Here is a 57,671-nt window from a genome sequence, read left to right on the forward strand (position 1 = left end):
GGATATCGGGGGGTCGATGGATGACCATATCCGCCTGTGCGAGGAATTGTTCAGCGCGGCACGTGGCGAGTTCAAGCATCTGGAATATTATTACTTCCACAATTGCGTCTATGAGGGCGTGTGGAAGGACAATAAGCGCCGGAATGTGGAGCGGCTGTCCACCTTCGACGTGATCAATACCTACGCTGCCGACTACAAGCTGGTCTTTGTCGGCGATGCCTCGATGAGCCCCTATGAGATCACCCAGCCAGGCGGCAGTGTGGAACATTTCAACGAGGAGGCGGGCATCGTCTGGATGCGCCGGCTGCTGGACAAATATCCGCATGCCATCTGGCTGAACCCGTCGGATGAACGCTACTGGTCCTATACGCAGTCCATCGGTTTGTTGCGCAAGGTCATGGATGATCGCATGTACCCGCTGACCCTGGCGGGGCTGGACGCGGGCATGCGGGAACTGATGCGATAAGGGGGAGCGGGGTTTGGCTGCCTTCTGCCCCATCGACGCCGCGACCGGTTGCCCTTACACTGCCGGAATGATGAGGGGTCATCCTGCATGCTTGTGTTAAATCAACGGTTTGTAAGATATCCTTCACCTTGATTCTCGCTCCGATTCGGGAAACTCTTTACTTGTCCCTGCGTTATCCGCCCGTTATCGCCCTGTCTTTGCTGCCGGCCCTGCTGGCGGCACCCGTTCTGGCGCAGGAGAAGAAGCCCGATCCGGCCAAGCAGCTTCAGCAGGTGCAGCGCGATCTGCAGGAAGCGGACAAGGCCAAGGCACAGTTGGATGCCAAGGCTGAGGCCCTTGAAAAGGAACTGGCCGACCTGCGCGCGCGCGCCATCGAGGCGGCAGACCAGCAGCGCAGCCAGGCCGACGAACTGGCCCGTCTGGAAGGCGCCCTGGGCGAGTTGGGGGAGGAGGAGAAGGCCCGGCTGGACAAGATCGAGGCCGACCGCGCCGCCCTGGCCGACCTGCTGGGCGCGTTGCAACGCCTGTCACGCCTGCCGCCCGACACGATGGTCGCGGCCCCGCAATCACCCAGCGATACCGTGAAAAGCGCGCTTCTGCTGCGATCGGCGGTGCCGGAGTTGAAGACCCGCGCCGATGCCCTGTCCAAGGAATTGCAGGGCCTGGTCGATCTGCGCCGTCAATTGGCACAGCAGAAGGACAAGACGGCGCGTGCGGCGGAAAGTCTGGCCCTGCGCCAGAAGGATCTGGCCACCCTGGTGGCCAGGCGCGAGGAAGTGTCGAAGAATACCGACAGCGAGCGTACCAGACTGGCCAGCCGCGTTGCGTCGCTGGGTGAGCGGGCGGGCGACCTCAAGGACCTGATCGAAAAGCTGGAAGCCGAACGCAGGGCCGAGGCGGCGCGTAAGGCGGAGGCCGAGCGGCGCCGGCAGGCACAGGTGGAGGCCGATCGCGAGAAGCGGACCCGCGATCGGGTGGCCGGTCTGAAACGCGCCCCGCCGGAGCCACAATCGGCCGGCATCCTGGGCGGCATGGTCGCCCCCGTCAGTGGCAAGGTGGTCAAGCGGTATGGCCAGACGGATGAGGTGGGGGCGACCAGTCGGGGCCTGACCTATACCGGTCGGGCTGGTGGCCCCGTTGTTGCACCGGCCGACGGGGCGGTGATGTTCGCGGGGCCGTTCAAGGGTTACGGGCTTCTCTTGATCCTTGAACATGCCAACGGATATCATTCCCTTCTGTCCGGTCTGGGGCGTATTGATGCCCAGGTGGGACAGCGCGTGCTGGGCGGGGAGCCGGTGGGACTTCTGTCGGGGGATGGGGACCCGACATTGTATTACGAGCTGCGGCGCGGTGGTCAGCCTGTCAACCCCGCGCGCGGCCTTGCAGCCTCCGACGGCAAAGGACAAGGTTGATCATGAGCAAGCTGTTCTCCACTGCCGCCATCGCGGCCCTGCTGGCCTTCACCGCCCCCCTTGGTGTGACGGACGGTGCCCAGGCGCGCGAACCGCTGAAGTCGGAAACCTATAAGCAACTGGACCTGTTCGCCGATGTGTTCGAACGGGTCCGGTCCGAATATGTGGAAGAGGTATCGGACGAACAACTGATCGAGGCGGCCATCGACGGCATGCTCACCTCGCTCGACCCGCATTCCTCTTACCTCAACAAGAAGAATTTCGCCGATATGCGGGTGCAGACCCGGGGCGAATTCGGGGGGCTGGGCATTGAGGTGACGACGGAGAATGGCTTCGTCAAGGTCATCTCCCCCATGGATGACACGCCGGCCGCCCGTGCGGGGGTGCAGCCGGGCGACTATATCACCCATCTGAATGACGAACAGATCGTTGGCCTGTCGCTGAACGAGGCGGTGGAGAAGATGCGCGGCCCCGTGGGCAGCGACATCAAGGTCACCATCCGTCGCGCCAGTGTCGCGGAGCCCATCCAGTTGAACCTGACCCGCGCCAGCATCAAGGTACAGTCCGTCCGTTTCCGCGTGGAGAACAATGTCGGTTATATCCGCATCTCCAGCTTCAACGAGCAGACGCAGCCCGGCCTGGACAAGGCCATGGCAAAGCTGAAGGAACAACTGGGGACCAAGCTGATCGGCTATGTCCTGGACCTGCGCAACAATCCGGGGGGGCTGCTGGATCAGGCCGTTTCGGTGTCCGATACCTTCCTGGAGAAGGGACGGGAGATCGTGTCCACCCGTGGACGCGGCGGCAAGGAAGGGGACCGTTACACGGCCAAGCCCGGTGACGCCGCCGACGGCCTGCCGGTGGTGGTCCTGATCAATGGCGGCTCGGCCTCGGCATCGGAGATTGTGGCCGGAGCCCTGCAGGACCATAAGCGCGCCATCATCCTGGGCACCCAGAGCTTCGGCAAGGGATCGGTGCAGACCATCATCCCGTTGCAGGGCCAGCAGAGTGCCATGCGCCTGACCACCTCGCGCTATTACACACCTTCCGGCAAGTCGATCCAGCAACTGGGCATCACCCCGGATATCGAGGTGCAGCCCGCCAAGATCGAGGAACTGGCTGCCGCCGGACAGCGCCGGCGTGAGGCCGACCTGCCCAACGCCCTGCGCAATACCGACCAGGGGGCCGCCGCCAAGCCGGCCCCGACACCGGCCCCCGGTGCGGCGGCACAGCCGCCTGCGCCAGCAGCCGCACCGGCACCCAACCCGGCGGCAACGCCCGTCGCCGCCAACAGCAATGCTGATGCACCGCCGGTGGATTACCAACTGGCCCGCGCCGTCGATCTGCTGCGGGGCGTGTCCTTGTTCAACCAACCAAAACACACCAATTAACCGAGCCAAAGCACCCGCACCGTGGCCTTGTTCCCGCTCTCCAGGAAAAAAAAGACGCAAGCCGACCCGGGGGATGGCGGAAGCGCTGCTGTATTGGCATCGCGTCTGGGGGCCAAGCGCCAGGCCAAGGCGCATGATCGGGCGGCCAAGAAGGACGGCAAGCGCTGGTCCTTCGGCCGCAAGGGCAAGAAGGCAAAGCCCGCCGCGGCCGACGCGATGGACCTGGCCTTTGTGGCCGATGACGAGCATGTGTCCGATCCGGGTGACGGGGCGGGCGCAACAGGCCGCAAGAAACATAAGAAGAAACGCGGGAAGCCGTCGCCGCCCTTGATCGGCGCCATGGTTCTGGTTCTGGCCCTGGCCGGTACCGCCACATGGCTGGCCATCGAGGCGCCGGAAACCAAGCGCCGGCTGGAATCGGTGCGCAGTCTGGGGCGTGGTGTGCCCGTGATGCTGCCTGATGGCACGCCGCGTTTTGCCGACGCGGCCCAGGCAGCGCCGGAGGAAGAGGTGCCGCTGGACCCGGTCGATATGCCGGTAACGCTGACACCGTCGCGCAATGACCAGTTGCTGGAGCGGCTGCGTGTGGGGCGGGTGCCGCGCGTGGCGCCCGATGGCACCGCGCCCTGGCAATATTATGCCCGCCCCTTTCCACAGGAGGACAAGCGGCCGCGCATCGCCATCGTCCTGACGGGTCTCGGCCTGTCGGAAGCGGCCACGCATGAGGCGATCGACCGGCTGCCGGGTGCCGTCACCTTCTCCTTCACCCCCACGGCGGAGAACTTGCAGGCCAAGGTGGACGAGGCGCGGGCCAAGGGGCACGAGGTGCTGCTGTCGGTCCCGATGCAGCCCGTCGGCTATCCCGCCAATGATCCAGGTCCCAACACGCTTCTGTCCAACCTGTCGGATGAAGAGAATGTCCGGCGACTGGAGGCGACGCTGGCGGCCTTTACCGGCTATGTCGGTGTGACGTCAAAGACCGACAGCGGGACGGAATTCCTGACCCAGCGGGAAAGCCTGCGTGGCGTATTGCTGCAGGTGCAGCGTCGGGGCCTTGTCTTTCTCGACCTGTGGCAGGTGTCGGGCAGCAAGGCGGCGGCCGTGTCCAAGGAATTATCGCTGCCCCGTGCCATCAGCGATCTGCAGATCGACCGCATCCCGTCTGGTATCGGCATCGATGCGCAACTGGCACAACTGGAACGCCTGGCCCAAGCCAATGGCGTGGCGGTCGGCTTTGCGGAAGTGAGCAATCCCGTCAGTCTGGAGCGGCTGTCGGTCTGGTCGGCGCGCCTGCGCGACCGGGGCATCGTTCTGGCCCCCGTCACGGCCATCGTGAACCGGCAGCCCGACCGATAAACCTCACACGCCCGTCGGGCGCTGCATCATCATGGCCTTGGATACGATCAGGGCGATGTTGTCGCCCTCTACCTCGATCGATTTGTTGGCCGTGCGGGGCAGGGGGATTTTGAGCTTGCGGCAGAACACGATCAGCATGGCCGCAACCTCGCTCTCCTCCATCTCCACCTCGCGATAGGTGCTGGACCCCGTGGCCTGGATCTTGACGCCCAGCACCAGGGGATCGGCGCTGCGGATGACGATCGGACCCAGAAGGCCCGGCGGCTGCTTCGTGGGGAACAGTTCACGGAAGGTCTTGACGGCTTCCCGGATGGCTTCCGGGGAAAACATGATGTGGCGGCTATCAACAATCATCGTGGAAAAAGCTTTCGGTCAGGCAATGAATGGCACGAATGTCGCAGACCAAGGTCGGGGATGAAACCGCGCGCGCGTTCCGGCTGATTCAAGTCCAGGATATTGCGGGTGATTACAGCCAGTTCTATCCCATTCGTACAGGGGCTTTCCATAAGCGGATGGGCGTAGATACAGCGGCCGAAGCACCACTGAAAGCGGAAAATCAAGGGGAGGATACAATGACCGGAGCCTACCATCCCATCCATGCCCGTTCACTGGCTGATCCGGCCGGTTTCTGGGCAGAGGCGGCGACGGCCATCGAATGGGATGCCTTCCCGGAAACCATCCTGGATGACAGTGACGCGCCCTTTTACCGCTGGTATCGCGGCGGACGGCTGAATATCTGCCATAATGCGCTGGACCGGCATGTGGCCGGTGGTCGCGCTGAACAGGCCGCCCTGATCTATGACAGCCCCGTCACAGGCGTGAAGCAGACCCTGACCTATGCCGCGTTGCTGGACAAAGTGTCACGGTTCGCCGGCGTGCTACGCGATCTGGGTGTGGAAAAGGGTGATCGGGTCATCATCTATATGCCGATGATCCCGGAGGCGGTGGTGGGCATGCTGGCCTGTGCCCGCATCGGGGCCATTCATTCCGTCGTATTCGGTGGGTTCGCCCCGCATGAACTGGCGACCCGTATCAATGATGCCACGCCCAAGGTGATCCTGTCGGCCAGTTGCGGCGTGGAGGGGGCCAAGGTTCTGCCCTACAAGCCGATGCTGGACGCCGCCATCGAACAGGCCAGCCACAAGCCAGACCATTGTGTGGTGTTCCAGCGTCCGCAGGTGGCAGCCTCGCTGGTTCCTGGTCGCGATGTCGACTGGACCGAGGCTTCGGGGTTGGCGGTGCCGGCGGCCTGCGTATCAATGGCGGCCACCGACCCGCTTTATGTCCTGTACACGTCCGGCACGACGGGACAGCCCAAGGGCGTGGTGCGCGACACCGGCGGTTATGCCGTGGCCCTGGAATGGACCATGGAGCATTTCTACGGCGCCAAGCCGGGGGAGGTATTCTGGGCCGCCAGTGACGTGGGCTGGGTTGTGGGCCATTCCTACATCGTCTATGGCCCCCTGCTGCATGGCTGCACCACCCTGGTCTATGAAGGCAAGCCCGTGGGCACGCCGGATGCCGGCGCCTTCTGGCGTGTGATTGCCGAGCACAAGGTGTCGGTGCAGTTCACCGCCCCCACGGCCTTCCGCGCCATCAAGCGGGAAGACCCGAATGGCGAATTGCTGCATCTCTATGACATGTCCAGTCTGCGCGCGCTGTTCCTGGCCGGGGAACGGTCGGACCCGGACACGCTGAACTGGGCAGAAACCCACCTGAAAGTCCCGGTGATCGACCATTGGTGGCAGACGGAAACCGGCTGGCCCGTGGCCGGCAACCCGCTGGGCATCGAACTGATGAAGGTGAAATATGGCAGTACCGCTGTCCCGTTGCCCGGCTGGGACATCCGTGTCCTGGCCCCGGACGGAACGGAGGTGAAGCGGGGCGATATCGGTGCCATCGTCGCCAAACTGCCGCTGCCGCCGGGCACGCTGCCCACCCTGTGGAATGCGCGCGACCGGTTCTTCAAAAGCTATCTTGCCGATTTCCCCGGCTATTATCAGACGTCGGATGCCGGTTTCATCGATAATGACGGCTATATCTATGTCATGGCCCGCACCGACGACATCATCAATGTCGCCGGCCACCGCCTGTCGACGGGGGCCATGGAAGAGGTGTTGTCGGGCCATCCCGATGTGGCCGAATGTGCCGTCATCGGCGTCGCTGATGATCTGAAGGGGCAGTTGCCGCTGGGTTTCATCGTGTTGAAACGCGGCGTGGACAGGCCCTATGCCGACATCATCAAGGAAGTGGTGAAGAAGGTCCGCGACGAGATCGGACCCGTCGCCGCCTTCAAGCAGGCCATCGTGGTGGACCGGTTGCCAAAGACGCGGTCGGGCAAAATCCTGCGCGGCACCATGCAGAAGATCGCCGACAGCGAACCCTGGAAGATGCCCGCCACCATCGACGACCCCATCATCCTGGACGAGATCGGCGATGCCCTGAAGGGCGCCGGCTATGCGAAAGGATAGGACAAGGGGTGCGCTAATTCGGCAACAATGATGACGATTTCTTTACGGTCATCGTTGTCATACGGACATGGCCGGTTGACCGGAAGGCGTCATGCACATAGGGTCGCCTTGCTCGTTCGGCAGAGTTGAACGGGTGGGGCTTCAGGGAAACGGGTAAAAAATAGAGGGCCGCCAACGTAGCGGCCCTCTTTTTATTTGCCTATGGATGTGTGTTGGCTTTGGACTGCCCGGGCAGGGGCAGCCAAGGGGAAGCGGGTGGCCGGAACCACCCGCTTTGGTCAGCAAGCCTGACGTCAGGCGGCAGCCGCCTGGGTCACGCCCGGCAGCGCGGCCGGGGTCAGGTTGCTGATCTGGATGGTGCGGGGCTTCATGGCCTCCGGCACCTCACGGACCAGTTCGATATGCAGCAGACCGTTTTCCAGCGCGGCATTGTTCACGCGGATATGGTCGGCCAACTGGAACCGGCGTTCAAACGCACGACCGGCAATGCCACGATGCAGGAAGGTGCCGCCCTGCTGTTCCTTCGCCTTGCCCTGCACGATCAGCAGGTTGGGATGGGCGGTGATTTCCAGATCGCCCAGGCCGAAGCCGGCAACCGCCATGGTGATGCGGTACTGGTCATCATCCAGCTTTTCGATATTGTACGGGGGGTAGGCGTTATGGCTGTTATCCTCGCCATTCAGCGCGCTTTCCAGCAGGCGCGTCACGCGGTCGAAACCGACGGTGGAACGGAAAAGCGGCGAGAGATCATAGCTGCGCATAGGTATCCTCCAAGAGCGATACGTTGAGGGTCAGGGCTCCCGCTATCGGCCAGCCCCTTGGTTTTGTGGCGTTTTTCGACCCCGACACCGGGCGTCGCTTCCACGCTTAATGAGTTAAGCAGCGCCCAATCCCCCTTCAAGAGGCGGGCACAAAAAATGTCCCATGCCGGATCAATGGTCGCCAGACCCCACCACCTACTTTTGCCACAATTGTCAGTCGGGATCGAAGGGCACACACTGATCCACTGATCAAGGCATGCATGGCGCCCAACGGAGCCAAGGATGCTGGAAGGAGATGCGGGTGACCCGACCGACGGCCTTCTTTAACCGCGCCTATGACGAAACCATGACGCTTCTGGTCGAGGCGCGGAACTATGTCGCCTATCAGGAAGCGACAGACCAGCGGGGCCTGCCGCCAACCGTCCGCCTGCAGGTATCCTATGAAAGCATGCGGGTGACCAGCCGCCTGACCCAGGTCATGGCCTGGATGCTGGCGCAGAAGGCGGTTCATGCCGGTGAATTGACGCAGCAACAGGCCGTGGGGGAGGATTATGCCCTGTCCGGCGGCACCATCTGTGCCGACCCGTCGGGTCCGGACAATCAGCAATTGCCCAACGCGCTGCGCTCCCTGCTGGAACGTAGCCACAGCCTTTACATGCGCACAACGCGACTTGAGGAGATGGTGAGGCGGAACGTGGCGTGACGTTCCGCCCGATGCCGGATCAATCGAACAGCGCGTCGATATCGGCCTGGGAAATGCTGCTGGGCTTGCCTTCCTGCGGCCCGTGCAGGGCCAGCCCGTTATCATGCTTAGAGATATCGGGCGGCAGGGGCATCGCCTCGAACTCCTTGGTGTTCCAGACAGACATCATGCCGTCGATACGTTCCTCGATAAAGGCCAGCGCCTGAACCACCTTGGTGATGCGCTGACCGGTCAAATCCTGGAAGTTGCAGGCTTCGAAGATGCGCAGGGTGACGTCATTAAGGTCCTTCAGGCGGCTGCTCTGATACCCTTCGGGTAACTGGGAGCGCACCTCGTTAACGATATCCTCGACCTCTTCGGCGGCGGAGATGATGGTGTTGGTGGCCGTTTCGGTTGCACGCACCACGGCGGATAGCTGTTCGCTGGCCTCCATGAACGTGTCCTGATTGGACAGCGGGTGGCGCAGGGCCGCCATCTCCAGCTTCGTGGCCTTGATCCGGCCCGCGATATCGGAGATTTCGATCTGGATCTTTTCGATCTGGGTATGGTCGACGGTCAGGAACCGGTCCAGTTTTGCGCCCAGGGCGCCGATGGCCGCTATCACCTCGCTATTGTCCATCTCGACATGAACGGGTGCGGGGGGCGGGGGCGGCAGGGCGGCTCCGGGACTGACGACGGCCGCTTCCCCGGCACGGGGAGTGGGCGACCTCTTGGCCATCTGGATTTCCGCCATGAAGGGTCGCCGCGGCGTATGCACCATTCCCATCTCTCCCCCATCCCCCGGTTGCCGACCGCGACCTATCCGAAAGGCTTCATACCATCGGGTGCGGCGCAGCACATTCGCACTGTGACCGAAGGCGGCGAAGCCTGCAAGACGGGATCAATGACCAAAAGATGAAGGAGGGGAACCGGCACACCACCAGATGCCTTCAATCGCCAGTCAGATGCTGCCATATCCTATGCTAGGCCGGTTTTCCGTTCTCATCCCGCAACCAGCGGCAGCCGACGGGACCGACGCCGGCCGCCAGGGCCGTTTGCAAGGCGGGCAGCAGGCTGGACAGCGTCTCTTCGGTTTTCCAGGGCGGGTTCACCAGAATCAGGCCGGAGCCATTCAGCCGGTCGGAACGGTCATCGTCCGACCAGCACAGTTCTGCCGCCAGCATCTTGGGAATGCCCGTATCCTCCAGCATCTGATGAAACTGCCAGACGGCGGCCCGGTCCTTCACCGGGTACCAGAGCAGATACTGGCCCGTGGCCCAGCGGCGATGGGCCAGCGCCAAGGCGGCCACCAGCCGTTCATATTCATCCGGTGCCTCGAACGGCGGGTCGATGACCACCAGGCCCCGGCGTTCCTTGGGCGGCAGGTGCGCCTTCAGTGACAGCCAGCCATCCATATGATGGACCGAGACCTGTACGTCACCCCGGAACAGGCTGCGCAGGGTCTGCACATCATCGGCGTGCAGTTCGGCCAGGAGCAGCCGATCCTGTTCACGCATCATCATGCGGGCGATCAGGGGGGAGCCCGGATAGGTCCGCACCCCGGCCGCCCCCTCATTCAAACGGGCCAGCAGATCCAGATAGGGTTTTGCCCCTTCCGGCAGCGACGCCGCCCCGTTACCGTCCATGACCCGGCGGATGCCGCGCAGTGCCTCACCCGTGCGGCTGGCCGCCTGATCATCCAGATCGTAACGGCCGATGCCGGCATGGGTGTCCAGCACAAAAAACGGCGTCTCCTTGGCCAGCAGCCGGTCCAGCAACCAGGCCAGGACGGCGTGCTTCATGACATCGGCGGCATTGCCCGCGTGGAAGATGTGGCGGTAGTTCATTTCAGTTGTTCTTCGTCATGGTCTGGGCCTTTACCGGGCTGGCCACGCCCAGGCGGGTTTCACGCACCGTGATGTAGACGCCGCTGGCGACCACGATCAAGGCGCCCAGGGCTACGGCCGGATGCGGAACCTCCCCCCAGATCAGAAACCCATACCCGGTGGCCCACAGCATGGCAGTGTAATCGAACGGGGCGATCACGGCCACCGGTGCCCCGCGATAGGCGGTGGTCAGAAACACCTGAGCCAATCCACCGATGACGCCCAACGTCACCAGAAGGGCTGCGTCCTGGGGCGTCGGCATCACGAATTCCCGCGACATGGCGATACCGGCCACGATGATGCCGGTGGCCATGAAATAGAACACGATGCTGGTACTGGGTTCCGTCGCCGACAGGCGCCTGACGGAGATCATGGCGCAGGCGGCCAGGAAGGAGGAGGCGAGGCCGAACAAGCTGCCGATCGCCTGGGTCCCGCCCGTCATGATCCCGTGCAGAAGGGTTGCATCCGGCCGCACCATGATCAGCACACCGCTGAACCCGACCACCAGCGCCACGGTCCGGCGCCAGCGCACCTTTTCCCCCAGCACCAGCACACCCAGCAGGGTGGTCCATAAGGGGGCGGTGAAGGCCAGCGCGGAGGCGTTGGCCAGCGGCAGATAGGTGATGGCCGTGAAGCCGCAGGTCATGGAGATGACGCCGATGATGCTGCGGGCCAGATGTCCCCATGGCCGCTGTGTCCGCAGTGACATGATCCCGCCGGCCCGCCAGATCAGTGGCAGAAGGACCACCATGGCAAACATGGCGCGGAAAAAGATGATCTGGCTGACCGGATAACGCCCGCCCAGCCATTTGATGCTGGCATTCATGGCGCTGAACAGCGTGACGGCCGCAACCATTGCCAGAATGGCGCGGGCGACAGGCGGCAATGTGGCAAGGCGCGGCATGAAGGGCGAATTCGGCAGCCGTGATGGACATCGCCATGCGTGCGCCATCATGCACAGCAACGCCAGCCCATCCTTCACATGGCTGACATGGCGACGTGCATTGATTTTATTTTAAAGATTACTGCTGGCCGGAAGGTCACGCAGGAGGATCAGCCGACGGGCGTATTCTCGTCATGCTTATCGAACGCGCGGCGCGTGCGGGGGCCGACCGACGGCGGGTTGCTGACATCGCATTTGCCCGACGTCATGATCAAATCAGCGCTGGAACCGGCACCCAGGCTAACCAATTGGTTCTTGATCTTGCACTGATAGGCGGCGGCCTTGACACCCGAGGAGCCGTTATACTTGGTCACGGCGGCAGCCCAGCTTCCCGTCTCCCGGCGCAAGGAAACCAGATACTTGGCGGCGTACCGGACATTGGCTTCCGGGTTCACGATCTTTTCGACCGGGCGAAAGGCCTGCTTGTGGTGGGCCAGCGACAATTGCATGCAGCCGGCATAGACATTGCCGCGCAGGTTGCCCTGGTTATCGCGCAGATAAGTGGCGGCTTCCGCCTCCGACCGCGGGAACAGCACACGACCACGCACATTCATAATGAAGGGGCTGGGTGTACCGCCGCCGCCGCTTTCGACCAGCGACACGGCCAGCAGGATGCCTTTGGGGATGTTCATTTCCTTCTCGGCCTCGACAATATGATCCAGGCAACCGGCGCGTGCCGGCAGGGCCAGGAGCATCAGTCCGATCAGGAAGGTGAAGGCGATCAGCAGGCCGGAATCCTGACGGGAGTGGGTGGCAACGCGGGATTGGCGCATCGTCATCTCAATCGTCCCCTTTGGTTCCGGTTATCCATGACGGGTCACCCCGCCGGTTTATCCCGCTTGCGTGCGGGTCCTGCAATCAGACCACCGTTACTCGAATGCGGTGGCCGCTCCCTCAAAGTCACCGGCTTCATGCACCGGCCGCATAGCAATCCCAGAATTGGCGCATTGGGTCAACCAAGAATCGTCGAAGTTGATGCGAGTTTGTCACATAGGCGGGATTTTTCACTGTTTGCGGCCTCTGTCGGGAACCCTGGAACATGCTATAGCGCCATTTCAGCCCCCAGATGTCCCCAGTCCATAACCAGGATTCGCCATGTCCGACCCCATCGCCCGTGCCTATGAATTGCTGGATGCCCAGGACCGGGCGGGCGCCATCGCGTGCCTGCGCACGGCCGAGGGGGCGGAGGCGACGGGGTTGCTGGGGGAATTGCTGCTGGAGCAAGGGGAGGCGCTTGATGCCGCCGACGCCCTGACCCGGGCGCTGGTGGCGGAACCCGACCATATCCCCTGGCGCCGCGCGCTGATGACGGCCCTTATGGCTGCGGGCCGGGCAGAGGATGCGCAGGCGGCGTGCCGCAGCCTGCTGGACCGCCGGCCGGACGACGCGGCGGGACAGGCCGGCATGGCCCGGTTGCTGCTGGATGCGGGCGACCGCGAGGGCGCCCTGGCCCACGCGCGCGATGCATGGTTCCTGGCGCGGGGGGACCTGACGGTCGTGACAGCCACGGCATCGGTCATGATCGACGCGGATGAAGGGGTTGCGGCGCTGGAGATGTTGGACGCCACGGTGCGGCGGGCGCATCCGGCCGACCCCGCGCAGCCCGCCGCCTGGGTGGCCATGGGCAAGGCCTGGCTGCATCTGGGGGAAGCGGAGAAGGCCACCAAGGCCTGGCGCATGGCGTTGCATCTGGATGACGAGGACAGGGCCGGCGCGGCGGCGCTGCTGGCCGGGCTGGTGCAGGCCGAACGGCAGACCAGCCTGCCGCCCGCCTTCGTGCGGGCGCTGTTCGATACCTATGCCGACCGGTTCGACCGTGAACTGGTGGGCAAGCTGCGCTATGACGCGCCGCACGCATTGCGGCAATTGCTGCTGGACCAGGGGGTGCCGGCGGGTGGCCGTGTGCTGGATGCGGGTTGCGGCACGGGACTGGCCGGTGTCGCCATGCGTGACAGGGCGGGGTCTCTGGCGGGCTTCGACCTGTCACCGCGCATGGTGGAAAAAGCGCGGGCGCGCGGCGTCTATGACATGCTCTGGGTGGGCGAACTGGTGGACAGCATGCTGTCCCGGCCGGACGCGTTCGATCTGGTCCTGGCCGCCGATGTGCTGGTCTATGTCGGTGACCTAGCCCCCGTCATGGCGGCAGCGGAACGGACCTTGCTCCCCGACGGCCGCTTTGCCTTCACCTGCGAACGCACACAGGGGGACGGGTTCGAACTGCATGAGGGCCGGCGCTTCGCCCATAGCGAGGCCCATATTAGGGAGGCGGTTCGTGCGGCGGGGCTGACGCTGTCCCACCTTGCCCACCACAGTACCCGCATCGACCGGGGCGATCCGGTGCCGGGCTGGATCGCACTGGCTGTGAAGGGCGCATGAAAAACCCCCGGCGGACATGCCGCCGGGGGTTCCCGTTTTCGGATTCCGAAACGATGGATCAGCCCTGCTCGCGCTTCATCCAGGCTTCCATCCACTTGATATCATAGTCGCCGTTGATGAAATCCGGCTCCGCGATGATCTTCTGGTGCAGCGGGATGGAGGTATCGACGCCAGAGATGACAAACTCCTCCAGCGCGCGGCGCAGACGCATCAGGCATTCATTGCGCGTGTTGCCATGGACGATCAGCTTGGCGATCATGCTGTCGTAATAGGGCGGCACGCGATAGCCGTCATAAAGCGCGCTGTCGACACGTACACCCAGGCCGCCCGGCGCATGATACTGCTTGATCTGGCCCGGCGACGGCATGAACGTTTCGGGGTGTTCGGCATTGATGCGGCATTCGATGGAATGGCCGTGGAACCGCACATCCTGCTGCGTATAGCCAAGGGGCGCACCCGTGGCCACGCGGATCTGCTCGCGCACCAGATCGACGCCCGTGATCATTTCGGTGATCGTGTGCTCGATCTGCAGGCGGGTGTTCATTTCGATGAAATAGAACTGCCCGTTCTCGTACAGGAACTCCATGGTCCCCACACCGCGATAGCCCAGAAGCTTGGCGGTGCGGGCGGCCAGCGAACCGACCTTCTCCCGCTCCTCGGCGTTCAGCGCGGGGGAGGGGGCCTCTTCCACCACCTTCTGGTGACGGCGCTGGATGGAGCAGTCACGCTCGCCGAAATGCACCACGTTGCCATGGTGATCGCCCAGCAACTGCACCTCGATATGGCGCGGGTTGGCGAGGTACTTTTCCAGATACACCTCGTCATTGCCAAAGGCGGCGCGCGCCTCGCCACGGGCGAGCGAATAGGCTTCCTTTAACTCGTCACGGCTGAAAGCGACCTTCATGCCCTTGCCGCCGCCGCCAGCCGCCGCCTTGATCAGGACGGGATAGCCGATCTGGTCCGCGACATTGGCCGCCGTTTCGAAACTGTCCACCGGACCGTCCGAACCCGGCACGCAGGGCAGGCCGCGCGCAATCACCGTCTTCTTGGCGGTGACCTTGTCGCCCATGATACGGATATGTTCCGGCGTCGGCCCGATCCAGGCAAAACCATGCTCGATCACCATATCGGCGAACTGCGCGTTTTCGGCCATGAACCCGATACCGGGATGGATGGCGTCGGCGCCCGTGATGGTCGCCGCCGACAGGATCGCCGGGATGTTCAGGTAGCTGTCCTTGGCGGCCGGCGGGCCGATACAGACGCTTTCGTCGGCCAGACGCACATGCATGGCGTCAGCATCGGCCGTGGAATGCACGGCCACAGTCTTGATCCCCATCTCGCGACAGGCGCGGTGGATGCGCAGCGCGATCTCGCCGCGATTGGCGATCAAGACTTTTTCGAACAGCCCGTCCTGGGATTTCACCGTCATGGGTCGATCACTCGACAATCAGCAGGGGCTGGCCGAATTCGACCGGCTGTGCGTTGGCGACCAGGATCTGGGTCACGGTGCCGCCCTTGGGGGCCTTGATCGGGTTCATGACCTTCATGGCTTCGATGATCAGGATGGTCTGGCCGGCCTTGATCGTGTCGCCTTCCTTCACGAAGGGCGGGGCGCTGGGTTCGGACGCCATATAGGCGGTGCCAACCATCGGCGACTTCACCGCACCCGGATGCTGGGCCGGAGCCACAGCGGCGGCAGGGGCCGGCGCGGCTGCGACCGGAGCCGCGGCCGGAGCCACCGGGGCGGGCGCATAGGCCGGGGCGTAGCCCATCGGGGCCGGCGGCGCGGCGCGGCTCAGCCGGATGCGGCGCTCGCCTTCCGAATATTCCATCTCCGTCAGGCCCGACTCCTCCAGGAGTTTGGCCATGGTGCGCACGAACTTGGCATCCAGATCGAAGCTCGACATGGTATTCTCAACCTTTTGAAAGGGACCGTGGGTTTCAGGACTGGGCCTTGGCGCGGACCAGGCGGTCGGCCGCCTGCAGCGCCAGGACATAGCCGTGGGAACCCAGGCCACATATGACCCCCCGCGCAGCCATCGAGACATACGAATGATGCCTGAACGGTTCGCGACGGAAGATGTTGCTCAGATGCACCTCAATGACCGGCAGGTCAACCGCCGTCAGCGCGTCCAGTATGGCCACAGAGGTGTGGGTATAGGCCCCGGCGTTCAAGAGGATGGCGGACCGGTTTTCACGGGCCTGCTGGATCCAGGTCACCAGTTCGCCCTCATGGTTCGACTGGCGGAAATCAATCTCAAGGCCCAGCCGCGCCCCTTCGGCACGGCACAGGGCCTCGACATCGGCCAGCGTCTCCGCCCCATAGATATGGGGCTCGCGGGTGCCGAGCATGTTCAGGTTCGGCCCGTTGAGGATAAGGATCGAAGGCTGTTGGGCCAAGTCGGCCGTCCCTAGTAATGATCACCAAAAGCCGGGGCGTTATAACATGACCAGCCACGGGGGCAATGGTCATCGACATGACGTAACGGAAGGTGGTCGGCCACATGCCTTTGTGATCGGGTTTCCCGAATCCTGTTGCTCCATGCCGGCGAACCGGGGCGGCCCGCCGCAGGGGGCGAACGATCGCGCCCGCCCAAAGGCCAGGGCACCGTAGACCAGCACCTGCGCTGGAAATGTGGCCAGCCGTTGAACATTGTCCATGGAAGGGCCGGCGGCGGCGGGGATATCGCCTTCGACCGGACCGTCGCCATCGGGAGGGGCGGTTGATCCGGCACCATGCGATCTTGCAGTGCCGTCCCATGACGGGGCACCAGTAAATTGAAATTAAAGGTTTTCAGGGGGACGATAATCAACCGCGCATCCGGGGCCGCGGTGCCGAAACCAAAGGGTGATGAGCGGACCGGGATGTGCCTCCACTACTGGTTCTACAGACATCCGGGTCCGGCGACGGCATCGCTTCTGGCATCTGCATAGGGTGGAAAGCAAAGCCCCATGGGACGCAGGTAATCATCTGTCGGCGGCATGTGATCGACACCCTTATCCGCATCCGGCTGTTCCACATCTGGCCGTTCGTTCAGGCGATGTCCCGGTTCCTGCACCCTCTGGTCGGAGGGTGTGGGGCAGGTCGCTTCGGGTCGCCTGTGCCTGCAAATAACCCAGGACCCTTTCCAGATTGCGACGAATCGCATCGTCGCAAATGCTAGTCGCCATGCGCCTTCCTGTTCCCGTCACGCCGCGAAAACGACGTGGTGGGAACAGGAGGGGAGCCGCGACCGGATCGTTCATCCCGGTGCTTATGATGCCAAATCCGGGATGGTACAGCCGTCAGCCGCCAGCCTTCTTCGCGGCGCGGGTAGCATTGAACAAGGCGATGAACTGTTCGGTTTCGATGGCGCCGGGCACCACCGTGTCGCCGATGACAAAACCGGGCGTGCCGCGGATGCCCAGCTTCTGGGCCAGTTCCATATTGGCCTTGATCTCCGCCTCGATGGCGGGATCCCCCATATCCTGTTCCAACTTCTTGACATCCAGCCCCACCTGTTTGGCGGCGGCGCGGATGGCGTCGCTGTCCAGGCGGCCCTCATGGCTCATCAGGGCGGTGTGGAACGCTTCGTACTTGCCCTGTTTGTTCGCGGCCAGGGCTGCCTTGGCCGCTTCCTTGGAGGAGGGGGCCAGGATGGGGAATTCCTTGTAGACGACGCGGACCTTGCCATCGCCCTTCACGGCGGCGCTGCGTTCCGGATGGGTGCGCTTGCAATAGCCGCAATTATAGTCAAAGAACTCCACCAGGGTGACGTCGCCCTTCGGGTTGCCGCCCACGGGCGACAATGCTGCTTGTTCCAGCGCCTGCCGATTCGATTTCAGCGCCTCGACCGTGGCTTTTTCCCCCTCGGCCTGCTGCTTCTTTTCCAGCGCTTCCATGGCTTCCAGCAGAATTTCCGGGTGGGTCAGCAGATAATCGCGGACGATCTGTTCCACGGCCGCCTTGTCCAACGGCTTGTCGGCGGCAGAAACGGGCAGGACCGGAAGGGTGGCTGAAACCGCGATTGCCGCAAGCAGGACCCGGAAGCGGCCGGAAACAGGAAGACGAAGGACCATGGTTCACACATCCATTGAATGATTGCCCGCACCATGGACCGGCATCGCGGCATACGCAACCGCGACGCGGAATGATCGACCCGTTTTCAAGAGGCTTGCCTACGGGCGCGAGCTATGCCGTGATACGTAAGTGTGCATTGGTACTGCCAATGGCAATGTGTCAACTTGGACCCATTGCGGTAATGCCCGGGAACGGGGCAGGTAGGAATGTGATCGTGGGGAGCGGCGACGGTCTGATGGCGGGGGGCGACGACGAATTCCTCTTCAAGGAGGAGGGGCCGGAGGTACCGGTCGCCCCGGATATGTCCGTGTCACGGCAGCCCTGGCTGATTCTGATCGTCGATGACGATCCGGAAGTGCATGCCATGACGCGGCTGGTGATGAAAAAATTCACCTATCGCGGCCGCCCCGTCCAGTTTCTGTCCGCCTATTCGGCGGAGGAGGCGTTGGGCATCCTGCGCAACGATCCCGGCATCGCCATGATCCTGCTGGACGTGGTGATGGAGACCGATGACGCCGGTCTGCGTCTGGTCCCCCGAATCCGAGACGAACTGGGCAATAGTCAGGTCCGTATCATCCTGCGCACGGGCCAGCCGGGTCAGGCGCCGGAGGATGACGTCATCCACGGCTATGACATCAATGATTACAAGGCCAAGACCGAACTGACGGCGCAGAAGCTGGGTACGGCCACGGTCGCCGCCCTGCGCTCCTTCGAACATATCACGGAGTTGATCCGCTCGCGGCAGGGCATGGAACGCATCATTGATGCCTCCGGCAGCCTGTTTGCCCTGCGCGCCATCGACAGGTTTGCCGAGGCGGTGCTGCGCGAACTGGCGCGGGTGCTGAACGCGCCGGTGGACGGGCTTGTCTGCGTGCCGCGCGGCAATGCCCGCGCCGATGCCCAGATCCTGGCTGCGTCCGGCCGCCATGCCGACAGTATCGGCCTGCCGCTGGGGCACAGCGTCGATCCCGGCCTGGCCGCCAAGGTCATGGACGTGCTGCGCGCCCGTCAGCATCATTTCGATGACAACGATGCCATCCTGTGGCTGCGCACAACCGACGGGCGCGACGCCGTGGCCTGCCTGCATGTGGGTCGTCCGCTCGACCAGCTTGAACGCAAGCTGGCGGAGGTGCTGGGTGCCAAGATCGCCATCGGCTTCGACAATCTGCACCTCTATGAACAGGTGAAGCGCTCACACAAGGCGGCGGTGATCGCGCTGGCCGGTCTGGCGGAATATAAGGACCCCGATGGCGGCGGCGACCATGGCTTGCGCCTGTCCCGGCTGGTGACGGAGATCGCCTTTGCCATGCGGTCGCAGGAAGGATGGGACACCACCATCGACGACGACTTCCTGGACCAGATCACCATGGGGGCCATGCTGTATGATATCGGCATGGTCGGCGTTCCCGACAGCGTGATCCGCAAGGATCAGCTTCTGGACGAGACAGAACGCCAGCAGATGGAACAGCATTGTGAACGCGGTGCCGCCATTCTGGAAAAGGCATCCCGGCTGGTGGAAGGCAGCAATTACCTGTCCTTCGGCGCTGCCATCGCCCGGGCCCATCATGAACGCTGGGACGGTAGCGGCTATCCGGGTGGGCTGTCGGGGACCGATATTCCGGCGGCGGCCCGTATCGTGGCCGTGGCCGATGTCTATGATGCCCTGACCCATCGCCGTTCCTGGCGCGAAGCGGTGCCGCTGGCCGATGCGTTGAAGACCATCGGGGACGGGGCCGGTACCCTGTTCGACCCCACGGTCGTGGCCGCCTTTTTCAAGGTGCGACAGTCGCGCGGGCGGATGCGGTAAAGCCGCATCCGCGTCTTGCCCTCAGTTATATTCCCGTGTCCCCGGATGGCTTTCGACCATCACGCGGATATCCTGCGCCCGGATCCATTCCGGCGAGCCGGCGGGCAGCATGCGTTCGGCCCGGTCGGCATGGTATTTGGCGGCCCGGATATCGCCGCGCGACAAGGCTTCTTCCGCGCGCGCATAGGCCAGCTGCGGCTGCATGTCCGCACGGCTGTAGGCGGATGACAGCAAGCGCCAGGTCAGGGCCGAATTATGCTCCAGCCGTGCCGCCGCCAGCAGATTGGTGATGGCCTCGTTCAGGAAACGGTCATTGCCCACCTCCAGCAGCGCATGGCCCAGGGCGTTGCGCAGCAGACCGGATTCCGGGTCCAGTCGCACAGACTCGCGATAGGGGATGACGGCGTCGGCGGCCTTCCCATCCTCGAACAGGATTTGGCCTTTCAGTTCATGGAAATAGGCGTTGTCCTTCTCCTGCGCGATCAGGCTGTCGGTGATGGTCAGCGCCTCACGCACATTGCCCCGCTGATAGAGCGCGATGGCGCGGGCATAGCGGGCGGGGATGCCGGTATCGGTCGGTGAATAATGGCGCAACGCCACTTCCGGCCGCATGAAGCCCATCAGCTTGGCCACCATGCGTTCATGCATGGTGTAAAATTCTTCTGGTAACCGCTTGCCATTATTCTTGGATTTCGTTTCCACGAAATTGCGGATGGCCTCGATGCGGTTGCGGGTCAGGGGGTGGGTGCGGACAAATTCCACCTGCCGGCTTTCGGGCAGCAGTTCCTGCCCGGCCAGCCGCTGCATCATCTTCATCAGACCTTCGGACGACCAGCCCAGCTTTTCCAGATACTGCATCGCCGCCTCGTCGGCGGAGCCTTCCTGGCCGCGCGTGAAGGCAAAGAAGGTGCGCATGGCCGCTTCCTGCCCGCCGCCCATCAGGCCGATGCCCACATCGGTGCGGCCCGCACCGATGGCGGCGGCCATGCCCAGCAGGGTGAAGATGCTGGCGATGGTGGCGGCGTTCGACATGGCGTCGCCGGCGCGGGCCAGATGGCCGCCGGCGATATGGCCGGTTTCGTGCGCCGTCACGCCGACCAGTTCGTCCACCGTCGTGTCCATCAGGAAGCCGGTATGGAAGAACATGTTCTGCCCGCCCGCGACGAAGGCGTTCAGGCTGTCATCATTGACCATGGCGATGGTCACCGATTCCGGCACGACCCCTGCCACCTGCAGGATGGGGGTGGTATAGACGCGCAGGATGTGTTCGATTTCAGTGTCGCGGATAAAACTGATCGACCTCTGCGCCATGGCGGGTTGCACCGCCAGGGTCGCCGACATAAACAACGCCACGGCCGCACTGGCAATCCGCTTTGGAACCGCAAACATGTCTCTATCCATCGGCAAGGCCCCTCGGCCCGACACTAGCCACGAAAAACATGGCGAGGGAAGGGCGAGTTTGAAAGCCCCGGTCGGTGAAAGTGCCTGGACACCCTCCCGGCGCGGCAGCGTGGCACCCTTCATCGTGATGGAGGTGATGCGTGCGGCCAATGAGCGCGCGGCGGCCGGCGGCGATGTCCTGCATCTGGAGATCGGCCAGCCGGGAACCCCGGCGCCCAGGGGCGTGATTGCGGCGGCGCATGCGGCCCTGGATAATGACCGCATCGCCTATACCGACGCGTTCGGCATTCCCCCCCTGCGGGAGGCCATCGCCCGCTGGTATCGCGACCATTACGGCGTGTCGGTTCCGGCCGAACGTATCGCGGTGACCACGGGGTCATCGGCCGGGTTCCTGCTGGGCTTTCTGGCGGCGTTCGAACCGGGTGACCGGGTGGCGCTGGCGGCCCCCGGCTATCCCGCCTATCGCAACATCCTGCGGGCGCTGGACCTTGTGCCCGTCGAAATTCCCACCGGCCCTGAAACGCGGTTCCAGCCCACGCCGGCCCTGCTGGCGGCGCTGGACCAGCCCGTGAAGGGGCTGATCGTGGCCAGCCCGTCCAACCCGGCCGGCACCATGCTGTCGCCGGAGGCCTTGCGCGACCTGGCGCTCTGGTGCGAGGCGAACGGCGTTCGCCTGATCTCCGACGAGATCTATCACGGCATCGAATTCACCGCTCTGAAGGGGCAAACCGCTTTGGCCTTCAGCGAGCGGGCCCTCGTCATCAACAGCTTTTCCAAATATTTCAGCATGACCGGCTGGCGCCTGGGCTGGATGGTGGTGCCGCCCGAACTGGTGCGGTCCGCCGAATGCCTGGCGCAGAATCTCTATATCTCCGCCCCGACCCTGTCGCAGCGGGCCGCCATCGCGGCGTTTGACTGCACGCCGGAGGCGGATGGCCATGTCACGCGCTATCGCCGCAGCCGCGATTTGCTGCTGAACGAACTGCCGCGCGCCGGTTTTGATAATCTGGCCCCGGCCGATGGTGCCTTCTATGTCTATGCTGATGTCAGCGGCCTGACCGATGACAGCGAAGCCTTCTGCAAACGCATCCTGGCGGAAACCGGTGTGGCCATCACGCCGGGCCTGGATTTCGATACGCAGCGCGGCCACCGCTATCTGCGGATCAGTTTCGCGGCGGCAGAGGCGGAAGTGGCGGAAGCGGCCCGACGGCTGGTCGCCTGGCGGCGGGGCTTTAGCGCAGGGTGACGGACCAGGCAGTGTCGCGCGTTTCCGAATGCCATTCGGCCCGCAGGTCTCCATCATCCTGCCCCATGATGGTCAGGTAGTTGCGCTGGGCCAGCAGCCGGCGGCCATTCTCGTCCATCGGTTCCATGGTCAGGGTCAGGCGGTCCCACAGGCTTTCCCGCCGTGCGGCCAGCCGTTCCATCACCTCCACCCCCAGCCCGTTGGGGGGGGGATGCACGATGCCGGAACTGACCAGTTGCCGGATTCGGGTACCGGGACCGGACAGGACACCATTGGCCGCCAGATGCACCTCTCCCGACAGGATGGTGACGCAGGCGCCGCTGCGCCGGGCAAAATCGGCCAGGATGCGCAGCACCGTGCGCCATTCCTCCAGGTGCGCCGGGCTGCGCCATTGGTCGCGCAGGTCATCCTCCATCGACTGACGCCCCGGCAGCAGGTTCAGCACCCGCTCCGCAAAGCCGAATCCGGGGAAGATCAGCGGGACCGACGACATCAGCAGCAGATGCCGACAGGACGCGAACCGTTCCAGCCATTCCGGCAGTTCCGACAGGGTGGCGGGTGACATGACCTGACTGTCCGTCCGCTCGCTGCGCAGGTCGGGTGCCAGCACCCCGATACCGTTCAGCATCAACCCCTGGCTGAAGCCGGGCGGACCGGCGGCCAGCAGCGTGTCGGAAGGATCATCTTCCCCCATGCCCACCTGAAACAGCCGGAAGGCCCGGCGCGCGGCGGCATAGATGGCCTGGTAGGCGGGGCTGTCCAGCAGTTCGGCCGGATGCGATCCCCAGCCATCGATGATGTCATGGTCGTCCCACATGCAGAGCGAGGCCACGCCCGCCTGCATCGCCGCCGGCTCGGCCAATGTCCAGGCATGCAGGTATGTCGCGATATACCAGGCCTCCAACTGGGCCTCCAGGTCCGGGCCGGCCGCCAGACCCGGTCGCTTCATCAGCTTCTTGGTGGCCGAAAGCTGCCGCAGCGCGGGTACCCGTTCCCACAGGCCATCGGCATAGACCTGATCGCCCCCCATCAGCAGCAGGTGCAGCGGCTGCGCCCGGTGGCGGCCCAGCAGGCGTGCCCAGAGCGCATTGCGCTTCAGCCCCGCCTCCTCAATGGCGCCTTCATCCTCGCAGCCGCCGCAACTGACGAAGGCGATACGCGGGGCGATGGCCGTGCCGGGGATCGACAGGGTCCAGCGCCGTTCATCGTCCTGGAACCCATAGGCGGCCCGCCCATCTTGCAGCCCGCGCGGCACGGCGAAATCATAGCGCCACATGCGCAGAATGCCCGGCGGGCAGGGAACACCCGTCGGCCCCACGGGCGGCAAATCCTTCCATTCATGCAGAAAACGCGGCGGCACGGGCAGGGTGACGCCATCCACCCGCAGATCGGGCGGTTCCGCATCGCCGGCCAGCAGAAAACAGGCGGACACACGCCAGCGCTGGCCCGACCCGGTCGCGCCCTGGGCACCGCGTGCCCGGAGCAGCGGACCCAACAGGATCACCGGCGGTGCCGGTCGCGGGCGGGCACGCTTTCGGGAAGGGGGATTGGTGGGACTCATCGGCCTCAAATGGGTGATGGGCGGGCGGGACCAAGCTGTAACAGTTTGCCCAGGCTCATAGCCAGGGACTGATCCCGCTTTTTTCCCATTGCCAAGCGGTCGGCGGCAAGGCGGAATGGTGACATCTTTCTGTCATCGCCGCTGTTGAAAGTCTGCCTACCCATGGATGCCCTTTACCGTTCGCGTGAAATTGGCCGCAAGGCTGAGGATGTGGATGCCCTGAAACGTTCCTTTCTGGAATGGCTGGTTTATTCGGTGGGCAAGGATGCCAAGACAGCGACGCGGCGCGACTGGTTCACCAGCGGCGCCCTTTCCGTGCGCGACCGTGTCGTGGATCGCTGGATGGACACGACACGCGGGGTTTATGCAGCCGATGCCAAGCGCATCTATTACTTCTCCATGGAATTCCTGATCGGCCGGCTTCTGTCCAACAATCTGGACAATCTGGGCCTGACGGAGGTTTGTCGGGAGGCGGTGGACCGGCTGGGCCTGCGGCTGGAGGAGGTGCTGGACGCCGAACCCGACCCGGCGCTGGGTAATGGCGGCCTGGGGCGGCTGGCGGCCTGCTTCCTGGACAGCATGGCGACCCAGCATCTGCCGGCCTATGGCTATGGCATCCGCTATGAATATGGCCTGTTCGAACAGCGTTTCGATCATGGATGGCAGGTGGAGTTCCCCGATAACTGGCTGCGTTTCGGCAACCCGTGGGAATTTGCCCGGCCGGAAGTGCTGTATCCCATCCATTTCCACGGCCATGTCGAAACCTATGTCGATGGCGCGGGGGTGGAGCGCCGCCGCTGGGCCGGCACCGAAACCGTCCATGCCATGGCATTCGACACGCCCGTCGTCGGTTACGGTGGCGAAACGATCAATACGTTGCGCCTGTGGTCCGCCCGCGCGATGAGCGATTTCGACTTCACCCGCTTCAATGACGGTGACTACCTGAAGGCAGTGGAAGGCAAGGTCCTGTCGGAAAACCTGTCGCGCGTGCTGTACCCCAACGACGCGACGGAGGTGGGCCGCGAACTGCGCTTCAAGCAGGAATATTTCTTCACCAGCGCGTCCATCCAGGACATCCTGCGCCGCTATATGCAGCACCATAAGGATTTCGATGCGCTTCCGGAAAAAGCGGCCATTCAGTTGAATGACACGCATCCGGCCATCGGCATCGCCGAATTGATGCGTATCCTGATCGATGTGCATGGGCTGGATTGGGACAAGGCCTGGGACATCACCCGCCGCACCTTCAGCTATACCAACCACACGCTGTTGCCCGAGGCGCTGGAAAGCTGGCCCGTCGGCATGATGGAACGGGTCCTGCCCCGGCATATGCAGATCATCTATGACATCAACGCCCGTTTCCTGCAGAGCATCTGGGGTCGTTCCGATGTCGATACGATCCGTCGCCTGTCCCTGATCGACGAAAATGGCGAAAGGCGGGTGCGTATGGGCGGGCTGGCCTTCCTGGGCAGCCACAAGGTCAATGGCGTGTCGGCCCTGCATACCGATTTGATGAAACAGACGGTGTTCGCCGATTACCATCGGGTCTTTCCCGACCGCATCACCAACAAGACCAACGGCATCACCCCGCGCCGCTGGCTGCATCAGGCCAACCCGGCCTTGTCACGCCTGATCAGCAGCCGGATCGGCGATGGCTGGATCACCGACCTGGAACAACTGGCCTTCCTGAAGGAAAGGGCAGGGGACGAAGTCTTCCGCGAGGAGTTCCGCCGGGCCAAGCGGCAGAACAAGAAACGTCTCGCCGCCTATATCGCCCGCCACCTGCATATCGATGTCGATGTCGACAGCATGTTCGATGTGCAGGTGAAGCGTATCCATGAATATAAGCGGCAATTGCTGAACCTGTTGCAGACTGTCGCGCTCTATAATGATATCCGGGACAATCCGAAGCGTGACTTCGTGCCGGTGACAAAGATCCTGGCCGGCAAGGCGGCCCCCGCCTATCACCAGGCCAAGCTGATCATCAAGCTGGCTAACGACATCGCCCGCGTCGTGAATAACGACCCGCTGGTGCGCGGGCGTCTGAAGCTGGTGATGCTGCCCAATTACAATGTCAGCCAGGCCGAAATCATCATGCCGGCGGCCGACCTGTCGGAACAGATTTCAACGGCGGGCATGGAGGCATCGGGCACCGGCAACATGAAGCTGGCCTTGAACGGCGCCCTGACCATCGGCACGCTGGACGGGGCCAATGTGGAAATTCGCGACCATGTGGGGGCCGACAATATCTTCATTTTCGGACTGAACGCGCAGGAGGTGCAGGAGCTGCGCCAGAATGGCGGATTCGACCCGCGCGCCGTCGTGGGCGCCAATCCCCATCTGAAACGTGCCCTGGACATGATCGGCGGCGGCGCCTTCAGCCCCGATGATCCGGGCCGGTTCCGCCCTATCGTCGATGCGCTGTTGCACGGCGACCATTTCCTGGTCACCGCCGATTTCGAGGATTACCGCAATACCCATGCGGCAGCCGTTTCGCTTTACCGCGATCCGGCGGAATGGATGGCCAAGGCCGTCTTGAACACAGCCGCCATGGGCTGGTTCTCCTCCGATCGCACCATCCTGGACTATGCGCGGGAAATCTGGAACGTGGCCCCGGTTCTGCCGGGTGGCGGCGACGCGGATTGACGCCGTAGCCGACGCGGAGTGTCAGTTGCTGCGTTTCAACCGGGTCCCCAATTCGGGCTTGTCGTTCTGGTACTGGTAGCGGAATGGCTGCTTGTGGGTGATCAATTCGCCTTCGTCACCGACCGGGGCCGATGGCTGGAAGCGCCATTCCCGGACGGCGTCAGAAGCCAGTGAGGCATATTGCGGGTTGCCCGATTTTTCCAGGATGCGGATTTCCTTCACCTTGCCATCCGCCGTTGAAACCTTGTATTCAATCAAGGCATAGCCGGCCAAGGCCAATTCAGAACCACCAGGGATGCGGGGCAGTTCCTGAAACAGGGGATTGGCGACACCGGCCTCAACCGGCAGGCCGCGTGTCGCCTCGACCATCTGATCCTCGCGAACCTGATCGCCGCGCTTATGCGCGATGAATGCCAGCATGCCATAGGTGGGACGCAGGATGGAGCCGATCGCATTTACCGACCGGTTCGGCTCCGCCCGTTCCGCTAGGGACAGGAAAAGCGGCTCCGCGTCCCCATATCGCTCCGTCTCCAGTGTCAGCAGCGCCTGTTCATAATCGACCATGAGGCGGACGGCATTGCCGGGTTCCAACTTGGCCACGATCTCGCTGGCCCGGTTCAGGTATTTCCGCGTTACCACGATATCCTGAATCTGTTTGAGATATCGTGCCTGATCCAGAAGGGCTTGGACCAATCCAAGGGAATCCTCGCCATAGTTCTTGGCATTGAGGGCGATCACGCGGTCCCGGGCATCACGGGCGGCGGGGAAGTCACCGATACGCTGGAAAGCCGCCGCCAACTGCGTGTACAGGCTGACCATGGTGGCATCGTCGTCACTGACATGCCGGCCCAACGCAGCGATCGACTTGCGAACCATGGAAGGCGTTTCACGCGGCCGTTCGGTCTGCAGGAAAATGTCGACGGCGTTCAGCAGCAACCTTTCATGACTGGTGGCCTTATAGGTGGGCGACTGTTCGTATAATTCCGCCGCCGTCCAGGCCAGGTCGAAGGCTTCCTTCAGGTTTCCTTCATTCATCTTGGCAACGGACGCTTTGTTGGCCTCCTGCCATGTCATGGCTGCGGCCGGCGGCGCCGACAGCAGCAGGAAACACAAGGCCAGCTTTGCCATACGCATGGAAACCCCCGGATGATATCACGCGATGGCACGATATCTCTCTCGGGGGTTTGCATTCAATAGCCGTTAAATCCGAAAAATTGCATGTCACAACATGCAATTCCCGAAACAATATCAGCTTGCGGCGTTGCCCACGCTTTGGCGCACGGTGATCAGGGACCCCGGTGTGCCGGGATTGGCAGTGGGCTGGAACCGCCAGTTCAGGACTGACTTGCTCATCATCGCCACATATTTCGGATCACCGGCGCTTTCGACGATCCGCACCTCCTTCACCTTGCCATCAGCGGTGGAGACGCGCAGTTCCATGGTGGCGGAACCGCTGACCGATCCGTCATTGATCTCCGGGACAGAACGGAACAGGGGCCGGGGGCCGCCCACATGCTGTGGCAGCCCACGCGTGGCCTCGACCATCCTGTCCTCGGTCTGCGGGTCGCCCTGGCGCTGGGCGATGAAGGCCAGCATGCCGTAACTGTCGCGGGCCAGGCTGCGCACGGCCACATTTTCCGACGTCTTGGCCTGACGGACGATGGAGCGGAACTGCGTGGCGGCTGCACTGTCGCGGCCGGCATCGATGGCCACCATCGCCTGTTCGAACTCCACCTGCAGGCGGATGGGGTGGTCCGGCGCCAGACCCTTGGTCAGGCCATCGATCCGGTCCAGGTAACGCTGTGCCGTCACGGGATCCCGGGCGGCCTTCGCGGACCGGACCAGTTCCAACTGCGCATTGATGCTGCCGACGGAATCGGCGCCGAAATTCTTCTCATACAGTGCCGCCACCCGTTCATAGGCGGTCTTGGCCCTGGCATTGTCGCCGAGCGCCAGATAGGCCTTGGCCAATTGCTCGTTCAACGCGATGGTTTCGGGCGCATCGGCCGGCGCATGCCGGCCGATGGCGGCCAGCGCCTTGTTCAGCATGTCCGGCGTTTTTTCCGGATTCTGGATCTGCAGGAAGATGTCGGCCGCGTTCAACAGCAGCCGTTCATGATTGCCGGCCTTGTAGTTGGGCGTCTTCTCGTAAAGTTCCGCCGCCTGCCAGGCCAAGTCGAAAGCCGGCTGCAGCTTCCCTTCGACCATCAAAGCGACAGAAGCCTTGTTGGCTTCCTGCCAAGTGCTCGCCGCGTGTACTGGAGAAGCCAGCAATAGCGCACAAGCCGCAACGGGGATCAATTTCGTTGCAAACATGCAACCTCCAGCAAATGTCAAGTAAAACCTGCGTGTAACTTACGCCGGTTCTCAATTGGGCTCAAGCCACGAAAGCGGGGGCGCTCAAAGTTCATGGATGTTCGATCTGCAAGACACGCTGCCCAGCCCTGCCGCCGGGCGGGGGCGATTTCGCTGGTGCAGTGGGCGGGGGATGGGCATAGTCCGCCCCGTACCGAGTGGCTGTGGGGCCCCCGGTGGCGACCCATGCCACCATCAAGATACGCCCCGAATGATGAAAGTCGGGTCGTGTCGCTGCCCATCACCTGATGATGGTGCCGCCCTTCGCTTTCCGAAACAGTCGAAGCCGCTCCCAGCGCAACCGCTGGCGCCGGGATGATCCCGTCGTCCGGCATCCCTTGCGCTCCACCCGCGTCCGGACCCTTGTCAAGGGCCGGCGGTGCGGAGCGTTTGGCTTTGTCCTAAGAAAGCACGTTCCTTGACCATTACTTTTTCCGAACTCGCCCTTCCCGCCGCACTGATGCAGGCCGTTGCCGAACTGGGCTATGTCACCCCGACCCCGATCCAGGCGCAGGCCATCCCGGCCGCCCTGGAAGGCAAGGATGTCGTCGCGTCCGCCAATACCGGCACCGGCAAGACGGCGGCCTTCGTGCTGCCGGCGCTGGCCCGTATCGCTGCGTCGGAGCGTCAAGCCGGCTCCTGGGGTCCGCGCGTCCTGGTGCTGACCCCCACCCGTGAACTGGCCAGCCAGGTGCTGGAGCAGGTTCGCCTTCTGTCGAAGTTCGGCCGCATCCAGACGGGCACCGTCCTTGGTGGCATGCCGTACCGCGCCCAGATCGAGATGCTGCGCCGCCGCGCCGACCTGATCGTCGCTACGCCGGGCCGTCTGATCGACCATCTCGAAAATGGCAAGGTCGATCTGTCCTGCGTTGAAATGCTGGTGCTGGACGAAGCCGACCGCATGCTGGACATGGGCTTCCGTGACGCGGTGGAACAGATTTCCAGTGCCTGCCCGGCCGAGCGTCAGACCCTGCTGTTCACCGCCACGCTGGACCGTACCGCCGAAAAGCTGGCCGCCAGCCTGACCAAGAATCCGGTGCGGGTTGATGTGGCCGGCAAGGCCGTCACCAACACCTCCATCGAACAGCGCTGGCTGCGCGCCGACGGGCTGGACCACAAGCACAAGCTGCTGGGTCGCCTGCTGGAGGATGAGGCGTTCGGCAAGGGCATCATCTTCATGGCCACCAAGGCCGATTGCGACGTGATGGCCGACCGCCTGTCCGAGCAGGGCCACCGCGCCATGCCGCTGCATGGCGACATGCAGCAGCGCGAGCGTAACCGCGTGGTGCAGTGGCTGCGTGACAGCCGCATCAATGTGCTGGTCGCTACCGACGTTGCCGCCCGCGGCATCGATATTTCCGACCTGTCCCACGTCATCAATTTCGATCTGCCGCGCGTCGCGGAAGATTATGTGCATCGTATCGGCCGCACCGGCCGCGCCGGTGCCACCGGCATCTCCTACAGCCTGTTCACCCGTCACGACCGCAATCTGGTCCGTGCGATTGAGCAGTATACGGGCCAGCCGCATATCCAGACCACCCTGCCGGGCCTGGAGCCGATGCCCGAGCCGGAGCGCAGCAAGTTCCGCCCCGCCGGTGCCAAGCCGTACGGCGCCCGCAGCAATCAGGCTGGCAAGCCCTATGGCAACAAGGGCGGCTATGGTGGCCAGCGTCGTGAAGGCGGCTGGGGTGGTGAGCGCCGCGAGGGTGGCTATCAGGGCGGTGAACGCCGTGACGGCGCCCAGGGTGGCGAGCGCGCCGAAGGCGGTTTCCGCGCCGAACGCCGTGAGGGTGGTTACCAGGGTGGCGAACAGCGTTCGCAAAGCGACCGTCTGGGCGGCTGGCAGGGGGAGCGCCGTGAGGGCGGTTTCCAGGGCGAGCGCCGTGAACGCCGTGACTTCCAGGGTGAAGGGCAGCAGCAGGGCGGTGAGCGCCCGCAGCGCGCCTGGGCTCCGGACACCAGCCCCGTGGCCGGTGAAGTCCGCACCCCGCATCCGCACAAGGCCAATCCCTACAAGCCGCATGCCGGCAAGGGCCGTCCCCACGGCCATGGCGGTGAAGGCCGCGCCGACTTCCGCGGCGATGCCGGTCACACCGGTGAAAAGCGCCGTGACTTCCGCGGCGAGCGCCAGGGTGAAGGCCGCGCCGAGGGCCGCGAGGGTGGGGCCACCCCGCTGCGCCGTCCGTTCCGGCAGGGCTGATAACTGATTGGGAAAGCCCCTCTCCCGCCGCTGGCCGGGGGAGGGGCTTTTTCATTTCATGTTTCGGCCCGTATCCGTTAATTCACCCACGCCTGCCTTTCCGTTTGCCGAGTAGCATCCATGCCCGACAACATTCTTGAAACCGAAGTCGCCAAGCGTCGTACCTTTGCCATCATCGCGCACCCTGACGCGGGTAAGACGACGTTGACGGAAAAGCTGCTGCTGTTCGGCGGGGCCATTCAGATGGCCGGCGCCGTGAAGGCGCGGGGCGAGCAGCGGCGGGCGCGTTCGGACTGGATGAAGGTGGAGCGGGAGCGCGGGATTTCGGTCACCGCCTCGGTGATGAATTTCGACTATGCCGACCGGACCTTCAATCTGGTGGATACGCCGGGCCACGAAGACTTTTCAGAAGACACCTATCGCACCCTGACCGCCGTCGACAGCGCCGTCATGGTCATCGACGCGGCCAAGGGCATCGAGGCACAGACGCGCAAGCTGTTCGAGGTGTGCCGCTTGCGTGACGTGCCGATCATCACCTTCGTCAACAAGATGGACCGCGAGGCGCGCGATCCGTTCGAACTGATGGACGAGGTGGAGCGTGACCTGCAGCTTGAGGTGACGCCCGCCTCCTGGCCCATCGGGTCGGGGTCGGATTTCCGGGGCTGTTACGATCTGATTCGCGATCGGTTGATCCTGATGGACCGCCGGTCGGGCGATGTGGCGACCGATGGCATTGAATGCCATGGCGTCGATGATCCCAAGATCGACGAACTGATCCCCGCCGATCAGGCGGCCAAGCTGCGCGAGGACGTAGCGATGGTGCGGGAACTGTGCCCGCCCTTCAATCTGGAGACCTACCGCGAGGGGCACCAGACGCCGGTCTTCTTCGGCTCCGCTATCAATAATTTCGGCGTGCGTGAGCTGCTGCTGGGGCTGGCCGAATATGCGCCGCCGCCGCGCCCACAGAAGGCGGATGGCCGCGAAGTGAACCCGGACGAGAGCAAGGTCACGGGCTTTGTGTTCAAGGTTCAGGCCAACATGGACCCCAACCATCGCGACCGCATCGCCTTTTTCCGCCTCTGCTCCGGCCATTTCAAGCGCGGGACAAAGCTGAAGCATATGCGCAGCGGCAAGATCCTGGCTGTGAACAATGCTGTGCTGTTCCTGGCGCGCGACCGCGAACTGGCCGAGGATGCGTTCCCCGGCGATATTATCGGCATCCCCAACCATGGCACGCTGCGCATCGGCGACACGCTGACCGAGGGTGAGGAACTGCGCTATACCGGCGTGCCCAGCTTCGCGCCGGAACTGCTGCAGCGTGTGCGCCTGGACGACCCGATGAAGGTGAAGCATCTGCGCAAGGCGCTGGAGCATTTCGCCGAGGAAGGCGCTTCCCAGGTGTTCAAGCCCGTGGTCGGCGCCGATTGGGTTGTCGGCGTGGTGGGCCAGCTTCAGTTCGAAGTCTTGGCCGCCCGCATCGAAGCCGAATATGGCATGAAGGCCCGGTTTGAGACCGCCGGCTATGACGCCGCCCGCTGGGTGGAAAGCGATGATCCGGTGGCGTTGAAAAACTTCATCGACAGCCGCCGTGCCGACATCGCCGAGGATCATGACGGTGCCCTGGTCTATCTGGCTCGCAATGGCTGGCAGTTGAACCGCGCGCAAGAAGATTTCCCCGAACTGCGCTTCCTGAAGACCCGCGAGCAGAACAAGAGCGTCACGACAGCGGCAGCCTAAGGGCTTTCCTTGACCCCTCGACCGGGAACCCGGTTGACGGGTCTTGTCACCCCATATATGTAGGTGCCTACATATATGGGGTAAGCGGCCATGGATTATGTAAAAGCGAAGGCCGGAGCCGCCATCGGCGCAAGGCTGCGCCGGCTGTCGGAACGGATCGACGGTGAGGCGACGCAGGCCTACGCGGCGCAAGGTGTCGTCTTCGAACAACGCTGGTTCGGGGTGCTGAACCAACTGGCGTTGAACGGCCCGATGAGTGTGGGTGAGTTGGCCCAGGCGCTGCGCATCACCCATGTCTCCGTCAGTCAGGCGCGCCTGTCGCTGGAGAAGGCTGGAATGATCCAACAAGAACCGGATGCTGCCGATGCGCGCCGGCGATTGCTGTCGCTGAGCGGGGCGGGCAGGGAACTTGTCACCCGGCTGGGCCCCCTCTGGGCGGCATTCGAGCAGGCATCGATGGAACTGGACCGGGAGGCCGGCGGGCTGGTCGAGATGCTGGACCGGTTGGAAGCGGCGCTGGACCGGCGGTCGCTATTCCACCGGGTAACGGCCATCTGCGGGGAGGGGCGGTCATGACCCTGTCCAGACGTATGGTGCTGACCGCCGCCCCGCTGATATTTGCCGGTCTTCCCCGTCTTGGGCACGCGGGGGCGTCGCGGGATTGGCTGACGCGGTGGCTCGACGCGTTCAATGCTGCGGACGCCTCGGCCTATCCGGATTTTGTGCGGGCCCATATTCCAACCCTGATTCCCTATCTGGATGATGATCTGGCGCTGCGCGAGGCAAGCGGCGGCTTCACTCTGCTGCACCGTGAGGAGACGGGACAGGGCGAGATCACGGCCTGGCTGCGGGACCGCAACTGGGACCGGTTTTCCAAGGTGGTGCTGAGCGTCTCGGACCAGCGGATTGAAGATCTGTCATTCCAGGGAGCGCCACCACCAGCGGATTATAAGGTGGAGCGTCTGGACGAGGGAGTGACCCTGGCCCTGCTGCGGACCAAGCTGCAAGAGGAAGCGGTGGCCGGCCGCTTCTCCGGCGCCGTCATGGTGGCCAGGGGGGGCAAGGTGCTGTTCCGGGAGGCCTATGGCACCATGGATGCGGAAAAGACGGCGGTAAGGCCGGACACGCGTTTCTGCATCGGATCGATGGGCAAGATGTTTACCGCCGTCGCGGTGCTGCAACTGGCGCAGCAAGGGCGGTTGCACCTGACCGATACGGTGGCGACCCTCTTGCCCGCCTATCCGGATACGCCCTTGGCCCGACAGGTGACGGTGCGCCATCTGCTGAGCCACACAGGCGGGACGGGAGATTTCTTTGGTCCGGACTATGAGGCGCACGCAGACGAATTGCAGACGCCGGCCGATTTCATCCCGTTGTTCGGTGGTCGGGAGACGGCATTTCCGCCCGGATCGCGCTGGGGCTACAGCAATTTCGGCTACATCCTGCTGGGTGCCATCATTGAGCGGGTGTCCGGTCTGGACTGGGCCGCCTATGAGCAGCGCCATGTCTTTCAGCCGGCGGGGATGGTGGCGACGTCGCCCCTGGCCGGCTTTGTCGATACGGCCACGCCCCTGACGGGCGCCATGCAGACAGGGCTGAAGCCCCTGGCCTTCTATAAGGGCCTCCCAGCAGGTGGAGGCTATTCAACCCTGGACGATCTGCACAGGTTCGGCCAAGCGCTGACCGGGGGCACCCTGCTGGACCCGCCGCATCTGGACCTGTTGACCCAGGGTGTGGTGCAGGCCGGCAGCGCGCAATGGGCGATGGGGCTGCGCGTGGCTCGGCGTAATGGCGTTTTCTGGTATGGACATGGGGGCAGTGCGCCGGGGGTGAATGGCGAGTTCGCCTGTTACCCGGCATCGAGATATCGGGTGACGGTATTGGCCAATCGCGGCCACCCGCACGCCGCGAACGTTGCGGAATTCATCGGTTCCCGCCTGCCGCCCACCTGATGGGGAGCGGCAGGCGCCGGGTTCAGAACACCCCCAGCAGATACAGAACGATGATCACGGGGATGGGGATACCCAGAGCCCAAAGCAGAATGCCGCGCATGTCCTTCTCCTTCCATGGTGGCGATGCCTTATGGAAAGAGAACGGCGGCGGGGGGCAAAGGTTCCCGCCGGGTCAGCGTGCGGCGATAGAGACGGTGATCGTATCGGCGTAGCTGCCCGCGACGGCATCGATCTTGGCCGGGACTTTGACATTGAAATTTCTGGTGGAGACGGTGCGTCTGGCGCTTGTGCGGGTCAGGACGACCGGTGCGGCCAGCGACTTGTCGCCGGAGTTATCATACCGGATCGTGTAGGGAACCTTGTTCCCCGAAGCATCCACCAGGGAACCGCCATTGGCGGAAATGATGCTGATCTTGAACCCATTCCCCAGATTGCACTTCTCCCCCACCTTGGCGATGGTCAGGCTGCCGGTGCCTTTCACCAGATTGATGCTGTTTGTATAGGTCTGGTTGATCTGAACAAAACAGATCGTCTCCATCGCCCCTTTCAGGGCAACATTGCCATTGGCAACCGCGGCCTGGGCGGAGAAGGCGCCCGCTAAAAGCGTGGCCACCGCCAGGAGAGGGCGGAGCGGATTGGACATGGGTAACAACCTCGGTTCGGTGGCCTTTTGGCCTTATCGGCGGAAGGCTCCGCCACCCCGGACCCAAGCAATGGTTGTGCCATCAGATTGATAGCTGCATACGGGGCAATGTCAGTCCGCACCGTGCATAACGAATTGCAGAATGCGAGAAATGGCTTTTGCAAAATGCGAGGAAAGGCACTTCAGTCAGCGCTGCGCGATGCTTTCCAGGCTTTGGCCAGGGCCACGAATCCCGCCACGTCGATCTCCTCCGCCCGGGCGGTGGGCGCGATGCCGACGGAGAGCAGCAGGGGTTCCGGTTCCTTCATCACCGATTTCAGGCTGGCGCGCAGCATCTTGCGCCGCTGACCGAAGGCGGCCCCCACCAGCGCCTCCATGGTGGCGAACTCGGGATCATCGGCCGGGCGGTCGCGCGGGGCCAGATGCACAACGGCACTATCCACCTTGGGCGGCGGCGTGAAGGCGCGGGCCGGCAGATCATAGAGGTTCCGGCAATGGGCCAGCCATTGCGCCATCACGGCCAGACGGCCATAGGCATCGGTGCGCGTGCCCGCCACAATGCGGTCGGCCACTTCCTTCTGGAACATCAGCGTCAGCGACCGGTATTCGGCGATCCGCTTCAACCAGCCGATCAGCAATGGGGTCCCGACATTGTAGGGCAGGTTGGAAACGACGGCGCGGGGGGCGGGCACCAGATCGACCGGGTCGACGGTCAGGGCGTCCGCTTCGATCAGGCGCAACCGGCCGGCCGACGCCTCCACCACATCGGCTAGGGCGGCGGCAAAACGCGGGTCGCGTTCGACGGCGGTGATGCTGGCGGCGGGGCTTTCCACCAAGGCGCGGGTCAGGCCACCGGGGCCGGGCCCGACCTCCACGATATTCACGCCGGTAAAGTCGCCTGCCTCGCGCACGATGCGGCGGGTGACGTTCAGGTCCAGCAGGAAATGCTGACCGAAGGCCTTCTTGGCCGCCAGATCATGGGTAGCGATGATTTCGCGCAGGGGCGGCAGGTGGGATAGGTCGCGACCGTCACTCATGGGACATACTCGGTTGCCGGCGGGCGGCGATGCGGGAAGCGGCATGCAGGGCGGCGATCAGGCTGCTGGCATTGGCGGACCCCGTGCCGGCCAGCGACAGGGCCGTGCCATGGTCGGGCGAGGTGCGCACAAACGGCAGGCCCAGCGTGATATTCACGCCCGTATCGAAATCCAGCGTCTTCAGCGGGATCAGCCCCTGGTCGTGATACATGCAGACTACGGCGTCATAGCGGGCGCGCGCCCCGGCATGAAACAAGGTGTCGGCGGGGAAGGGGCCGGCGGCATCGATGCCGTCCGCTCGCAACCGGGCCACGGCGGGGGCGATCACCTCGATCTCCTCCCGCCCCATGGCGCCATTTTCACCGGCATGGGGGTTGAGCGCGGCCACAGCAAGACGCGGACGGGCGATGCCGAAATCGGATTTCAGCGCCGCATCGGTAACGCGGGCGACATGCAGAATGGCATCCGACGTCAGATACTGCGCCACATCCTTCACCGCGACATGGATGGTGGCCAGCACAACGCGCAACCCGCCGCCTTCCAGCAGCATGACGGTCCCGTCATCGGGCAGGCCCGCCAGATGCGCCAGATATTCGGTATGGCCCGGCCAGCGAAAGCCACAGGCATAAAGGGCGCTTTTCTGAATGGGATTGGTGACCAGGCCCGAGAGCCTGCCGGCCCGTGACAGGGCGACGGTCCGGTCGATGGCGGCGATCACCGCCGATCCATTGGCGGGATCGGGCTTGCCATAGGTCACGGGGGCGGGCAGGGGGATGGGCAGAACGGGCAGGCGATCGGCGAACAGGTCGGCCACCTGATGCAGTTGCCCCTCCTCCACCATTACCAGCGGTACGTCAAACCCCAGCCGTTCAGCCAGGGCAGCGATACGGTCGGGGTCGTCCAGCAAGACGAAGGGCGGCACCGATGCCGCCCCGCGTTCCATCCAGGCCTTCAGGGCGATGTCGCCGCCGATGCCTGCCGGTTCCCCCATGGTCAGGCCCAGCGGCGCCGCCATGGTTCACATCCTGGTCTCAATGGTGGCGTTGCGGCGCAGGTCGCGCAGATAGCGGCGCTGCTGCAAATCCATGCGTTCCTGGTACAGCATGTTGCGCACCTGATCGGGCGGCGGCAGGCTGCCTTCGGGCACGACACGATCGCAGACCATCAACAGCATGGCGCCACGGTCGGTCATCAGGGGTGCCGTCGCCTGACCGACACCCAGGGCACCGACCAGATCGGCGATCTGCTGCGGAACGTCGCCCAGCTTGGTCAGCGGCTGGGTGAAGACCTGGGCGCCCGGCACCTGCTGCGTCGCCTGTTCCAGCGCCTCGCAGCCCTTGGCCTGCTCGCTCACCTGCTTGGCAACGTCGAAGGCAGCGTCCTGCTGCGCCTGTGCCGGTCCGGCGATGGGAACCACGAACTGCCGGATGGCGATCTGGATATTCTTCGGATCGCCGGCGGCGACGATACGCTGATCCCGCAGCCACAGGATGTGATAGCCGGCGGACCCGCGGATGGGCCGGGAGAACTGACCCTTCTGCATCTGCTGCAGGGAACGGTCCAGGTTCTCCTCCAACTGGCCCTGCTGGATCCAGCCCAGATCGCCGCCATTGGCGGCACCGGCCGATTGCGAGAACTGGCGCGCCACGGCGCTGAAATTTGCGCCACGGCCGATCTGTTCGACCAGACGCTCACCCAGACGCTGCACTTCCGGCTCGCTGGCGGCGTTGTCGACGGCCAGGAAAATCTCGGCGACCTGATATTCCGGCTTGCCGGCATTGGCACGGATACGTTCGATATAGGCATTGACCTCGCTGTCGGGCACCGTCACCTGCTGACGCACCACGCGCTGGACCACCTTGCTCCAGGCGATCTGGGCCAGCATCTGCTGGCGCATGGTGATCCAGGGCACGCCGGCCTGCGCCAGCGCGGCCTTCAACTGCTCGATATCCATGCGGTTGCGCTGCGCCGCCGCTTCAAGGTCGTCGTTGAGCTCATCCTCGGTGACCGACAGGTTGCGTTCCCGCGCCTCCTGGATCTGCAACGCCTCGTCCGTCAGCAGCCGGATGACCTGCGGCAGCAGGCGCTGGCGCGTCTCGGCATTGTCGGGCAGGCCGGAGGAAATGATGGCCAGTTGCAGACGGCCTTCCACGTCGGCGACCGTGATCGGCTCCTCGTTCACCACGGCGGCGATACGGCCAAGCTGGCCCTGCGCCCCGTTGGCGCCTTGGGCGTGCCCGGGCATCGGGCCGGACAGCAGGGCGATGGACAGGGCGGTCGCCCCCAGGAGGGCGTTGCGCGCAAGGCTTTTCATGGTCGGTCGGGTCACATTCTGCGTCATGGGGCGATCTTATAGAGGCTTGCAGGCTTAAACGCAAAGCGTACCGCTGCTCATCCATCCTCGGTGTGCAGCAAGGCAGCGACGGATAGCAGCACCGTGACCCCGGCGGGTGCCCAGGCGGCCAGCAGCGCCGGCACCGAACCGGACATGCCCAGCGCCATGATCACGTCCTTCACGATGAAAAGCAGCAGGGCCGTGACAATCCCAGCCCCCACCAGGGTAAGGGTACCACCGCCCCGCATCTGCCGCAGCGAAAAGGCCGCCGCCAGCAGCACCATGGCGGCATAGAGCACCGGCTGGGCTAGCAAACTATGCCAATGCAACCGGTGCCTTACGGGTGAAAGGCCTGTCAGTTCCAGCGTGCGGATGAAGTTCGGCAATTCCCAGAAGGACAGGGTGTCGGGGCTGGCGAAACTGTCCTGGATACGCTGTTCGGTCAGGTCGGTCGGCAACTGGTAGCGGGACAGGAACTGTGCCGGTTCACCCGGCTTGTTATACCAGACCTCCGACAGGTTCCAGTATCCGGGCACCAGTTCCGCCGCGCTGGCATCCAGCCGGGCCGACAGCCGCTGGCCCGGTACCGACAGCAGCACCATCACGCGCCGCAGTTCCAGCGTGCCGGGAACGACCGACTCCGCATGGATGCGATAGGCCCCCTCGGGCGTCAGTTGGGTCAGCCAGATACCGGATCGGCCGATATCCAGCGACGATGTCTGGCCGCGCAGATACCGGTTCTCCATCCGCTCATACCGGGTCAGCATGGCGGCGAAGATCGGATTCAGCACAGTGACCAGCACCACGCCGATGATGGCGGCCCAGGCCAGGACGGGGGCTGTAAACTGCCAGACACTGATGCCGCTGGCCCGCGCCACCACAAGCTCATGCGTGCGGGTCAGGCGCCAGAATGTGTACATGGCGGCGAACAGCACCACGAACGGGAACACTTCCTGCCCGATCTCCGGCAGTTTCAGCAGGCCCATGGTGACGATGATGTCAAATGTGGCTTCCGGCCGGTTGGCGGCGCGGCGCAGCAGTTCGACCGTGTCCAGCAGATAGACCAGGGCCAGCAGCGATGACAGGCCCGCCGCGAACCAGATCAGGAATTGCCGGCCGATATAGATGGCAAGGGTGGAGGACAGGCGCATGGCTTACACCTTCCCGATGGTGGGGCGCTGCACCACCGTTTCACGCCGCAGATACCAGAGGCCCAGCGGCACGGGCGCCAGCACGAAGAGGTACAGCAGCCCCGCCAGCACCGGCACCTTGCCGATCAGACTGACAATGCCCAGCACGGCCGCCTGCAGCACCAGGGCGCCTACGGCCGCGATGGTGATGCGCCGCCCATGGCCCCGGCGGGAGAATTCCCCCGGCAGCAGGGCGGCCAGCGCGATGATTGCGAAGGATAGGACCAGGAACGGCGAGGCCAGGCGGTTATGCAACTCCGCCCGCAGGCGACCGGCGAAGCGTCGGTCGGTCGGGTCGGTGGCGTTCGGCGTCCACAGATCGGCCAGCGGCCGTTCGCGCGGTTCCACCCAGCGGGGCGGCAATTCACGGCGCAGCGACTGCAGGTCGACGGCATAACGTTCGAACTCCAGCCATTCGGTGCGGCCGGTGGCCGTGATGAACTTGCTCTGTACCCCATCATGGACCAGCACGCGGGGAACGCCCTCGGCATCGGTCAGGGTACCGCTGGCCGCCGCGATGGTGGTGGTCTCCCCCTCCGTCCGGGAATCGTGGATCAGGATATCCTGCAGGGTACCATCGGCCAGCCGGTCGCGGACATAGATGGTCAGCCCATCGGACAGTTCGTTGAACGTCCCCTCGCGCAGCAGCGCAGCCGACATGTCGCTGCGCACCGACTGACGCATGGCCACCAGGCTGCGCTGCGCCGCCGGCCCCAGATAGACCGACAGCACAAAACAGAGCAGCGTCGCCAGCCCGGCCAGAATCAGGACCGGCCTGGCCAGAGCCATGGGCCCCAGGCCGGCGGCCCGCATCACCACCAGTTCGCTGTCCTGGGTCAGCCGGTTATAGGTGAACAGAACCGCCGTCAGCACGCCGAAGGGCAGCACGACGGGCAGGAAGGTGGGAAACGACAGGATCGCCAGATGGGCGAAAGCGCCGAAGCCGGCCCCGCCCTCCACGACCAGTTCGACCAGACGCAACGACTGGGTCAGCCAGATGGCGGCCGACAGTGCCCCCGTTACCACCAGGGTGGCCAGGACCAGATTGCGCAGAAGGTAGCGGTTGATCTGAGACATCATTTCCCAACGGGGCCGGTGCCACGCCGCCCGGCATTATCACCAAGCACATAGCGCGCGATTGCGTCCTGTTCGTGGCGGACCGACAGATTTTGGCCCAGGGTGACCTTGACATGGATACGTGGCTGTTCTTTATCGACTCCTTGCCATGCACACAACCGCCGGCGCCGTGCTGACGCCGGTTCATGACAATAAGAGAGCTCCGGAATGAAAATCACCTTCGCTTCGCCCGGTACGCCCAAATCCGGCATCCTGGCTGTTACCGTTGCCGCCGACCGCGCGCTGGGCGCGTTGGGCCGTGAACTGGATCAGAAGACGGGCGGCCAACTGACCCGCGCCATGGAACAGGCCCGTTTCAAGGGCAAGGCGGAAGAGGTGCTGGCACTGGTGGCGCCGTCGGGTCTGGACGTGTCGCGCCTGCTGCTGGTCGGTGTCGGCGCCGCCGATGCGGTGGATGCCAACGGTGCCAACAATGCCGGTGCCGCCGCCTATGCCGCCGCGCAGAATGCCGGCGAAGCCGACCTGGCCATTGCGCTGGACGCGCATGAGGGGCTGACCGGCGATGCCGGCGAGCTGGCCGCGGAAGTGGCGTTCGGCGCCCTGCTGCGGTCCTATCGTTTCGACAAGTACCGGACCACGCTGACCGACGACAAGAAGCCGTCGGTAAAGAAGGTCGCCGTGCAGACCGACGCCGCCAAGGCCGCCAAGAAGGTCTGGGACAAGCTGGAGAAGGTGGCCGAGGGCATCTTCTTGACCCGCGATGTCGTATCCGAGCCGCCGAACGTCATCTATCCGGAGACGCTGGCCGACCGCTGCGTCGAATTGTCCAAGCTGGGCCTTGAGGTCGAGGTGCTGGACGAGAAAAAGATGAAGAAGCTGAACATGGGCGCGCTGCTGGGCGTGGGCCAGGGTTCGGTGCGTCCGCCGCGTCTGGTCATCATGAAGTGGAATGGCGGCGCCAAAGATGAGGCACCGGTGGCCTTTGTGGGCAAGGGCATCACCTTTGACACGGGCGGCATCTCCATCAAGCCGGCCGCCAACATGGACGAGATGAAGTGGGACATGGGCGGTTCCGGCACCGTCATCGGCCTGATGGCCGTGCTGGCCGGCCGCAAGGCCAAGGTCAACGCCATCGGCGTGGTCGCACTGGCCGAGAATATGCCCGACGGCAATGCCCAGCGTCCCGGCGACATCGTCACCACCATGTCGGGCCAGACGATCGAGGTGCTGAACACCGACGCCGAAGGCCGTCTGGTGCTGGCCGACGCGCTCTGGTACTGCCAGGATCAGTACAAGCCGAAATTCATGGTCGATCTGGCCACCCTGACCGGCGCCGTCATCGTCAGCCTGGGCAATGAACATGCCGGCCTGTTCTCCAACGATGACGATCTGGCGGCCAAGCTGACCGACGCCGGTCTAAAGACGGGGGAGAAGCTGTGGCGCCTGCCGCTGTCGCCTGCCTATGACAAGGATATCGACAGCGACGTGGCCGATGTGAAGAATATCGGCCGTCCGATGAATGCCGGTTCCATCATCGGGGCGCAGTTCCTGCAGCGTTTCGTGAACAAGGTGCCGTGGGCGCATCTGGACATCGCGGGCACCGCCTGGGCCAAGGCCGACAAGGGCATCGTGCCGAAGGGCGCCACGGCCTTTGGTGTGCGCCTGCTGGATAAGCTGGTCGCCACGCATTACGAAGGCTGATCATTGTGACGGGCAGGGGCCGGCACCAATGCCGGCCCCTGCTCCCCTGTTTTCTGCTACGGAGAAGGTTCCATGCGTCGTCCTATCCTCGCCCTGTCGCTCGCCCTGCTGGCCGCCCCGCTGACGCTGGCGTCCGCCCTGCCGGCGCGGGCCCAGGAAGTGGTCGTGGAACCGAACCGCCAGATGAAGGCAGTGCTCCCCGATGAGCCCGACGGCTGGGACATGGGCGATATCCGCGTCGCCACCGGCGCGCTGCCCATGTATTCGGTCGCCACGGCAGAGGCGACCTATAAGAAGGGCAATATCCAGGTCGTGGTGGGAGCCGCCCGCAGCCCGACCCTGTACAAGGCCGTCATGGGTTCCATCAAGGTGCCCAGCACCCTGCCGCCCAATGGCAAGGTGGAGGTGGTGAACGGCCAGAAAGCCATCGTCACCGCCTATCCGGAAGCCAAGGTGCCGCTGTACCAGATCCAGATCGCCGCAGGCGTGGACGGCATCGTCATGCTGACCACCCGCACCGGCACACTGGACGACCTGCGCGCCATGGCCAAGGAAGTGGATTTCGATCCGTTCCCGATCCGTTGAGGCGTGGTCAGATATTCTCGTCAATCAGCGTGAAGGTGCTGCCGGGCTTGCCCGACACCACAATGGTGCAGACCCCCCAGCTTGCAGGGATGGTCCAGGTGACGCCGGCGACGGCCTTGGCCTGGAAGGTACGGGCATCGCACTGCGCCTCCACGCTGTCCAGTTCTCCCTGGATATTGTCCAGGGAGAGCGTGCGGCGCACAGGGCGATAGCTCCAGACCGGTTTTTCCGGGGAACAGATTTCCGGCTCACATTCGGCTGGGACCCGGCCCGTTACAGAGATGGCCGTTGGCGAAGCCACCAGATCGGTCAGCGTGGCCAGTGATTTCATCAGCCGTTCATCGCCATCCCTTTCGCCCAGCCCCTTGGTCCGTGCCGCGATCTCCTTGGCTTCCAGATAGAGGCCTTGGGCCAGGGCAAGACGCAATGCCAGACGTCGCAGCCAGGCCTGCTCGCGCAGGGGCAGGTCATTTTCGCTGCTGCGCAGTTGCCTCAGGTAAAGCAAGGCGATGTCGGGCTTGTTCATCAAGGCCATGGCCTGCGCCCGCCGGGCCAGGATATTCACCATTTCATAGAGATAGGTGCTGTCCTTGCTTATATCGGCCAGACTGGTCATGGCCTTTTCAGCCTGCCCCTGTTCAAGCAGATCATCCACGGCCCGAAGCCGGCGCCCCAGTTCCGGACTGGCACCCTGGCTCGTCTTGTCGATCATGAAGAACACCCGCTGAAAGACATTCAGCGCCTGTACCGGCTTGCCATTGCGTTGGGCTGGCGAATATTTACATTCCAACAGCCATTTCACGGTATGCGGGCCGAAATCGCCGCGTCCCATCTGGTTGGCGATGATCACATCCTTCACCGCCCCGTCGACCGTCACGGTGAAGCGCAGATCAACCCAGCCTTCTGTCCAGCGTTCCCGCTCCTTCGCCGGATATAACGGATACTCGCGCTGACATTCCCCGCGTTCTGCCGGTTTATAGGTTCCCTGCTGTACGGCGGGCTGGGCGAATGCCGGCGCCGTGGCCCCGATCAGCAAGGCCAGACCAAATGCACAAGCAGTCCCGGTATATGCACGCAACATAGCCACCCCATGCCATGATGATGCAGGTCATGGTAGTGGCCGATGCCGTAAATGCAAGCGGATGCGATTAGTTTTCCAGCGCCGCCTCGCGCGCCGCACGGCTCTTTTCGATGCGTCGGGCCATGAAGACCGAGACCTCGTAAAGCATCAGCAGCGGGATGGCCAGACCGACCTGGCTGATCACGTCGGGCGGCGTCAGGATGGCCGCCGCCACAAAGATGATGACGATGGCATAGCGGCGCTTGGACGCCAGACCATCGGCCGTGACCAGCCCGACCCGCGCCAGCAGGGTCAGCAGCACCGGCAACTGGAACGCCAGACCGAAGGCGAAGATCAACGCCATGATCAGCGACAGATAGTCGGCCACCCGGGTTTCCGCCTGTACGGCCAGGGTGGTGGCCGTCGCCTCCACCTCAAAGCCCAGGAAGAATTTCAGCGCCATGGGCATGATGAAGAAATAGACCAGCCCGGCGCCCAGGGAGAACAACACAGGCGTGGCCACCAGGAAGGGCAGGAAGGCCTTGCGCTCATGCTTGTACAGGCCAGGCGCCACAAATTTCCAGATCTGGGAGGCGATGATGGGGAAGGCCAGCATGGCGCCGGCCCAGAACGCCACCTTCACCTGGGTCAGGAAGAATTCCTGCGGGGCGGTGAAGATCATGCGCCGTTCGGACGCCTTCACGCCCAGCGCCTCCACCAATGGATGCATCAGGAACTGGTAGATATGATCGGCCACGGCAAAGCAGGCCAGGAAGGCGATGATCAGGGCGCCACCGCTCCACATCAGGCGATTGCGCAGCTCGATCAGATGTTCGAGCAGCGGCATCTTGCCCGATTCCAGCTCATCCTGTTGGGTCGGTTCGCTCACGCCGTCTTATCCTTGCTGGGTTCCGTGGGCAGGGCGGGTTCAGCGTTGACGGACGCCGCGACCGCCGCCGCGGCGTCGGCATCGGGTGCGGCACCACCGGTGACCACCGGTGCCGGTGCCGTGGCGGCGCTGGCCAGATCGGCGATGTCCTCACCACTGGGGTCGGCCTTGGCCACGGCCTGATTCTCCGCTGGCTTCGGCTGCTGGGCCGGGGTGGTGAAATCCTCCACCGCCAGGGTCTTGCGCACGCCGCCATCCGGATCGATGCTTTTTTCCAGTTCGTCCGTCAGGTTGAAGGAACGGGCCTTCTGCACCTGTTCGCGCAGTTCGTCCAGTTCCGCCTGACGCACCATGTCGTCGACATTGTTCTGAAACTCCCGTGCCATGGAGCGGGCGCGGGCCATCCATTTGCCCAGTGTGCTCAACGCCTTGGGCAGATCTTTCGGGCCAATGACGACAAGCGCCACCACCCCGATCACAAGCAGTTCGGACCAGCCGATATCAAACATGGTGCCTCACGCCTTCGGCGCTTCATCGGTCTTGGCGGGCGGGGGCGCGTCCGGCTCCGCCTTGGTGCCATCAGACAGGTTGGATTTGAAGTTGCGGATACCTGAACCCAGGTCACCCATCACCTTGGGCAGCTTGCCGGCGCCGAAAATGACCAGGACGATCACCAGGATCACCAGGATCTCCCACACGCCCAAACCACCCATGATTTCCACTCCGCCTGACAAGGGGACGCCAACGCCCGGACCACCGGAAAGGCGCGGGATCATGGCAGAAAGCCCCGGTGGCCGCAATGCGGCCGGGTAACATGCCAACCCCGACGGGGAAACGCGTTACCCCTTTGCAAACACGAAGGCCTGTCGCGGTTCCAGCGTTACACTGACATGGCTGCCATCTTCGGGCAGGAAATGGCCCGGGGCGCGGGCATGCAGGTGGTGCGGCACCCCGTCGCGGTCCAGCACCCGCAGATGGATCAGGCTGGTCCGGCCCAGCAGGCGGGATGCCTCCACCCGTGCCAGATTGGGCACACCCGTCACATCGCCATCGGCCGCCATGGTCAGGCGCAGCGCCTCCGGCCGGATCAGCACATCGACCGCCGTACCCTCATCCAGATGCGGCACCGTCAGGCAGCCCACCGGCGTATCGACCCGCGAATGATGCACCCGGCCCGACAACTGGTTCACCTCGCCAAAGAAGCTGGCGGCGAAGGCGTCGGCGGGCTTGGTATATAGCGTCGTCGGCGATCCCACCTGCACCAGCTTGCCATCGCGCAGCAGGGCGATCCGGTCGGCCAGGAACATGGCTTCCTCCGGATCATGGGTGACGATCATGGTGGCGGCACCGCTGCGCTTCAGCACATGCAGCGTCTCGTCCCGCACGGTTTCGCGCAGGCGCGTATCCAGGCCGGAGAAGGGCTCATCCAGCAGCAAAACCGCTGGACGCGGCGCCATGGCGCGGGCCAGGGCCACACGCTGCTGCTGCCCACCCGACAGGGCATGGGGGAAGGAACGGACAAAGCCTTCCATGCCCACCTGTTCCAGGGCGGCCATCGCCCGTTCGTCGCGTTCCACTGCCGGCAGGCGGTTCAGGCCGAAGCGCACATTGTCCAGCACGTTCAGATGCGGGAACAGGGCATAATCCTGGAACACCAGACCGATGCCGCGCCGTTCCGGCGGCAGGGAGGCGCCGGGCTGGGCGATGGTCTGCCCGGCGATGGCGACAGTACCCTGCTGAATCGTCTCCAGCCCGGCGGCGAGGCGCAGCAATGTGGATTTGCCACAGCCGGACGGTCCCACCAGACAGACGATCTCCCCCGGAGCAACCGACAGGGAGACGTCGTTCAGCGCCCGCTTGGCACCGTAATGATGGCTGACATGGTCCAGCGACAAGGAGGGCAGGGGCCGGGCAGCCTGACGCGGGATTGCCATGTCCAGCGGCGGGGACCGTCCGGACGACCGGTCCGGGGGGCAGCCAGCCGCCCCGTCATCCCCGCGCCGCAGGTCCATGCGCCTATGATCGCTGATCGTCGCATCCATCTTGGCCGACGCCTTCCACCTTGTCCGCGGCCCGCCGGCCGCACCATGCATCCATACTTAGGATGCCACCCGATCCTTTGCAAACCGTTATTAGTCGCGTATCGGGCATGCGACCATCCGCACCGGTCCCTCGACCGGCCCGCCCAGCCAGTCATGCAGGCTGGCACAACGCTTCTGCGCGCAGATCACGTGGTCGCCGGCATGATTGCTGGCCGCCAGGGTCAGGTCGGGCAGGGGCGGCAGGACGGGATGACCGACCCACCAGCCATCGATCAGCTTTGCGTCGGGGGCGGGTTCCATGCCCACCCCGCTGCCCTTGACCCGCGACCGTTCCAGGATCAGCCCTTCGCCCGTGATCCGGTAATCCTCCTGCCATTCGACCTTTTCGATGGAATGGGTCCAGGACAGGGTGAAATGATCGGCCGGCACCCGCACAGCCGGCTGGCCGCCCGCAATCAGGCAGAGGACAAGGGCTGTCGCACCCGCCATCAGACCGGCGCCAGACGGCGGCCGCGCAATATCTGTCGGCCCAGGAACAGGGCCGACAGGACAAACCCCGCCTCATCCGTCAACGGCATGGCCAGGACCAGCAGCACCGCCGCCGTCAAAGCCCAGGCCAGTTCCCAGAATTTCAGCTTCGTCTTGTAATGGCCGATGGTGACGATGCCCAGCATGCCAATGCCGACCAGCGCCTTGACCACCATATAGGCCGTGTCCAGCCAGTCACCCGTTTGCAGCATCAGGGCCGGGTCGAACACGGCCATGAAGGGCACCAGATAACCCGCGACCCCGATACGGGTGGCCAGCCAGGCGATCTCCATATGTCCGGCCCGCGCGATGGGCGATGCCGCCAGGGCGGCCAGCGCCACAGGCGGCGTCAGGTCGGCCATGATGCCGAAATAGAAGCAGAACATATGGCTGACGATCAGCGGCACGCCCAGTTGCTGCAGCGCCGGTGCCGCGATGGAAGCGGTGATGATGTAATTGGCCGTGGTCGGCAGGCCGGTGCCCAGGATGATGCAGGCCATCATGGTCAGGACCAGGGCCAGCAACAGATTGCCGCCCGACAGGTCGACAATGATGCCGGCCAGCCCGGAGGCCAGCCCCGTCAGGGTCAGCATGCCGATCAGGATGCCGACCAGGGCACAGGCGATACTCACCGCCACCGCCGCCCGCGCCCCATCGGCCAGCGCATCGGTCAGCGCCCGCAGCAGATCACGGCCCGACCGGAACAGCAAACAGGGCAGGGCCAGCAAGGCGATGACCACCATGGCCATCTGTTCGGTCCGCAGTCCCAGTTGCGTCAGGCCCCAGGCACCCAGGCCCAGCCCCAGCCAGAAGGCCACACGCAGCGCCACCGGCCCCACCTGCGCCACCAGGGCCAGGCCCATCATCAGCACGACCGTGCCGGCAATGCCAACCACCCCCGCGAACAGGGGCGTGCGGCCTGACAGAAGCAGCGTCACCAGCGCCACCAGCGGCAGCAGCAGATGCCAGCCCCGACGCAGCGATGGCCAGAGCTTGGGGCACTCACTTTCCGGCAGTCCGCGCAGGCCCGCGCGCTCCGCCTCCAGATGCGCCATCCAATAGGCTGAGGCGAAATAGAGCACGGCCGGAATGGCCGCCGCCTTGCACACCTCCAGATAGGAGATGCCCAGCGTTTCCGCCATGATGAAGGCGGCGGCCCCCATGACAGGCGGCATGATCTGCCCGCCCATGCTGGCCGTCGCTTCCAGCGCACCCGCGAATTTCGCGGAATAGCCGAAACGCTTCATCATGGGGATGGTGAACTGGCCCGTGGTCAGGACATTGGCCACGCCGGAGCCGTTGACCATGCCCATGAAGCCGGACGACACCACCGACACTTTCGCCGCCCCGCCCAGCCGCCTTCCGACCAGCGCCATGGACAGGTCGTTGAAAAGCTGGATGACACCCGCCTTTTCCAAAAACGCCCCGAACAGGATGAACAGGAAAATGAAGGTGGAGGAGACAAAGGTCGGCGTGCCGTAGATGCCCTCTGTCGAGAAATGGAGCTGTTCGATCACCTGATCCAGATCGTAACCGCGATGGGCCAGAAGGTCGGGCATATATTGACCGAACATCGCATACGGAATGAAGATCAGGCAGAGCAGCGGCAGGCCCCAGCCCATGATGCGCCGCGCCGCCTCCGCCACCAGCAGGGTGTTCAGCGCCCCGACCCAGAGATCCAGATCGGTGGGGGTCCCCGATCGCAGAATCAGGTCATGTTCGAACACCCAGTGGTACAGGCCCAGCAGGAAGGACAGCCCGCCCAGGAACCAGTCGTAAACCGGCACCCGTTCCCGCCTGCCGCCATCGCGCGCGCCGATCAGCAGGAAAGCCATCAGCAGCAGAAACCCGACATGCACCGACCGCACCACCAGACTGGACAGCGGGTTGAACGTAGCCGTCCAAAGCTGAAACAGCGCAAAGGCGACGCCGATGGCGAAAATGACGCGGCGATCGCCGGCGGTCAGCCGGGTGATGGCAGAAGTCGGATCATCCTTTTCCACCGCGCGGCGGACGGCATCCTCGTCGATCACGGGGATGGGAGCATTTGTCATGGAGGGGCCTCGTTATCGCCAGCGACGTTCAACAAGACCGGTCAGAGAATCCCTTTCTCCTTATAGAAGCGCCGGGCACCCGGATGCAGGGGGGCGAATTCCGTGGCGGCATCCTTGGACAGGGCGATCTGCTTGGCCGCCGCATGCGCCGATTGCATCGCCTCCAGATTCTCAAACATCAGTCTGGTCATCTGGTACGCAGCCTCTTCCGGCAGACCGTCATGCGTGGCCAGCGCGTTGCCGGTCACCACGGTGGGTACATCGGCATCCTGGCCCTTATAGGTGTTGGCGGGGATCAGGGCGGAGCGGTAGACCACTTCGCCGATACGGGAAACGGTTTCTGCCGGCACGGGGATCACCGTGATGTCGATGGAACTGGCCAGATCGCGCAGCGAGGCGACGCCAAGCCCCGCCGACTGCAATGTCGCGTCCAACTGCTGGTTCTTCATCAGATCCACGCTTTCGGCGAAGGGCAGATACTCCACCTTGGCAAAGTCGTCATAGGTCAGGCCGGCCGCCTTCACAACCGCGCGGGCGTTCAGTTCGGTGCCGGATTTTGGCGCCCCCACCGACACACGTTTGCCCTTCAGATCGGCCAGGCTCTTCACCCCCGAGACCTTCGATGCCACGATCTGGATATAGTTGGGGTAGATCACGGCCAGGGTGCGCAGCTTGTCCAGCGGCTTGTTGAACCCCACCTCCGCATCGCCACGCACGGCCTGGACCAGGGTGTCCGTCTGGGTAAAGGCCAGTTCGCCGCGCCCCGCCTGCAAAAGGTTCAGGTTTTCGGCCGACGCCTTGGTGGCCTGCACGCTGAACTTCGTCTCCGGCATGGCCCTGCCATAGATCTGCGACAGGGCCACGCCCAGCGGGTAATAGACGCCGCTGGTACCCCCGGTCAGGATGGTGATGAAGCGGGGCGCCTGTGCCAGGGCCGGCAGGGCGCCGCCCAGGGTCGCGGCGGCCGTGCCAAGCCCGAGAAGACCGAATTGACGCCGATCCATCATCACCATGACCCATCCTCCCGATTGTTGTTGCTGCCCGCTACCGGGCGCGGGGGCTGTCCAGGGCCCCCATGGTTAATGATTGATCTTTCAGAAAATCAGGTCGCCGCGCAACCATGCTTCATGGCGGATTTTCCTTTTACCGCGTCTTTGTGGCAGGGTGCGTTGCAAGGTTTGAATTTTGTGGGATCTGATCCATGGATATGGAAGGCGAATACGCCATCCCGGCGCCGCGCGCCCGTGTGTGGGACGCACTGAACGACGCTGCCATCCTGCGGCTGTGCATTCCCGGATGCGAGGAACTGGAAAAACTGTCCGACACCGAACTGACCGCCAGGCTGAAGCTGAAGATCGGTCCGGTCAGCGCCAAATTTTCCGGCAAGGTCACCCTGTCGGAGATCGACGCGCCCAATGGTTATCGCATCACCGGCGAGGGGCAGGGCGGGGCGGCCGGTTTTGGCAAGGGCGGGGCCATCGTATTTCTGACCGATGCGCCCGACGGTGGCACCATGTTGCGGTACAAGGCCGAGGCCATTGTGGGCGGCAAGCTGGCGCAACTGGGTGCCCGCCTGATCCAGGGGACGGCCGCCAAGCTGGCCGATGAATTCTTCGCCGCCTTCGCCAGGACCGTTGGGGAGGGGCCGTGACATCCGGCCCCCGCACGCCCATCTGTTGTTTTTCCCATCCAGGTATTCCGCATGATGCGTGACGATAACGAAGCCATCCTGTCCCAGGCCGCGCGCTGGCGCGCCGAGGGGGTCGGCGTGGCTCTGGCCCATGTCATCGCCACCTGGGGTTCCGCCCCGCGACCTGTCGGCAGCCTGATGGCCGTGTCGGCCACGGGTGCCATGGCCGGGTCGGTGTCGGGCGGCTGTGTGGAGGGGGCCGTGGCGCTGGAGGCCGCGAAAGTCCTGGCCGAGGGTGAGCCCCGGTTCCTGTCCTTTGGCATCAGCAATGAAATGGCCTGGGAAGTGGGGCTGGCCTGCGGCGGCAAGCTGGAAATCTATGTGGAGCCCATCCAATGAAGGCGCGGATTTTCGACGCGCTGCGCGCCGCCCTGGCCGAACGCCGGGCCGTGGCCCTGGTCACCGATCTGGGGTCGGGCCTGCAGACCCTGGTGGATGCCGAGGGGCGGCAGCAGGGGGATGCGGGTCTGGAGGATGAATTCCTGCCGCAGGTGGTGGAGGCCATCCGCCAGGACCGGCGCGGCATCGTGGAATTCTATGACGGGCGGTTCTTCATCAATGTCCACCCGCCCGCCAACCGCCTGCTGATCGTCGGTGCCGTACATCTGGCCCAGGCGCTGGTGCCGGCCGCCCGTCTGGCCGGGTTTGATGTCAGTGTGATCGATCCGCGCACGGCCTTCGCCACGCCGGAACGGTTCCCAGAGACCGACCTGATCACCGAATGGCCGGATGAGGCGCTGGAGAGGCTGCGCCCGGACGCGCGCACGGCTGTTGTCGCCCTGACCCATGATCCGAAATTCGATGATCCGACCCTGACGGCGGCCCTTTCCAGCGATGCCTTCTATGTCGGGGTGCTGGGCGGGCGGAAGAACCAGGCGGCGCGGCTGGAAAGGCTGCGTGCCCAGGGTGTGCCGGCGGAACAACTGGCCCGCATTCATGGGCCGGTCGGGCTGGACATAGGGGCCGTCAGCCCGGCGGAAATCGCCGTTGCCATCCTGGCCGATATCATACTGGCCCTGCGCGGCCCCAAATGGAAGGCCGGCTGAGCATGTGGTTCGGTCCCGTTGCGGTGGCGGATGCCGAGGGGGCGATCCTGGCCCATGGCGTCCACTATGCCGATGGACGCTTCCCCAAAGGGCGCATCATCGGCGCGGGCGATGTCGCCCGGCTGATCCGGTCCGGTATCGAAACGATCACGGTGGCGCGGCTGGAAGACGGCGATGTGGGGGAGGATGCGGCGGCATCGCGCATCGCCGCCCGGCTTGCGGGTCCCAACCTGACGGTCAGTGCGGCCTATACCGGCCGGGTCAACCTGTTCGCGGCGGCGGACGGGCTGGCCCTGGTGGAGGCCGCGACCATCCATGCCCTGAACCGTGCGGATGAGGCGGTGACCATCGCCACCGTTCCGCCCTTCACCCCCGTGCTGAAGGGCCAGATGCTGGCCACCATCAAGATCATCCCCTTCGCCGTGTCGGACAGCATCATCTCCAATCTGGAATGGATGCTGGCGTGGACGGGGCCGGTGTCGCTGGCACCCTGGGCCGGTCTGTCGGCGGGGTTGGTGCAGACCACATTGCCGGGCACAAAGCCGTCGGTCCTGGATAAGAGCGTATCCGTCACGGCGGCGCGCATGGCCGGGATCGGCGGTGATTTGCTGGGGGAGGTGCGGGTGCCGCACGCCGTGGCCCCGCTGGCCGATGCCCTGCGTGAAACGGAGGGTGACATCCTGCTGGTCATCGGCGCGTCGGCCATCACCGACCGTCGCGACGTGATCCCGGCAGCCATCGCGGCGGCGGGCGGCAAGGTTCTGCATTTCGGCATGCCGGTCGATCCCGGTAATCTGCTGCTGCTGGGCATGCTGGACGGCCGGCCCGTCCTGGGCCTGCCGGGCTGTGCGCGGTCGCCCAAGCTGAATGGCGTGGATTGGGTGCTGCAAAGGCTGGGGGCCGGTCTGCCGGTCGATGCGGCTGCCATCATGGGCATGGGCGTGGGTGGGCTGCTGGCGGAAATCGCCGGGCGGCCCCTGCCACGTGCGTTGGCGACCGCCCTGCCGCGTGCGCCACGTATCCACGGACTGGTTCTGGCGGGCGGGTTCGGACGTCGCATGGGCGACGGGAACAAGCTGTTGCGGGAATGGCAGGGTGCGCCCCTGGTCCGCCATGTGGTGCAATCGGCCCTATCCGCGCAGTTGGCCGGCGTCACGGTGGCCACCGGCCATCAGGAGGCCGATATCAGCCGCGTCCTGGATGGGCTTTCCATCGATTTCGCCCATGCGCCCGATCATGGGGACGGCATGTCCGCCACCTTGAAAGCCGGCCTGTCCGCCCTGCCGGACGGTATCGATGGTGTGCTGGTCCTGCTGGGCGACATGCCGCGCGTCACCCCCGCGATCATCAATCAGATGGTGGCGGCGTTCAGCCCCGATGATGGCCGCGCCATCATCCTGCCAACCTGTGGCGGGCAGCGTGGCAATCCGGTCCTGTGGGACGCAGCCTTCATCCCGGAGATGCTGACCCTGACCGGTGACAAGGGGGCCCGCACGCTGATCGCCGCTCATGCGCCGGTGGTGTGTGAGGTCGCGGTGGAGGATACGGGCGTGCTGCTGGACGTGGATGTTCCGGAGGATCTGGCCCGCCTGGACTGATTAGCGGGGCAGGGGTCAGAGATACTGACCCAGCACCTTCAGATAGGGCCGCGCCTCCTGCACGAATTGCAGGATCTCATACATCAGGTCGGGCAGGGTGACATGGCCGGGCACGCGGGCCTGACCCAGCACCATGATCATCTGCTTCTCATCGACCGTGAACCTGGCGTTCCGCAGGTGAGCGGCGGCGCGCAGCACCTTGGACAGGCGCACCCGCTTTTCCGGTGATTCGATAGTGAAGGGCATGTACCCCACCTCGGCCCAGACCTGGAAAAGCGTGTGGTCATCCTCCGGCGTCAGGCTGATATGGAACATCAGCCCGTCCAGGAAGAAATGGTGGCGCGACGCCGTGGTGGGGCTGGTGACGCTGAAATCCCCGGCCTCGTCCATGCGCACGGCACCGGGTCCGATGGGCAAACCCTTTTCCGCCGCACGCGCCAGCTTGGCCACCGTTTGAAGCGCTTGAGACACCGGGTACTCTCCCCACCGCCGCGCCGGCCCCCTGCCGGACGGATATAGAATATTCGTTATAGGCGCGGGGGGTGTTTGGTCCAGTGAATTTACATGCACCTATCTGGAAGAACGGCCGGCAAGGCGGCGATCATGCCGACAAGCGCCAACTGGCATAGAAACCGGCGATCAGGGCCAGCGCGGCGGCCGGGGCGAACCACAGGGGATGGGCCATCGCACCCAGGTTCATCACGATGCCGAAGGCCAGAAAGGCCGCGATGATACCGGGCAGCCACCAGCGGCGCAGTCCCGCCACCTTCATCGCCGCAATGCCGCCAACCGTCGCCGCCAGCAGATAGGCCAGGATCGGGGCCATGAACACGGCCTCTCCCGTCAACAGCATATGCCCCAGCATCTCGACTGCCATGATGATCAGGATGCACAGGATGATCCCGGCCAGCACGCCCGCCACCTGCTTGACGATCCCCGCCATGTTGCCCATCCCCCTTGATGGTTTGTTCAGAAAACTTAACCACGATATGCGCCGTCATTCCAGGCAACAGGCGATATCGACGTGAACAAAAACGGATCAAACCCCTTTTCGACGGGCCGGGACAGGCATAGATTACGGTCATGACCCAGACCGCCGCCCCTGCCGCCGCCCTGTCCGCCCCTGAACCCGCCATGCCCTGGCGCGTGAAGGTGGAGGAACGGCCCTTTATTGAGCCCCTGACCGTCGTGTCGGAATACACACCGGCCGGCGACCAGCCGCGCGCCATTGTGGAACTGACCGACGGGTTGGTCCGGGGGGAGAAGGATCAGGTCCTGCTGGGCGTCACCGGCTCTGGCAAGACCTTCACCATGGCGCATGTGATCCAGCGGGTGCAGCGCCCGACCCTGATCCTGGCGCCCAACAAGACGCTGGCGGCACAGCTCTATGGCGAGATGAAAAGTTTCTTTCCAAACAATGCCGTAGAGTATTTTGTTTCCTACTACGATTATTATCAGCCCGAGGCCTATGTGCCCCGGACCGACACCTATATCGAGAAGGAAAGCTCGATCAACGAACAGATCGACCGGATGCGCCACGCCGCCACCCGCGCCCTGCTGGAGCGGCAGGATTGCATCATCGTGGCGTCGGTTTCCTGCATCTATGGTATCGGCTCGGTCGAAACCTATTCGGAGATGACGATCCCGCTGAAGGTCGGGCAGATGCTGCAGCGGCAAGCCTTTCTTCAGAGATTGGTTGAGCTTCAGTATCGCCGCAACGATGCCGGTTTCGGCCGTGGTTCCTTCCGTGTGCGCGGCGATACGATCGAACTGTTCCCCGCCCACCTGGAGGACCGCGCCTGGCGCCTGTCGCTGTTCGGGGATGAGTTGGAGGCGATCAATGAGATCGACCCGCTGACCGGCGAAAAGCTGGCCTCCATGAAGGAGGTGCGCATCTATGCCAACAGCCACTATGTCACCCCGAAGCCGACCCTGTTCCAGGCGGTGGAACAGATCAAGCGAGATCTCAAGTTACGGCTGGATGAGCTTGTTCCACAAGGAAAATTGCTGGAGGCTCAGCGCCTGGAACAGCGCACCACCTTCGATATCGAGATGATGGTGGCCACGGGTTCCTGTGCCGGCATCGAAAACTATTCCCGCTACCTGTCGGGCCGCAATCCGGGGGAACCGCCGCCGACCCTGTTCGAATATCTGCCCGAGGATGCGTTGCTGATCGTGGATGAAAGCCACGTGATGGTGCCGCAGGTGGGCGGCATGTACCGGGGTGACTTCGTGCGTAAATCGGTCCTGGCCGATTATGGTTTCCGGCTGCCATCCTGCGCCGATAACCGCCCGCTGAAGTTCGAGGAATGGGACGCCATGCGTCCGCAGACCGTCTTTGTCTCCGCCACGCCCGGCGATTGGGAACTGGAACGGACGGGCGGCGTCTTCACCGAACAGGTGGTTCGCCCCACGGGTCTGGTCGATCCGCAGGTAATCATCCGTCCCACCGATACCCAGGTGGATGATGTGATGGCGGAGGTGCGGGAGGTCACGGCCAAGGGCCTGCGCGTGCTGGTCACGACCCTGACCAAGAAGATGGCGGAGGCGCTGACGGAATACATGATGGAGGCGGGCATCAAGGTCCGCTACATTCACTCTGACGTCGAAACCCTTGAACGTATTGAGATTATCCGTGATCTGCGCCTGGGCGTCTTTGATGTGCTGATCGGCATCAACCTGCTGCGCGAAGGGTTGGACATCCCCGAATGCGGCCTTGTCGCCATTCTGGATGCCGACAAGGAGGGCTATCTGCGCAGCCGCACCAGCCTGATCCAGACCATCGGCCGTGCGGCCCGTAACGTGGAAGGCCGCGCCATCCTTTATGCCGACCGCGAAACCAACAGCATGAAGGCGGCACTGGAGGAGACGGCGCGCCGCCGCGCCAAGCAGTTGGAATATAATGCCGCCCACGGCATCACCCCGGAATCGGTGAAGAAGAACATCTCCGACATCCTGGGCAGCGTCTATGAGCGCGGCGACCGGGTGGAGGTGGATACGGGTGCAGCCGAAGGCATCGGTCTGGCCGGCAAGGACATCAAGACCATCATCGCCGAGTTGGAAAAGAAAATGCGTGCAGCCGCTGCAGACCTGGAGTTCGAGGAAGCGGGCCGCATCCGCGACGAAATCCGCCGGCTGGAAGCCATCGATCTGGGATTGGCCCCGGGTGCCAGCCCCATCCGCGCATCGGCCCAGGGGGAAAAGCCCCGCAACAGCAGCAAGCCGGAAAAAGGGGGGCGGACCAAGGGCGCCGCCAAGACCAAGGATGGCGGGCTGGAGGTTGGCGGCATCGAGTTTGGGGGCAAGAACACCAAGCGGCGGCGGTGAGTCCGGTTAAATTCCACAAAATTAGCCGCTTGCCCCCTGCGTCCCGTCATCAAGCGGTGTTACGCTTCCCCGTCACAACCTTTCGCGTGGAGAAGCGGATATGGCCCAGATCAAGCGTACCGCCAATGCCGTCTGGCACGGCACCGGCAAGGATGGTAGC

At 64.1% G+C, this 57,671-nt stretch carries 51 protein-coding genes and 1 pseudogene (1 of these 52 running past the window's edge); 22 read left to right on the forward strand and 30 right to left on the reverse strand.

Features of this window, described 5'->3' with window-relative positions:
- From KBA48_RS09430 to KBA48_RS09445, 4 genes and pseudogenes are all read left to right on the forward strand, one after another.
- Window positions 1-466, forward strand: a pseudogene (locus KBA48_RS09430) (VWA domain-containing protein); the annotation flags it as partial.
- Between the two features lie 161 nt (window positions 467-627).
- Window positions 628-1,878, forward strand: a complete 1,251-nt coding sequence (locus KBA48_RS09435) for a peptidoglycan DD-metalloendopeptidase family protein (RefSeq protein WP_292905550.1) — start codon at window positions 628-630, stop codon at window positions 1,876-1,878.
- Window positions 1,879-1,880: 2 nt separating this feature from the next.
- Window positions 1,881-3,269 (forward strand): S41 family peptidase, encoded by a 1,389-nt coding sequence (locus KBA48_RS09440; protein WP_292905552.1) that lies wholly within the window; start codon window positions 1,881-1,883, stop codon window positions 3,267-3,269.
- A gap of 93 nt (window positions 3,270-3,362) precedes the next feature.
- The gene (locus KBA48_RS09445) at window positions 3,363-4,625 is read left to right on the forward strand and encodes a divergent polysaccharide deacetylase family protein (protein WP_292905554.1); all 1,263 of its coding nucleotides are present in this window, start codon (window positions 3,363-3,365) and stop codon (window positions 4,623-4,625) included.
- Window positions 4,626-4,628: 3 nt separating this feature from the next.
- Here the strand turns inward: KBA48_RS09445 and KBA48_RS09450 are convergent, their stop codons facing one another.
- Entirely contained in the window at window positions 4,629-4,955 is a 327-nt protein-coding gene (locus tag KBA48_RS09450; protein ID WP_292905556.1) for a hypothetical protein, read from the reverse strand.
- A 242-nt stretch (window positions 4,956-5,197) separates the two neighbouring features.
- Here KBA48_RS09450 and KBA48_RS09455 point away from each other — a divergent pair, with 242 nt between their 5' ends.
- Window positions 5,198-7,096 (forward strand): propionyl-CoA synthetase, encoded by a 1,899-nt coding sequence (locus KBA48_RS09455; RefSeq protein ID WP_292905558.1) that lies wholly within the window; start codon window positions 5,198-5,200, stop codon window positions 7,094-7,096.
- 293 nt (window positions 7,097-7,389) lie between these two features.
- Here KBA48_RS09455 and KBA48_RS09460 read toward each other — a convergent pair whose 3' ends face one another.
- Window positions 7,390-7,857, reverse strand: a complete 468-nt coding sequence (locus KBA48_RS09460; RefSeq protein WP_292905560.1) for an Hsp20 family protein — start codon at window positions 7,855-7,857, stop codon at window positions 7,390-7,392.
- 295 nt (window positions 7,858-8,152) lie between these two features.
- Between KBA48_RS09460 and KBA48_RS09465 the strand changes: the two genes are divergently transcribed.
- Window positions 8,153-8,560 (forward strand): DUF1465 family protein, encoded by a 408-nt coding sequence (locus KBA48_RS09465; RefSeq protein ID WP_367273827.1) that lies wholly within the window; start codon window positions 8,153-8,155, stop codon window positions 8,558-8,560.
- A gap of 19 nt (window positions 8,561-8,579) precedes the next feature.
- Here the strand turns inward: KBA48_RS09465 and KBA48_RS09470 are convergent, their stop codons facing one another.
- The 4 genes from KBA48_RS09470 to KBA48_RS09485 form a co-directional block, all read right to left on the reverse strand.
- The gene (locus KBA48_RS09470; RefSeq protein ID WP_292905564.1) at window positions 8,580-9,320 is read right to left on the reverse strand and encodes a protein phosphatase CheZ; all 741 of its coding nucleotides are present in this window, start codon (window positions 9,318-9,320) and stop codon (window positions 8,580-8,582) included.
- A 202-nt stretch (window positions 9,321-9,522) separates the two neighbouring features.
- Window positions 9,523-10,386 carry a 23S rRNA (adenine(2030)-N(6))-methyltransferase RlmJ gene (locus tag KBA48_RS09475; RefSeq protein ID WP_292905566.1) on the reverse strand — a complete coding sequence of 288 codons (864 nt, stop codon included), beginning with the start codon at window positions 10,384-10,386 and terminating at the stop codon, window positions 9,523-9,525.
- 1 nt (window position 10,387) lies between these two features.
- Window positions 10,388-11,329: a DMT family transporter gene (locus tag KBA48_RS09480; RefSeq protein WP_292905568.1), complete on the reverse strand. Its 942-nt coding sequence runs from the start codon at window positions 11,327-11,329 to the stop codon at window positions 10,388-10,390.
- A gap of 149 nt (window positions 11,330-11,478) precedes the next feature.
- A complete protein-coding gene (locus KBA48_RS09485) occupies window positions 11,479-12,147 on the reverse strand; it encodes a transglycosylase SLT domain-containing protein (RefSeq protein WP_292905570.1) in 669 nt (222 codons plus the stop codon).
- A 316-nt stretch (window positions 12,148-12,463) separates the two neighbouring features.
- Here KBA48_RS09485 and KBA48_RS09490 point away from each other — a divergent pair, with 316 nt between their 5' ends.
- Window positions 12,464-13,744, forward strand: coding sequence for a methyltransferase domain-containing protein (locus KBA48_RS09490; protein ID WP_292905572.1), 1,281 nt, complete (start codon window positions 12,464-12,466; stop codon window positions 13,742-13,744).
- Window positions 13,745-13,802: 58 nt separating this feature from the next.
- Here KBA48_RS09490 and accC read toward each other — a convergent pair whose 3' ends face one another.
- The 4 genes from accC to KBA48_RS09510 all read right to left on the reverse strand — a co-directional run bounded on the left by accC (window position 13,803) and on the right by KBA48_RS09510 (window position 17,803).
- Window positions 13,803-15,149 carry an acetyl-CoA carboxylase biotin carboxylase subunit gene (gene accC, locus KBA48_RS09495; RefSeq protein ID WP_292905665.1) on the reverse strand — a complete coding sequence of 449 codons (1,347 nt, stop codon included), beginning with the start codon at window positions 15,147-15,149 and terminating at the stop codon, window positions 13,803-13,805.
- A 31-nt stretch (window positions 15,150-15,180) separates the two neighbouring features.
- Window positions 15,181-15,651: an acetyl-CoA carboxylase biotin carboxyl carrier protein gene (gene accB, locus KBA48_RS09500; RefSeq protein WP_292905574.1), complete on the reverse strand. Its 471-nt coding sequence runs from the start codon at window positions 15,649-15,651 to the stop codon at window positions 15,181-15,183.
- Window positions 15,652-15,685: 34 nt separating this feature from the next.
- Entirely contained in the window at window positions 15,686-16,144 is a 459-nt protein-coding gene (gene aroQ / locus KBA48_RS09505) for a type II 3-dehydroquinate dehydratase (protein WP_292905576.1), read from the reverse strand.
- Window positions 16,145-17,029: 885 nt separating this feature from the next.
- Window positions 17,030-17,803 (reverse strand): DsbA family protein, encoded by a 774-nt coding sequence (locus KBA48_RS09510; RefSeq protein WP_292905578.1) that lies wholly within the window; start codon window positions 17,801-17,803, stop codon window positions 17,030-17,032.
- A 215-nt stretch (window positions 17,804-18,018) separates the two neighbouring features.
- On the opposite strand from KBA48_RS09510, the gene KBA48_RS09515 reads away from it, so the two are divergent.
- Window positions 18,019-19,611 carry a DUF3369 domain-containing protein gene (locus KBA48_RS09515; protein ID WP_292905580.1) on the forward strand — a complete coding sequence of 531 codons (1,593 nt, stop codon included), beginning with the start codon at window positions 18,019-18,021 and terminating at the stop codon, window positions 19,609-19,611.
- 21 nt (window positions 19,612-19,632) lie between these two features.
- Here the strand turns inward: KBA48_RS09515 and KBA48_RS09520 are convergent, their stop codons facing one another.
- Complete coding sequence (locus tag KBA48_RS09520; RefSeq protein WP_292905582.1) at window positions 19,633-21,000, reverse strand: M48 family metalloprotease; 1,368 nt, start codon at window positions 20,998-21,000, stop codon at window positions 19,633-19,635.
- Window positions 21,001-21,139: 139 nt separating this feature from the next.
- Between KBA48_RS09520 and KBA48_RS09525 the strand changes: the two genes are divergently transcribed.
- The gene (locus KBA48_RS09525; RefSeq protein ID WP_292905667.1) at window positions 21,140-22,258 is read left to right on the forward strand and encodes a pyridoxal phosphate-dependent aminotransferase; all 1,119 of its coding nucleotides are present in this window, start codon (window positions 21,140-21,142) and stop codon (window positions 22,256-22,258) included.
- Here the strand turns inward: KBA48_RS09525 and KBA48_RS09530 are convergent.
- On the reverse strand, window positions 22,245-23,753 hold the full coding sequence (locus KBA48_RS09530) for an alkaline phosphatase D family protein (RefSeq protein ID WP_292905584.1): 1,509 nt from the start codon (window positions 23,751-23,753) through the stop codon (window positions 22,245-22,247). The genes KBA48_RS09525 and KBA48_RS09530 overlap by 14 nt on opposite strands.
- A 228-nt stretch (window positions 23,754-23,981) precedes the next feature.
- Here KBA48_RS09530 and KBA48_RS09535 point away from each other — a divergent pair, with 228 nt between their 5' ends.
- A complete protein-coding gene (locus KBA48_RS09535) occupies window positions 23,982-26,465 on the forward strand; it encodes a glycogen/starch/alpha-glucan phosphorylase (RefSeq protein ID WP_292905586.1) in 2,484 nt (827 codons plus the stop codon).
- 21 nt (window positions 26,466-26,486) lie between these two features.
- Here KBA48_RS09535 and KBA48_RS09540 read toward each other — a convergent pair whose 3' ends face one another.
- Together KBA48_RS09540 and KBA48_RS09545 are read right to left on the reverse strand one after the other, a co-directional pair.
- Window positions 26,487-27,599 (reverse strand): TonB family protein, encoded by a 1,113-nt coding sequence (locus tag KBA48_RS09540; RefSeq protein WP_292905588.1) that lies wholly within the window; start codon window positions 27,597-27,599, stop codon window positions 26,487-26,489.
- 114 nt (window positions 27,600-27,713) lie between these two features.
- Window positions 27,714-28,673 (reverse strand): tetratricopeptide repeat protein, encoded by a 960-nt coding sequence (locus KBA48_RS09545; protein WP_292905590.1) that lies wholly within the window; start codon window positions 28,671-28,673, stop codon window positions 27,714-27,716.
- Between the two features lie 565 nt (window positions 28,674-29,238).
- Between KBA48_RS09545 and KBA48_RS09550 the strand changes: the two genes are divergently transcribed.
- The 4 genes from KBA48_RS09550 to KBA48_RS09565 all read left to right on the forward strand — a co-directional run bounded on the left by KBA48_RS09550 (window position 29,239) and on the right by KBA48_RS09565 (window position 34,709).
- On the forward strand, window positions 29,239-31,020 hold the full coding sequence (locus tag KBA48_RS09550) for a DEAD/DEAH box helicase (RefSeq protein WP_292905592.1): 1,782 nt from the start codon (window positions 29,239-29,241) through the stop codon (window positions 31,018-31,020).
- A 120-nt stretch (window positions 31,021-31,140) separates the two neighbouring features.
- Window positions 31,141-32,757: a peptide chain release factor 3 gene (locus KBA48_RS09555; RefSeq protein WP_292905594.1), complete on the forward strand. Its 1,617-nt coding sequence runs from the start codon at window positions 31,141-31,143 to the stop codon at window positions 32,755-32,757.
- Window positions 32,758-32,847: 90 nt separating this feature from the next.
- Window positions 32,848-33,333: a MarR family transcriptional regulator gene (locus KBA48_RS09560; protein ID WP_292905596.1), complete on the forward strand. Its 486-nt coding sequence runs from the start codon at window positions 32,848-32,850 to the stop codon at window positions 33,331-33,333.
- Window positions 33,330-34,709, forward strand: a complete 1,380-nt coding sequence (locus KBA48_RS09565; protein WP_292905598.1) for a serine hydrolase — start codon at window positions 33,330-33,332, stop codon at window positions 34,707-34,709. Before KBA48_RS09560 ends, KBA48_RS09565 begins: the two co-directional genes overlap by 4 nt.
- A 172-nt stretch (window positions 34,710-34,881) precedes the next feature.
- Here the strand turns inward: KBA48_RS09565 and KBA48_RS09570 are convergent, their stop codons facing one another.
- The 6 genes from KBA48_RS09570 to lptF form a co-directional block, all read right to left on the reverse strand.
- Window positions 34,882-35,352 carry a hypothetical protein gene (locus tag KBA48_RS09570; RefSeq protein ID WP_292905600.1) on the reverse strand — a complete coding sequence of 157 codons (471 nt, stop codon included), beginning with the start codon at window positions 35,350-35,352 and terminating at the stop codon, window positions 34,882-34,884.
- Between the two features lie 182 nt (window positions 35,353-35,534).
- Complete coding sequence (gene rsmA, locus KBA48_RS09575; protein ID WP_292905602.1) at window positions 35,535-36,389, reverse strand: 16S rRNA (adenine(1518)-N(6)/adenine(1519)-N(6))-dimethyltransferase RsmA; 855 nt, start codon at window positions 36,387-36,389, stop codon at window positions 35,535-35,537.
- Window positions 36,382-37,404: a 4-hydroxythreonine-4-phosphate dehydrogenase PdxA gene (gene pdxA / locus KBA48_RS09580; RefSeq protein WP_292905604.1), complete on the reverse strand. Its 1,023-nt coding sequence runs from the start codon at window positions 37,402-37,404 to the stop codon at window positions 36,382-36,384. Before pdxA ends, rsmA begins: the two co-directional genes overlap by 8 nt.
- A 3-nt stretch (window positions 37,405-37,407) precedes the next feature.
- On the reverse strand, window positions 37,408-38,730 hold the full coding sequence (locus KBA48_RS09585; RefSeq protein WP_292905606.1) for a peptidylprolyl isomerase: 1,323 nt from the start codon (window positions 38,728-38,730) through the stop codon (window positions 37,408-37,410).
- Window positions 38,731-38,780: 50 nt separating this feature from the next.
- A complete protein-coding gene (gene lptG, locus KBA48_RS09590) occupies window positions 38,781-39,875 on the reverse strand; it encodes an LPS export ABC transporter permease LptG (RefSeq protein ID WP_292905608.1) in 1,095 nt (364 codons plus the stop codon).
- Window positions 39,876-39,878: 3 nt separating this feature from the next.
- Window positions 39,879-40,994 (reverse strand): LPS export ABC transporter permease LptF, encoded by a 1,116-nt coding sequence (lptF, locus tag KBA48_RS09595; protein ID WP_292905610.1) that lies wholly within the window; start codon window positions 40,992-40,994, stop codon window positions 39,879-39,881.
- A gap of 204 nt (window positions 40,995-41,198) precedes the next feature.
- On the opposite strand from lptF, the gene KBA48_RS09600 reads away from it, so the two are divergent.
- On the forward strand, window positions 41,199-42,692 hold the full coding sequence (locus KBA48_RS09600) for a leucyl aminopeptidase (RefSeq protein ID WP_292905612.1): 1,494 nt from the start codon (window positions 41,199-41,201) through the stop codon (window positions 42,690-42,692).
- A gap of 72 nt (window positions 42,693-42,764) precedes the next feature.
- Window positions 42,765-43,277: a hypothetical protein gene (locus KBA48_RS09605; protein WP_292905614.1), complete on the forward strand. Its 513-nt coding sequence runs from the start codon at window positions 42,765-42,767 to the stop codon at window positions 43,275-43,277.
- A gap of 7 nt (window positions 43,278-43,284) precedes the next feature.
- On the opposite strand, the gene KBA48_RS09610 is transcribed toward KBA48_RS09605, so the two are convergent.
- The 8 genes from KBA48_RS09610 to KBA48_RS09645 form a co-directional block, all read right to left on the reverse strand.
- Window positions 43,285-44,358 (reverse strand): energy transducer TonB, encoded by a 1,074-nt coding sequence (locus tag KBA48_RS09610; RefSeq protein WP_292905616.1) that lies wholly within the window; start codon window positions 44,356-44,358, stop codon window positions 43,285-43,287.
- 67 nt (window positions 44,359-44,425) lie between these two features.
- Window positions 44,426-45,226 (reverse strand): twin-arginine translocase subunit TatC, encoded by an 801-nt coding sequence (gene tatC / locus KBA48_RS09615; RefSeq protein ID WP_292905618.1) that lies wholly within the window; start codon window positions 45,224-45,226, stop codon window positions 44,426-44,428.
- Complete coding sequence (gene tatB / locus KBA48_RS09620; RefSeq protein WP_292905620.1) at window positions 45,223-45,735, reverse strand: Sec-independent protein translocase protein TatB; 513 nt, start codon at window positions 45,733-45,735, stop codon at window positions 45,223-45,225. Before tatB ends, tatC begins: the two co-directional genes overlap by 4 nt.
- A 6-nt stretch (window positions 45,736-45,741) precedes the next feature.
- Window positions 45,742-45,939, reverse strand: a complete 198-nt coding sequence (gene tatA / locus KBA48_RS09625; protein WP_292905622.1) for a twin-arginine translocase TatA/TatE family subunit — start codon at window positions 45,937-45,939, stop codon at window positions 45,742-45,744.
- A gap of 126 nt (window positions 45,940-46,065) precedes the next feature.
- A complete protein-coding gene (locus KBA48_RS09630; protein ID WP_292905624.1) occupies window positions 46,066-47,268 on the reverse strand; it encodes an ABC transporter ATP-binding protein in 1,203 nt (400 codons plus the stop codon).
- 90 nt (window positions 47,269-47,358) lie between these two features.
- Complete coding sequence (locus KBA48_RS09635) at window positions 47,359-47,757, reverse strand: DUF1850 domain-containing protein (protein WP_292905626.1); 399 nt, start codon at window positions 47,755-47,757, stop codon at window positions 47,359-47,361.
- Complete coding sequence (locus tag KBA48_RS09640) at window positions 47,757-49,850, reverse strand: TRAP transporter permease (protein ID WP_292905629.1); 2,094 nt, start codon at window positions 49,848-49,850, stop codon at window positions 47,757-47,759. Before KBA48_RS09640 ends, KBA48_RS09635 begins: the two co-directional genes overlap by 1 nt.
- A gap of 41 nt (window positions 49,851-49,891) precedes the next feature.
- The gene (locus KBA48_RS09645; RefSeq protein WP_367273828.1) at window positions 49,892-50,857 is read right to left on the reverse strand and encodes a TAXI family TRAP transporter solute-binding subunit; all 966 of its coding nucleotides are present in this window, start codon (window positions 50,855-50,857) and stop codon (window positions 49,892-49,894) included.
- A gap of 194 nt (window positions 50,858-51,051) precedes the next feature.
- Between KBA48_RS09645 and KBA48_RS09650 the strand changes: the two genes are divergently transcribed.
- The 4 genes from KBA48_RS09650 to KBA48_RS09665 are packed head-to-tail and all read left to right on the forward strand — an operon-like array spanning window position 51,052 to window position 54,184.
- Window positions 51,052-51,501: a carbon monoxide dehydrogenase subunit G gene (locus tag KBA48_RS09650; RefSeq protein WP_292905631.1), complete on the forward strand. Its 450-nt coding sequence runs from the start codon at window positions 51,052-51,054 to the stop codon at window positions 51,499-51,501.
- Between the two features lie 54 nt (window positions 51,502-51,555).
- The gene (locus tag KBA48_RS09655; RefSeq protein WP_292905671.1) at window positions 51,556-51,879 is read left to right on the forward strand and encodes an XdhC family protein; all 324 of its coding nucleotides are present in this window, start codon (window positions 51,556-51,558) and stop codon (window positions 51,877-51,879) included.
- Window positions 51,876-52,586: an XdhC family protein gene (locus tag KBA48_RS09660; RefSeq protein ID WP_292905633.1), complete on the forward strand. Its 711-nt coding sequence runs from the start codon at window positions 51,876-51,878 to the stop codon at window positions 52,584-52,586. Before KBA48_RS09655 ends, KBA48_RS09660 begins: the two co-directional genes overlap by 4 nt.
- A 2-nt stretch (window positions 52,587-52,588) precedes the next feature.
- Window positions 52,589-54,184, forward strand: a complete 1,596-nt coding sequence (locus tag KBA48_RS09665) for a molybdopterin-binding/glycosyltransferase family 2 protein (RefSeq protein WP_292905635.1) — start codon at window positions 52,589-52,591, stop codon at window positions 54,182-54,184.
- Window positions 54,185-54,199: 15 nt separating this feature from the next.
- On the opposite strand, the gene KBA48_RS09670 is transcribed toward KBA48_RS09665, so the two are convergent.
- Window positions 54,200-54,655: a hypothetical protein gene (locus KBA48_RS09670; protein WP_292905637.1), complete on the reverse strand. Its 456-nt coding sequence runs from the start codon at window positions 54,653-54,655 to the stop codon at window positions 54,200-54,202.
- Window positions 54,656-54,785: 130 nt separating this feature from the next.
- A complete protein-coding gene (locus KBA48_RS09675; RefSeq protein ID WP_292905639.1) occupies window positions 54,786-55,127 on the reverse strand; it encodes a hypothetical protein in 342 nt (113 codons plus the stop codon).
- A gap of 191 nt (window positions 55,128-55,318) precedes the next feature.
- Between KBA48_RS09675 and uvrB the strand changes: the two genes are divergently transcribed.
- Window positions 55,319-57,511 carry an excinuclease ABC subunit UvrB gene (uvrB, locus tag KBA48_RS09680; RefSeq protein WP_292905673.1) on the forward strand — a complete coding sequence of 731 codons (2,193 nt, stop codon included), beginning with the start codon at window positions 55,319-55,321 and terminating at the stop codon, window positions 57,509-57,511.
- Window positions 57,512-57,611: 100 nt separating this feature from the next.
- Window positions 57,612-57,671 carry the beginning of an OsmC family protein gene (locus KBA48_RS09685; RefSeq protein ID WP_292905641.1) on the forward strand. The gene runs 372 nt beyond the window's last position, so the window shows 60 of its 432 coding nt (coding positions 1-60); its start codon is at window positions 57,612-57,614; its stop codon lies off the right edge, out of view.

Origin of the sequence: Niveispirillum sp. (assembly GCF_017996735.1) — a bacterium.
GTDB lineage: Bacteria > Pseudomonadota > Alphaproteobacteria > Azospirillales > Azospirillaceae > Niveispirillum.

Coding starts and splice junctions, on each gene's coding strand:
- KBA48_RS09565 (WP_292905598.1), top strand. CDS start 33,330: ATGACCCTGTCCAGACGTATGGTGCTGACCGCCGCCCCGCTGATATTT.
- KBA48_RS09585 (WP_292905606.1), bottom strand. CDS start 38,730: ATGACGCAGAATGTGACCCGACCGACCATGAAAAGCCTTGCGCGCAAC.
- KBA48_RS09630 (WP_292905624.1), bottom strand. CDS start 47,268: ATGGATGCGACGATCAGCGATCATAGGCGCATGGACCTGCGGCGCGGG.
- KBA48_RS09540 (WP_292905588.1), bottom strand. CDS start 27,599: ATGCGTATGGCAAAGCTGGCCTTGTGTTTCCTGCTGCTGTCGGCGCCG.
- KBA48_RS09470 (WP_292905564.1), bottom strand. CDS start 9,320: ATGGTGCATACGCCGCGGCGACCCTTCATGGCGGAAATCCAGATGGCC.
- KBA48_RS09610 (WP_292905616.1), bottom strand. CDS start 44,358: ATGTTGCGTGCATATACCGGGACTGCTTGTGCATTTGGTCTGGCCTTG.
- KBA48_RS09655 (WP_292905671.1), top strand. CDS start 51,556: ATGCGTGACGATAACGAAGCCATCCTGTCCCAGGCCGCGCGCTGGCGC.
- KBA48_RS09450 (WP_292905556.1), bottom strand. CDS start 4,955: ATGTTTTCCCCGGAAGCCATCCGGGAAGCCGTCAAGACCTTCCGTGAA.
- KBA48_RS09535 (WP_292905586.1), top strand. CDS start 23,982: ATGGATGCCCTTTACCGTTCGCGTGAAATTGGCCGCAAGGCTGAGGAT.
- KBA48_RS09605 (WP_292905614.1), top strand. CDS start 42,765: ATGCGTCGTCCTATCCTCGCCCTGTCGCTCGCCCTGCTGGCCGCCCCG.
- KBA48_RS09660 (WP_292905633.1), top strand. CDS start 51,876: ATGAAGGCGCGGATTTTCGACGCGCTGCGCGCCGCCCTGGCCGAACGC.
- KBA48_RS09545 (WP_292905590.1), bottom strand. CDS start 28,673: ATGGTCGAAGGGAAGCTGCAGCCGGCTTTCGACTTGGCCTGGCAGGCG.
- KBA48_RS09480 (WP_292905568.1), bottom strand. CDS start 11,329: ATGCCGCGCCTTGCCACATTGCCGCCTGTCGCCCGCGCCATTCTGGCA.
- KBA48_RS09560 (WP_292905596.1), top strand. CDS start 32,848: ATGGATTATGTAAAAGCGAAGGCCGGAGCCGCCATCGGCGCAAGGCTG.
- KBA48_RS09570 (WP_292905600.1), bottom strand. CDS start 35,352: ATGTCCAATCCGCTCCGCCCTCTCCTGGCGGTGGCCACGCTTTTAGCG.
- KBA48_RS09485 (WP_292905570.1), bottom strand. CDS start 12,147: ATGACGATGCGCCAATCCCGCGTTGCCACCCACTCCCGTCAGGATTCC.
- KBA48_RS09525 (WP_292905667.1), top strand. CDS start 21,140: ATGGAGGTGATGCGTGCGGCCAATGAGCGCGCGGCGGCCGGCGGCGAT.
- KBA48_RS09640 (WP_292905629.1), bottom strand. CDS start 49,850: ATGACAAATGCTCCCATCCCCGTGATCGACGAGGATGCCGTCCGCCGC.
- pdxA (WP_292905604.1), bottom strand. CDS start 37,404: ATGGCGGCGCCGCTGGGCCTGACCATGGGGGAACCGGCAGGCATCGGC.
- KBA48_RS09555 (WP_292905594.1), top strand. CDS start 31,141: ATGCCCGACAACATTCTTGAAACCGAAGTCGCCAAGCGTCGTACCTTT.
- uvrB (WP_292905673.1), top strand. CDS start 55,319: ATGCCCTGGCGCGTGAAGGTGGAGGAACGGCCCTTTATTGAGCCCCTG.
- accB (WP_292905574.1), bottom strand. CDS start 15,651: ATGTCGAGCTTCGATCTGGATGCCAAGTTCGTGCGCACCATGGCCAAA.
- KBA48_RS09645 (WP_367273828.1), bottom strand. CDS start 50,857: ATGATGGATCGGCGTCAATTCGGTCTTCTCGGGCTTGGCACGGCCGCC.
- KBA48_RS09460 (WP_292905560.1), bottom strand. CDS start 7,857: ATGCGCAGCTATGATCTCTCGCCGCTTTTCCGTTCCACCGTCGGTTTC.
- rsmA (WP_292905602.1), bottom strand. CDS start 36,389: ATGAGTGACGGTCGCGACCTATCCCACCTGCCGCCCCTGCGCGAAATC.
- KBA48_RS09440 (WP_292905552.1), top strand. CDS start 1,881: ATGAGCAAGCTGTTCTCCACTGCCGCCATCGCGGCCCTGCTGGCCTTC.
- KBA48_RS09475 (WP_292905566.1), bottom strand. CDS start 10,386: ATGAACTACCGCCACATCTTCCACGCGGGCAATGCCGCCGATGTCATG.
- KBA48_RS09650 (WP_292905631.1), top strand. CDS start 51,052: ATGGATATGGAAGGCGAATACGCCATCCCGGCGCCGCGCGCCCGTGTG.
- KBA48_RS09665 (WP_292905635.1), top strand. CDS start 52,589: ATGTGGTTCGGTCCCGTTGCGGTGGCGGATGCCGAGGGGGCGATCCTG.
- lptG (WP_292905608.1), bottom strand. CDS start 39,875: ATGCGCCTGTCCTCCACCCTTGCCATCTATATCGGCCGGCAATTCCTG.
- KBA48_RS09510 (WP_292905578.1), bottom strand. CDS start 17,803: ATGGTCCTTCGTCTTCCTGTTTCCGGCCGCTTCCGGGTCCTGCTTGCG.
- KBA48_RS09600 (WP_292905612.1), top strand. CDS start 41,199: ATGAAAATCACCTTCGCTTCGCCCGGTACGCCCAAATCCGGCATCCTG.
- KBA48_RS09490 (WP_292905572.1), top strand. CDS start 12,464: ATGTCCGACCCCATCGCCCGTGCCTATGAATTGCTGGATGCCCAGGAC.
- lptF (WP_292905610.1), bottom strand. CDS start 40,994: ATGATGTCTCAGATCAACCGCTACCTTCTGCGCAATCTGGTCCTGGCC.
- tatA (WP_292905622.1), bottom strand. CDS start 45,939: ATGGGTGGTTTGGGCGTGTGGGAGATCCTGGTGATCCTGGTGATCGTC.
- KBA48_RS09520 (WP_292905582.1), bottom strand. CDS start 21,000: ATGTTTGCGGTTCCAAAGCGGATTGCCAGTGCGGCCGTGGCGTTGTTT.
- KBA48_RS09465 (WP_367273827.1), top strand. CDS start 8,153: ATGCGGGTGACCCGACCGACGGCCTTCTTTAACCGCGCCTATGACGAA.
- KBA48_RS09675 (WP_292905639.1), bottom strand. CDS start 55,127: ATGGCGGGGATCGTCAAGCAGGTGGCGGGCGTGCTGGCCGGGATCATC.
- KBA48_RS09635 (WP_292905626.1), bottom strand. CDS start 47,757: ATGGCGGGTGCGACAGCCCTTGTCCTCTGCCTGATTGCGGGCGGCCAG.
- KBA48_RS09455 (WP_292905558.1), top strand. CDS start 5,198: ATGACCGGAGCCTACCATCCCATCCATGCCCGTTCACTGGCTGATCCG.
- tatB (WP_292905620.1), bottom strand. CDS start 45,735: ATGTTTGATATCGGCTGGTCCGAACTGCTTGTGATCGGGGTGGTGGCG.